Here is a 56,635-nt window from a genome sequence, read left to right on the forward strand (position 1 = left end):
AGATCGCCGGCCTGCTCGCCCGGGTCCTGCGGGACGAGGGCTTCGACGCGGAGACGACACCGCCGGAGGCCGTCGACTCCGTGCGCGCCTACGACGCCGTCATCGTCGGAGGCGGGCTCTACGCCAACCGCTGGCACCGGCAGGCCCGGCGCTTCGTGCACCGGCACCTCCACGAGCTGCGCGAGCGGCCCGTGTGGTTCTTCTCCAGCGGACCGCTCGACGACTCGGCGTCGCGGGAGCGCATCCCGCCCACGCACCAGGTCCAGGCGCTCATGGAGCAGGTGGGCGCGCGGGGCCACGCGACGTTTGGAGGAAGACTGGAGCGCGACGCCCGGGGCTTCATCGCCCGGTCCATGGCACGCGAGCACTCGGGGGACTGGCGGGACCCCGAGCGGATCGCCCGGTGGGCGCGGAGCGTGGCCGCGGAGCTGCGGGAGGCCGCGCGGCCGCTGGGCGGCTTCGAGTCCATGGGCGAGGAGTCACCGCGATGACGGCGGAGCCTCCTGACGTGCGCCGCGTCCGCTGCCTGCGCGTGGGCCTCCCTCGCTTGCGAGGTGACTAGCTTGGAGGGGCGACTGCAAGGAGAGGCCATGACCATCGCCTGCGCGACCAACTTCTCGGATGACGCCCGGCGCGCCTGTGACACGGCGGCGCTGCTCGCACGGCGGATGAAGGTCCCCCTCTGCATCGTGCACGTCCTGACCGGCAACCTGGTGCGGACCTTCGGGGACGCCATCTGCGAGACGGCCCGGTCCACGCTGCGCGACGAGTGCGACCGGCTGCGGGGCTCCGACCTCGAAGTCGACTCGGTGCTCCTCACGGGAGAGCCGGAAGAGGAGCTGCGCAAGCTGGTGGCGAAGCGCGGCTTCCAGTGGGTGGTGACCGGGACGCCGCGCGTGGACACGCCCTTCCGGGGCCTGGGGGGCACGCTCGACCGGATGGCCCAGGTGCTGGAGGTCCCCTTGCTGGTGGTCCGCGAGGGTGCGGGCCTGGAGGCCTGGGCGCGCGGCGAGCGCCCCCTGCGGGTCATGCTGGGCGTGGACCGCTCCAGGCCCTTCGAGGTCGCCCGCGAGTGGGTAAAGCAGCTCGCGAAGGTCGGGCCGCTGGAGGTCGTGGGGGGCCGCATCGTCTGGGTGGGGAGCGAGGCGGAGCGGCTGGGCCTGGTGCATCCGCACAGCTACAAGGACATGTCCCCGGAGCTGCGGGAGGCGCTGGAGCGCGAGTCGGACTCGCTGCTGGAGCCCCTGCGCGCCGCGGGCCTGCCGGTGCGCTCGCGGCTGGAGCCGGGGCTGGGCCGCATCGCGGACCACCTCATCGCCCTGGCCACGGAGGAGCAGGTGGACCTGCTGGTGGTGGGCACGCACCAGCGCAGGGCGCTCGCGAAGCTGTGGAGCGTGTCCCAGTCCGCGCGGAGGCTGGCGCCCATGTCGGTGGTCAGCGTGCCGGTGCCCGCGATGGAGCAGGCGCTGGAGCAGGAGCCGCCCCGGGTGCGCACGGTGCTCGCCACGACGGACTTCGGTGAGGCCGGCGACCGCGCCATCGCCTACGCCTTCGCCATCACGCCCCCGGGCGGCACGGTGCACCTGCTGCACGTGGAGCCCGAGGAGGCGACGCCCGAGGAGCTCCAGGCGGCGCGGCATCAACTGGCGCTGCGCGTCCCGGCCCCGGAGCACGACGGCAACCACAAGGTCGAGCTGTCGGTGCTGAAGGGTGACGACGTGGCGGCGGTCATCACCCAGGCGGCCGAGCGCCACTGCGCGGACCTGGTGTGCCTGGGCACCCACGGCCGCACGGGCGTGAGCCGGATGGTGCTGGGCTCGGTGGCGCAGCAGGTGATGGCCCGCAGTGACCGGCCCGCGGTGACGGTGCGCATGCCGCGCGCCTGAAAGACAGACGAGGTGAGACATGAAGGCAGCCGTGTTCCGAGGCCCCCAGAAGCTGGCCGTGGAGGAGGTGGAGCGGCCGAAGGCGGGGGTGGGCGAGGCCATCGTCCGGGTGACGCTCACCACCATCTGCGGCACCGACGTGCACATCCTGCGCGGCGAGTACCCGGTGAAGCCGGGCCTCACGGTGGGCCACGAGATGGTGGGCGTCATCGACGAGCTGGGCCCGGGCGTGACGGGCTACCAGGTGGGGCAGCGCGTGCTGGTGGGCGCCATCACGCCGTGCGGCCAGTGCCGGGGCTGCCTCTCCGGGCACGCGTCCCAGTGCGGCCACGGCGAGGGCCTGGAGGCCCTGGGCGGCTGGCGGCTGGGCAACACGATGAACGGCGTGCAGGCGGAGTACGCGCGCGTGCCCTTCGCGCAGGCGAACCTGGCGCCCATCCCGGACGAGCTGAAGGACGAGCAGGTGCTGCTCCTGGCGGACATCGCGTCCACGGGCTTCAGCGGCGCGGAGTCCGGCGGCGTGAAGATAGGGGACGCGGTGGTGGTGTTCGCGCAGGGGCCCATCGGCCTGTGCGCCACCGTGGGGGCGCGGCTCATGGGCGCGTCGCTGGTGATTGGCGTGGACGGGGACGACACGCGCCTGTCCATGGCGCGCAAGCTGGGCGCGGACGCGGTGATTGATATCCGCGGCCAGGACGTGGTGGCGGAGGTGAAGCGGCTGACCGGCGGCGGCGCGGACGTGGCCATCGAGGCGCTGGGCACGCAGCAGACCTTCGAGAGCGCGCTGCGCACGCTCAACCCCGGCGGCACGCTGTCCAGCCTGGGCATCTACTCCGGGAAGCTCCAGGTGCCCTACGACGCCTTCGCGGCGGGGCTGGGGGACCACCGCATCGTCACCACGCTCTGCCCGGGCGGCAAGGAGCGCATGCGGCGCCTGATGGAGGTGGTGCGCGCGAAGCGCGTGGACCTCACGCCGCTGCTCACGCACCGCTTCCAGCTCAAGGACATCCAGGACGCGTACGAGCTGTTCAGCCAGCGCAAGGACGGCGTGCTCAAGGTCGCCATCCGGCCTTGAGCACGCCGGCGGGTGCTACCGCGGCGCGAGCGTGCCGCTGAGCATCAGCCCGTTGACGCTCCCGGAGTTGGCCGCGCGGAGCTCGGCGAACCCTCCGGTGAAGTCCGTGGGCCGCAGGATGGCGTAGCCGTTCGCGTCCACGCCCGAGGCGAGCGGCGTGTTCAGCATGAGCTCGAAGCGGACACCCCGCTCCATGTTCTCCACGATGAGCGCGCTCACGTAGGTGGTGGGCGAGCCGTCGGAGCTGATGCTGAAGGTCAGCGTCCGGCCCTGGAGCGCGGAGACCACCTGCTGCTGGAAGGCCGCGCCGGTCGCGCCGCCGAACTGGACGGTGACGGGCGAGGTCTGGATGGTGGTGAGGTAGGAGCCGTAGTCCAGCGTCCGCGTCACCGTCGCCGACTCATAGCTGATGACGTAGGGGATCTGCCGCCCGCCCACATCCGCGAAGACGTCCGGAGGGCTCCCGGGCGGAGGCGGCGGACGGGAGTCGAAGTGGATGGTTCCGGAGATCCAACCCCCGGTGTCCACGCCAATGCCCACGTCGACGGTGCCATCGCCCGGCACCTTGAACAGGAAGCGCACCGGGCGCGTCTCGCCCTCGGTCAGGGTGAACGACATGGGGTTCGGAGACACCAGCGTGACCGGCACCGTGACGCCCGGCGCATCCGTGCGCTCCACGTGCCAGTCGCCATTCATCTGGAGGGTGTACGTCCCGGCCATGAGCGGCAGGAGCACCGTCTCCGCGGTCGTGTCCGTGATGGTCGCGTTCTGCGGCCCGGTGATGTCGAACGTCGCCCCCACCAGCCTGTAGGTCCGTCCGGCCGACGTCGACACCAGCGGCAGCTCCAGCAATCCCTCGCCGTCACGAACCACCGGCGTGGACGTTTCAGACACCTCACCACACGCGAGCGCCAGCAACGCGAGCGCGCCCACGAACCACTTCAGCATGTGCATGGACTTCCCCCTCGAAAAGGCGCCGACGATAGGATTTTGAACAACGCAAGGTCAAGACAGACAGACCCGCACTCACAATCACAGCCATTTCCAGCCGGCGCGTGCATCCTGTGGTTCATGAGCGACACCCCTGACCTCAAGACGGCGGACCTCTGTGACGCCCACGCGGGAACTCCACGCTTCCAGGTCGCGGAGCCGGGCTTCCTGGACTACGGCGGGCGCCGGAGCTTCTTTGGACCCATCAGCACCGTGCGCGCGCCGGAGGACAACTCCCTCGTGCGCAAGGCATTGGAGGAACCCGGCCTGGGCCGCGTGCTGGTGGTGGATGGCGGCGGCAGCCGCCGCTGCGCGCTCGTGGGTGACGTGCTCGCCGCCCTGGGGCAGAAGAACGGCTGGGCGGGCGTGGTCGTCCATGGCTGCATCCGCGACGCGGAGGAGGTGGGCCGCACCGACATCGGCGTGAAGGCGCTGGGCACCCACCCGCTCAAGAGCGGCAAGCGCAACGAGGGCCAGCGCGACGTGGAGGTGCGCTTCGCCGGCGTCACCTTCACCCCGGGCCATCACCTCTACGCGGACGCGGACGGCATCGTCACTTCGGAGAAGGCCCTGCGCTGACCTTCGCCCTCCCCGTCCCGGGCCACACGGAGCGCAGCGTCCCCGCGATGGTGCGCAGCGCTTCCGCCCGGGGATGCCCCGGGCGCCACGCCAGCGCGAGCGTCCGGCCCGGGCCCGGCGGCGCGAAGGGCCGCACCACCAGCTCCCCCCGCCGGTTCTCCATGGAAACGGCGAGCTGGGGCAGCAACGTGACGCTGCCCACCGCCATCACCATCTGCGCGAGCGTCGTCAGGCTGGTGGCGCGGTAGTCCACCTCGCGCGCCCCCACGCGCGTGCACAGGGCCAGGGTCTGGCTGCGGAAGCAGTGCCCGTCCTCCAGCAGCAACACGTCCTCTTCATCCAGGTCGCTCAGCCGCACCTGCTTCTTCTTCTCCAGCGGATGCCCCGGCGGCGCCGCCACGACGAAGGGGTCCTCCGCGATGACCGCGTGCTCCACCTGACGCCCCAGCTCCGCGTCCAGCGCCAGCAGCGCCGCGTCCAGCCGCCCCTCGTCCATGTCGCGCATCAGCAGCGCCGTCTTCTCCTCGCGCAGCCGCAACTGGAGCTTCGGGTAGCGCTTCACCAGCTCCGCGCCCCCGGGCGTGAGCATCACCCGGCGCGCGTCCCGCTCGAACACCTTCACGCCGAGCACCGACTCCAGTTGTTGAATCTGCCAACCAGCACTCGCAGACGGCCGGGCCCAACGGCCCGGTGCTGCTCCAGGACCACCACCTGCTGGAGAAGCTGGCCCGCTTCAACCGCGAGCGCATCCCGGAGCGCGTGGTGCACGCGGTGGGCTCCGGCGCCTACGGCACCTTCGAGGTGACCCGGGACCTCACCCGCTTCACCCGCATGAAGGTCTTCAGCGCGGTGGGCAAGAAGACGGAGGCGTTCCTGCGCTTCTCCACCGTGGCGGGCTCCAAGGGCGCGCCGGACACCGCCCGAGACCCGCGCGGCTTCGCGGTGCGCTTCTACACGGAGGACGGCAACTGGGACCTCGTGGGCAACAACACGCCGGTGTTCTTCCTGCGGGACGGCATCAAGTTCCCGGACTTCATCCACTCGCAGAAGTACGACCCGTACACGAACTGCCAGGAGCCGGACAACGTCTGGGATTTCTTCTCCCACTCGCCGGAGGCCACGCACCAGTTCACCTGGCTCTTCGGGGACCGGGGCATCCCCGCGACGCTGCGCCACATGGATGGCTTTGGCTCACACACCTTCCAGTGGGTGAACGCGAAGGGCGAGCGCTTCTGGGTGAAGTTCCATTTCAAGACGGACCAGGGCATCCGCACCCTCACCACGCAGGAGGCGGAGGTGATTGGCGGCAGGGACCCGCAGCACCACCAGCGCGACCTGTACCAGGCCATCGACCGGGGCGAGTTCCCCTCGTGGACGCTCAAGGTGCAGGTGATGCCGGAGGCGGAGGCCGCCCACTACCGCTTCAACCCGTTCGACCTGACCAAGGTGTGGCCCCACCAGGACTACCCGCTGATGGAGGTGGGCAGGCTCACCCTGGACCGCAACCCGGAGAACTTCTTCGCGGAGGTGGAGCAGGCGGCGTTGGATCCGTCGCACTTCGTGCCGGGCATCGGCCCGTCCCCGGACCGGATGCTCCAGGCGCGCCTCTTCGCGTACGGCGACGCGCACCGCTACCGGCTGGGCATCAACAGCACGCAACTGCCGGTGAACGCGCCCAGGGGCGTGAAGGGCGGCGCGCGCAACTACGGCCGTGACGGCGCCATGCGCTTCGACGGCAACGGCGGGCGTGGCCCCAACTACGAGCCCAACAGCTTCAACGGCCCCGCGCAGACGGACGAGGCCCTGGGCACCGGCTACGCGGTGAGCGGCATGACGGGCGCCTTCGTCCACGGCAAGCACGCCGAGGACGACGACTACGTCCAGGCTGGCGCGCTCTACCGGCTGATGGACGAGGCCGCGAAGGCGCGGCTGGTGGAGAACGTCTCCGGCAGCCTGGCCCAGGTGAGCCGCGACGACATCATCACCCGGGCCATCGCCCACTTCCGCGCCGCCGACGAGGACTACGGCTCGCGCATCGCCAGCGCCGTCCAGCAGAAGCGCCGCGCCCGCTAGGGAGGAACACCGACCATGAGCCCCACGAACGCCCCGAAGAACGCCGCTCCGCTCTCGGACGCCTACACCGCCGGCATGCGGGACATCGCGAGGGCCGCCTTCACGCTGGCCCGGGCGGGCGACGCCGGGAAGCTGCGGCAGATGCTCGACGCCGGAGTTCCCGTGGGGCTGCGCAACGAGCGGGGGGACTCCCTGCTGATGCTGGCCTGCTACCACGGCCACGTGGAGGCGAGCCGGCTGCTGTTGCAGCGCGGGGCGTCTCCGGAGCAGCCCAACGACGCCGGCCAGACACCGCTGGCCGGCGCGGCCTTCAAGGGCAACGAGGCCATCGCCACGGTGCTCCTGGACGCGGGCGCGAACGTGGACGGCGCGGGCCCGGATGGCCGCACGCCGCTGATGTTCGCGGCCATGTTCGACAAGCTGGAGCTCGTGGAGCTGCTCATCCAGCACGGCGCGGACGCGCGGCGGCGGGACGCGGACAGGCGCACCGCGGTGGACTACGCGCGGGCGCTTGGCGCGTGGCGGTCAGCCACCCGGCTGGAGCCTCAGCCCTGAGCCTCCCCTGTCACGGGGAGTAGCCGTCCGAGAGCGTGCGCATGAAGGCGACGATGGCCTGCTCCTCCTGGGGTGACAGGCCCAGGTTGCCCACCGTCCGCGTGTTGATGTTCAGCCCCACCTCCGGCAGGGGCCAGCAGTCCACGCCCGGCGTCCCGGAGGCGCTGGAGGTGCAGACCGGCAGCACGTCACGCGTGTTGTAGAAGTGGACGACGGACTCCAGACTCTTGAAGTAGCCGTTGTGGCCATAGGCCTTGGTGAAGCCAGGGTATGGGCGCTTGTCCACGTTGCGCAGGGTGGGGACCTTGACCTTGCCCAGGTTGGCGCGCGCGAAGGACGCATACTCCGGGCGCGTCTGGAGGAAGCCCCCCAGGCCGGTGTCGATCCAGAAGGGCCCGTCCGGGTTGAACTGGAGCTGCCAGTACCAGGGGTTGAGCAGGTTGCGCGGAACGCCCAGGTTCTCGAAGGTGTAGTCGGTGAAGAGCGGCGGCTCGCCATTCGGGCCGCGCTGGCTCGTGTGGCAGGTGTCGCAGTGGGCCTTGCCCTCGAACAGCTTCAGGCCCCACTGCTCCTGGGAGGACAGCCGCGCGCGGCCCGCGAGGACCGCGTCGTACTTCGAGGAGAAGGCGTTCACCTCGCGGGAGCCCTCGTACGCGGCGATGGACCTCGCGATGTTGTCATACGCGCGCGGCACGTCCGCGCAGATGCGGGCGCCCCAGACGGCCCGGAAGAGGTCGCCGTAGGGGCCACCGCAGACCTTGGCCACCACCGCGGCTTCGCTGGGGTTGTTCTGCTCCACGGGGTTCAGGAAGGGGCCCTGCGCCTGGTCCGCGGCGGGGTTGCCCAGCTCCTCGCCCGTGGCGCGGCCGTCCCAGAAGTTGCCGCCCACGAACCGGGCATGGCCTGGCGTCACGCGGTGGAGGATGGGGGCCTGCGTGGCATAGGCGGACGAGGGCGGCTTGCGATTGCCGAAGCGCCCCCGCACGGCGCCTTCATAGACAGAGCCGGTGAGGTTGATGATCAGGCTGGGGCCCGTCCAGCCCACCTCGGGGCCATGACAGACGGCGCAGGCCTGGCCCATGGGCTCGGAGAGCCGGCGGTCGAAGAAGAGCAGCTTGCCGAGCCGCTCCACCGGCTTCAGCCCACCGGGCCCCGACGAGGCCTCCTCGCGCAACGTGGCCTCGAAGATGGCCGAGGCCTGGAGGGACTCGGCCGTCTCCGGCGGCTTCGACTCGCCCGTGTCTCCGCTCGCGGGAGAGTTCAATGACAACATCCCCGGGGCCGGAGCGACTTCACACGCCAGCGACCCGCCCAGCGTCATCAGCAGGAACAACCTCCACCATGACCGTGACCCATGCATTTCCAGCACCTCGGAGCGGGAGTGGCGGCCAGGGTGCCGTCGCCACCGGACCCCGGCCATGGGCCGGAAGCGCGGGCGGCTGTCGGATTCCATGGATGGGATTGCCCTTGGGAGTTGAAAAGGCATAGGAACGCGACCATGAGCTCCACGAACGACCCGAAGAACCCTGCTCCGCCTTCGAATGCCGACGACGCCGCCGTGCTGGACTTCGTGCGGAGCGCCTTCGCGGTGGTCCGCACGGGGGACGCGCGGAAGCTGGCGGAGATGCTCGACGCAGGGCTCCCCGTGGGGGTCCGTAACGAGCGGGGTGATTCGCTCCTGATGCTGGCCAGCTACCACGGCCACGTGGAGGCGACCCGGCTGCTGCTGGAGCGCGGGGCGGACCCCGAGCAGCCCAACGACGCGGGCCAGACGCCGCTGGCCGGCGCGGCCTTCAAGGGCAACGAGGCCATCGCCACGGTGCTCCTGGAGGCGGGCGCGAACGTGGACGGCGCGGGCCCGGATGGCCGCACGCCGCTGATGTTCGCGGCCATGTTCGACAAGGTGGAGATGATGGAGCTGCTCATCCAGCACGGCGCGGACCACCGGGTCCGGGACGCGGACAGGCGCACCGCGCTGGACTACGCGCGGTCCATGGGCGCGGCGCGCGCGGCCGCCCGGCTGGACCCGAAGCCCTGACAAAGACACCCGGGGCTACGCGTTCGTGTGGCCCCAGGCGTCCTCGGACGGCCTGCCCCGGCCGTCCCCGCCCCGGGCCGCCTCCGCCTCCACCAGCGAGGTGACGGCCTCCACGATGTGCTCCGCGTCGATGCCCGCGGCGTTCAACAGCTCCGCGGGCTTGCCGGAGCCGGGCATCTTCGTCACCGCGAGCCGCACCACCGTGGGCAGCCGCTCGCGCTCGCCGGTGAAGGCCTCCAGCACCGCGTCCGCCAGCCCCCCTTCCGCCCAGTGGTCCTCCACCACCACGAGCCGCCCCTGCGTCTCGCGCGCGGCCTTGCGCAGCGTCTTCGCGTCCACCGGCTTCACCGAGTAGAGGTCGATGACGCGCACCGGGACGCCGTCCTCCTTCAGCGCCTCATACGCCTTGAGCGCCTCGTGCAGCGTGATGCCGGCGGCCACCACCGTCGCCACGTCCTGGCCGGACTGGCGCACCACCTTGCTGCCCCCAATGGGGAACTCCTCCGTCGCGGGGTAGAGCACCGGCGTCTTCTCACGCGTGCTGCGCAGGTAGGTGATGCCCTGACGCTCCAGCACCTGCGCCAGCAGCTTCGCGGTCTGGTTCGCGTCGCTCGGGTAGAGCACCGTGCTGCCGCCCACCGCGCGCATCATCGCCAGGTCCTCCAGCGCCATCTGCGACGGGCCGTCCTCGCCAATGGACACGCCCGCGTGGCTGCCGCACAGGTGCACCGTGGCGTTGGAGATGGCCGCCATGCGCACCTGATCATAGGCGCGTGACAGGAAGGCCGCGAAGGTGCTGACGAAGGCCCTCTTGCCCAGCACCGCCATGCCCACCGCGCTGGACACCATGTTCTGCTCCGCGATGAACATCTCGAAGTAGCGCTTCGGGTGCGCCTTCTGGAACTCGCTCGCGTACGTGGAGTTGGACACCTCCGCGTCCAGCGCCACCACGTCCGGCCGGGCGTTGCCCAGCGCCAGGAGCGCGTCGCCATAAGCCTTGCGCGTGGCCTCCTTCTGGCCGACCTCGTACGTGGGCAACCGCAACGGCGAGGCCTTGTCCTGGACGGTGGCCTTCAGCGCCTCCGGCGTCTTCACCTGGATGCGGACGTGGCGCTCCCCGCCCAGCTCGCGGATGGCGTCCTTCGCCTTGTCCTCCGGCAGCGGCTTGCCGTGCCAGCCGTCATGATTGGCGATGAGCGAGGAGCCGCGCCCCTTCTCCGTCCTGCAGATGAGGCAGGTGGGCTGACCCTTCTTCGCCTGGGCTTCGGCGAAGGCCCGGTCGATGGCGTCCAGGTCGTGGCCATCCAGCGTGACGGCGTTCCACCCGAAGGCGCGGACGCGGGCCGCGTAGGCCTCCAGGTTCCAGCCCAGCTCCGTCTCGCGGCTCTGCCCCAGGCGGTTCACGTCGATGATGCCGCACAGGTTGTCCAACCCGTAGTGGCCGGCCTTGTCGAACGCCTCCCACACGGAGCCCTCCGCCGTCTCGCTGTCGCCCATGAGCACGTAGGTGCGGAAGGGCAGCCCGTCCATCCTCGCGCTGAGCGCCATCCCCACGCCCACCGCCAGCCCCTGCCCGAGCGAGCCGGTGGCCACGTCCACGAGCGGCAGCACGTGCGGGTTCGGGTGGCCCTCCAGCCGGCTGCCGAACTTGCGCAGCGAGAGCAATTCCCTGTCGTCGATGGCGCCCGCCGCCTTGAAGGCGGAGTAGAGGACCGGGCAGGCGTGGCCCTTGGAGAGCACGAAGCGGTCGTTGTTGGGGGCCTTCGGCTGCTGGAAGTCGAAGCGCAGGTACTTCTGGAACAGCACGGCCATGATGTCCGCCGCGGACATGGACGAGCTGGGATGGCCCGAGCCCGCCGCCGTGGTGCAGCGGATGCTGTCGATGCGCAGTTGCGCCGCGAGGTCCGCCAAGGTGTCCGCCATCTCTTCCGCTCCCGGGTTTGGGGGGCCAGGGGTGTGCCCTGGCTAGTGTGTTGACTGCCCCCGCTTCCGAGAAGCGCTGCCCCCCGCTGGCCCTGTTCGCAGGCAGAATCCGCGAGTGCCTGCCCGCCCGGCCGGACGTGGGCGACAGGGCATGCGCATCTTGAAGAAACGCCATCCGGGCGCCTCGCGCCCCCGCCGGGAGAATCCATGAATCCGCTGCGACAGCTCGCCGAGTTCGGCCAATCCGTCTGGGTGGACAACCTCCAGCGCAGCTACATCACGAAGGGCACGCTGAAGAAGTTCATCGAAGAGGACGGGCTCAAGGGGCTCACCTCCAACCCGACCATCTTCCAGAAGGCCGTGTCGGGCAGCGACGACTACCAGGACCTCTTCGACGCGGCGAAGGGCCAGGGCCTCTCCGGCAACGACCTCTACGAGCAGCTCGCGGTGCGCGACGTGCAGGGCGCCGCGGACCTCCTCAAGCCCGTGTACGACGCGACGAAGGGCCAGGACGGCTACGCGTCGCTGGAGGTGTCTCCCCGGCTGGCGCTGGACACGCAGGGCACGCTGGAGGAGGCGCGCCGGCTGTGGAAGACGCTGGCGCGGCCCAACGTGATGATCAAGGTGCCGGGCACGCTGCCGGGCCTGCCGGCCTTCGAGCAGCTCACCGCCGAGGGCATCAACGTCAACGTGACGCTGCTCTTCAGCCAGGAGCGCTACAAGCAGATCGCCGAGGCCTACGTCTCCGGCCTGGAGAAGCTCGCCGCGTCCGGCGGGGACGTGAGCCGCGTGGCGAGCGTGGCGTCGTTCTTCGTCAGCCGCATCGACGCCATCGTGGACAAGGAGATGGAAAAGAAGCTCAAGGCGGGCGCCACGCCGGAGCAGCAGAAGGCGATGGAGGGGCTGAGCGGCAAGGTCGCCATCGCCAACGCGAAGCTCGCCTACCGCACCTTCAAGGAGGTCTTCGGGAGCGCGCGCTGGAAGGCGCTCGCGGCGAAGGGCGCGAAGGTGCAGCGCGTGCTCTGGGCGAGCACCAGCACCAAGAGCCCGAAGCTGCGCGACGTGCTCTACGTGGAGGAGCTCATCGGCCGCGACACGGTGAACACCATGCCGCCCGCCACCATCGACGCGTTCCGGGACCACGGCAAGGTGCGCCCCAGCCTGGAGGAGGACCTGCCGGCGGCCGAGGCGACGATGCGCCAGTTGGAGGCGGCCGGCATCTCCATGAAGACCGTCACCGACGAGCTGGCCACCGACGGCATCCGCCTGTTCTCCGAGTCCTTCGACCAGCTCCTCGCCGCGGTGGGCGACAAACTGAAGAAGACCTGAGGCCGGACGCCCACGTCCAAGGCGGCGGCGTCACCCGGTGGCGCTACCGACTTCCGTGTGGAGGAGGCTGCTGGAAGCGCGCGGGGACGGCGGCGGGCTCCAGGTCCGCCGGGTGCGTCTCCAGCCAGCGGGCCACCGTCGCGGCCTCGGGCTCGCGCGTGGCGCGGACGAAGCGCGCGCGGGCCGTCTCCGCCTCCTGCCTCGCGGGCTGCTTCTCTCCGGCCTCCCACAACGCCCTCGCGAGCGCGAAGCCTGACTCCGCGAGCGTCGCGTCCGGCATCGACGGGTACGCCACCGCCAGCCGCAGCGGCGCGATGGCGTCCTTCGCGCGGCCCAGGCCCAGCAGCGCCTGGCCCACGCCGTCCTGGCTGTACTGGAAGGTCTCGTCCCCCGGCGGCGCCACCTGCCGCTTCGTCGCGAGCGCCTCCTCGTAGACGCGCAGCGCCTCGTCATGGCGGCCCAGCGCCAGCAGGCACATGCCCACCTCGTCCAGCCCCTCCGCCACCGGCAACGTGCGCGCGCCCAGGAGCGCCTTGCGGATCTCCACGGCGGCGCGCGCGTGCGGCAGGGCCCGGGCCGGCTCCGCCGCCTCGCGAAGCGCCCAGGCGAGGGCGTCATGCCTCCGCGCGGTGTCCGGGTGCAACGGGCCCACGGCGGCCTCCGTCAGCGACAGCGCGCGCTCCATCAACGCCACGCCGCGCGCGGTGTCCTTCATCCGGATCGCCAGCCCTCCCTGGAGGAAGAGGATGCGCGCGCGCAGCGGGTGGCCTTCCGGCAACGCCGCCTCCGCCCGCGTCCGCGCCTCCTCGAACAGGGCCTTCGCACGGGGGAAGTCATTCCTCGCGACCGCGAGGTTGCCCTGGTTGACCCGCACCTCCGCCTCCAGCACGGCGTCGCCGCCCATGCGGCGCAGCGTCGCGTCCGCGAGCCCGCTCCAGACCTCCGCCGGCTCGAAGTGCCGCTGGCCCTCCTCCACGTAGAGCAGCCGGTTGAGGATGGTGACCTTCAGCCGGTCCGCCCTGCCGGCCTCCGCGTCGAAGGCCGCCTGCCGCAGCGCGGTCGCTGCCCCCTCGGAGTCCCCGAGCTGCTCTCGCATCCAGCCCTGCTGGAGCTGGAGCCGGGCCATCAGCGGCGCGTACCCGGTGGCGCGCACGGGCTCCACGAGCGGCTCCAGCCGCGCCCGGGCCTGGGGGAGGCGTCCGCCATCCACCAGCACCTTCACCTCCGACAGGAGTGACTCCAGGCGCTCCACCTCGGCGCGCTCCGCGGGCGACTCCGGCAGGCGCTGCTGCTCGCCCAGCTTCGCCACGTCCGCGCACTCGTCCAGCGCGGGGAGCGCGTTCACCAGCGACAGGGACTTCTCCACCAGGGCGGTGTCCGCGGAGGACAGCAGCGCCACCACCGCGCGCGCGTCCTCGCGCCGCCGCTCCAGGCACACCACGCGCTCCACGCGCAGGGCCTCCGGCTGGGTGCCCTCCACCAGCGTGGCCCTGCACGCGTCCGTGTGCTGCTGGCTCCAGCTTCGCGCGTACCCGTCCAGCACGGCCGCCACGCGCCCGGCCATGTCCGCGCCCAGCGGGCTGCCCGTGGCGGTGAAGGCACGCACCACCTGCTCCCGCTGCGCCGGCCCCCACACGCGGGCCATGAGCGCGTCCGCGCCCTCGCACACGCGCGACTGATGATGGAGCACGCCTCCGCCCAGGAGGAGTCCGCCCGCCAGCAGCGCCGCGCCGCTCCACGCGCGTCGCCGGGCCCTGCGCTTCGGCTCCTGCCCCAGCGCGTCCAGCAGCTCCGCGAGCGACGGGAAGCGCTCCGCCGGCCGCAGCGCCAGCCCGCGCATCACCGCCCGGCCCACCCACGCGGGCACCCGCGAGTCGCGCGGCGGCTCCAGGAGGCGGGGCGCGTCCGGGCCCTCCAGGTCGGCCGGCGTCCGCAGCGCCTGCATGCGCGCGACGTCGAAGGGGCGCTGGCCGTAGAGCGCGGCGTACAGCGCGGCGCAGAAGCTGAACTGGTCCGTGCTCGCGTCCGGGACCGCGCCCAGCACCTGCTCCGGGGACATGTAGTTCGGCGTGCCCATCACCGCGCCGGTGACGGTGATGGGCGCATCCAGCATGCGCCGCGACGCCGCCAGGTCGGCCACCTCCCGCGCGGCGAGGTCCGCGTCGTCGCCAGAGGGCAGCCCCACCTGGCGCGCGAGCCCGAAGTCCGTCACGCAGACGCGGCCCCGGCGGTCCCTCAGCACGTTGGCGGGCTTGAAGTCGCGGTGCACCAGCCCCACCGCGTGCGCGGCCACCAGCCCCCGGCCCGCGCCCAGGTACGCCTCCAGCACCTCGCGCCACGAGCGGGGGGCCTCCTTCAGCCACTGCCCCAGCGTGCCTCCCTCCAGCAGCTCCATCGCCAGGAAGACCTGGGCGCCCCAGATGCCCACGTCGAACACCGGGATGACGTTCGGATGCGAGATGCGCGCCATCGCCTGCGCCTCGCGCAGCAGCCGCGCCCGTCCCTGCTCTGGATCCGCGTGCCCATCCGGGCGCAGCAGCTTCAGCGCGACCTTCCGGTCCAGGTCCGGGTCATAGGCCGCGTACACCACGCCCATGCCTCCCGCGCCCAACGGCCGCAGGAGCAGGTAGCGCCCCACCTGGATGGGCGAGGACGCGCTGGCCCGGGGTTGCCGGTCCGAATCGCTCGTCGCGGACACGGGCTCCGCCGACTTCCGCGGCAGCAGGCGCGTCGCCTCGCCCTCGGGGTTGCGCGCGGGGAGCGTGTCGTCGCGCTCATGTCCGGCCGGGGTCTTCATGGTGGGGACATCCTAGAGGCGCTGGCGCGGCCATCACCATGCCCCCACAACCGGGCTATCCTCCCCTTCGATAATAGGGGGCCGTGGTCTCTTCCCCCGAGCACAAGGGCTGATCATGAACGTCACCCGTCCCCAGTACCACCCTGTCTCCCTGCCCACCGAGCAACCAGCCGCGCCGCAAGGCAACGCGCAGGTCCAGGGCCAACGCGCGCCGGAGCCGGTGCACGAGGCGCGTCAGTCCACCCACCTGCCGCAGGACCGCTTCGAGGAGTCCCCCGAGGTCGCGGGGCAATGGGCCGCGCAGGCCGCGCAGGCCGGGCAGCCCCAGGGCGCGCGGCCCCTGGAGCTGTCCCAGATGGAGCAGGTGCCCTCGCTCACGGACGCGAAGTCCCCGGACGCGAAGGGCTGGGCCCAGCCGACGCCGGTCCTCCGGCAGACGGACGACATCAATTGCGGTGCGACGGCCGCCGCGATGCTGGTGCGCGCCAGCGGCGGGGGGCAGGGGCAGACGGACGCCCAGCTCGTGCAGTCGCTGCAAGCAGGCTACTCCGACAGCAAGGGCACGACGCCCAAGCAGATGAGCGACATGCTCGCGGGCCAGGGCTTCGAGGTGACGCGCGGCGCCTCCAACTTCGACCGCGACGCGCTGAACGCCGCGCTCGACTCGGGCAAGAAGGCGCTGGCCCTGGTGGACTCCAACCTCATCCAGCCCGGCGCCTCCGGCACCACGCCCGCGGGCAGCGCGCACTGGGTGGAGATCGACGGCAAGGATGCCCAGGGCCAGTACCGCATCCACGATCCGGCCACCGGCTCCAGCCATGACGTGAGCCTCCAGCACCTCACCCAGGCGATGAACTCCGGCTGGGATTCGTTCCAGGGCGGCGGGATGCTCATCGTCAATCCCAAGGGCGGTGACACGTCCACCCTCGCCGCGTCGAACGTGAACCACGCCACCCCGCTGGGGGACTCCTCCGGCATCGGCTCCAAGAACAACTCGTTCGGCTCGCGCGAGTCCGGCTCGTAGCGCCCCGGCGTGGGGACGCGAAGAGGCCCCGCGTGCATCGCACGCGGGGCCCCGTCCTCCACGCCCGACCGTCTCCTCAGATGTTCGGGATGTCGGAGGCGAAGCGCTGGTTGCTGGTCAGCGCGGACGGGTTGGCCTGGATGGACTCCAGGAAGAGGCGCGCGTTGTTGGAGATGCTGCGCTCGAAGGCGAACGCGTCATCGGCCTTCACGTTCGGGTTGTTGCTGATGCGCTGCTCGGGGTGCTCGAAGTTGGTGCGGCCGCCGCGCACGTGGTGCAGGTAGTTGTTGGCCCCCATCGCGCGCATCGCGTCCAGCGCGTTGGTCACGTTGAGCTTGATGGCCTCCGGGGTCTCCTTGTTGAGGTCCTGGAGGTTGGCTGGCAGGTGCTTGCCGTAGTTCTTGAGCAGGTCCTCGTTCAGGTTGAAGGGGCCGTAGTTCGTCGAGTCGCCCTTCTTGGCGTAGTCCGTGCCGCCCTCCTGCATCGCCTGCGCGACGAGCACCGCGGCCTCCTCGGGCGTGGCGCCCGCCTGGGTGGCGGTGTCCCAGATCTCCTTCTTCCAGAAGCCCAGCGACTTGTTGTTGTACAGCTTGTCCTCCGAGTACGAGACCGCCGGGTAGTCCCTGGACGCGTCATGCGAGCTCTTCGAGACGAGCGTGCTCGCGCTCACCGGGTCGGAGCCCGCGCCCGCGGGCCGCGCCGAGGGCGTGGTGGACTGCACCGCCTGCGTGCCCGTCGCGGGCTGGGCCTGGAAGCTGTCCGTGTGGAAGAGCTTGTTGCGCAGGGCCGCCGCGGCGCTGTCCTGGGCCGCCTGCGACGGCTGCGAAGGCTCGGTCTGCTGGAGCCGGGACGTGAAGAGCGAGGACGGGTTGGAGCGGGAGGAGATGGAGGAGATCATGGGTTGCTCGGGGTCGTTGTGGCCGTCAGTGGCCGGTGCTCATCCCCAAAGCAGGAGCGATGCCAACGCCCCGGTCCCCCTGTCGCGCCGGGCTCCCCGAGGGAGCGCCCCCCGGAGCGGGCTCGCGGGTGGGTGACTCGAGTCACCCGGTGGCGGTCCCAGGGGGTGACTGCAGTCACCCAGCGTCGTCTTCGTCCGCCCCGGGCTTGCCGTCGCTGAGCTCCAGGCCGTGCTTGCGCATCAGCTTGCGCAGGTACACCCGGTCGATGCCGGCCTCCCGGGCCGCGCGGTTGAAGCGGCCCTCGCAGCGCTTGAGGAGGCTCTTGAGGTAGTCGCGCTCGAAACCCTCGACGAGCTGCTCCTTGGCTTCCTTGAAGGGCCGGGCCAGGTCCAGCGCGCCCGCGCGGGAGGTGGCGCGGCCGGGGACGCCCGGGTCGATGTCCGGCAGCGACTCCTCCCCCAGGTTCACCACGCGGTCCACCACGTTGCGCAGCTCGCGCACGTTGCCCGGCCAGGGATACTGGGCGAGCAGGGCGCGCGTCTGGTCCGACAGCGTGCTGGGCGGCTTGCCCAGGCGCTCCAGCACGGCGTCGATGAGCAGCGGGATGTCCTCCGGACGCTCGCGCAGCGGCGGCAGCACGACGCGCAGCACGGCCAGCCGGTGGAAGAGGTCCCGGCGGAACTTCTCCGCCTTCACCGCGGCCTCCAGGTCCACGTGGGTGGCGGCCACCACGCGCACGTCCAGCGCGCGGTAGTCGTTGCCTCCCACCCGCTTCACCTGCCGGCGCTCCAGCACGCGCAGCAGGCGCGGCTGCAACTCCAGGGGCAGCTCCCCCACCTCGTCCAGGAAGACGGTGCCCCCATGGGCGCGCTCGAAGGCACCCGCCCGGTCCGCCTGCGCCCCGGTGAAGGCGCCCTTCACGTGGCCGAACAGCTCGGACTCGATGAGCGACGGCGCGATGCCCGCGAGGTCCACCACCACGAAGGGCTTCTTCGCGCGCGGGCTCTCCTGGTGCAGCCCTTCGGCGCACAGCTCCTTGCCGGTGCCCGTCTCGCCCTGGATGAGCACGTCCGAGTCGCCCGGGGCCATGCGCTCCAGGAAGGTGAACACCTCACGCATCCGGCGGCTCTGGCCCACCAGCGCGCCGAAGCGGTCGCGCGGCGACAGCAGCAGCGAGCGCTCACGCGTGTCCTCGGGCATCACCTTGAGCTGCGTCTCCCCCAGGCGGAGGATGGCGCCGGGCTGGACCTCCAACTGGCTGAAGCGCAGGCCCTGACAGAAGGAGCCGTTGTAGGAGCCCAGGTCCGTGGCGACGACGCGGTCCTCCCGCACCTCCAGCCGCAGGTGGTGGCGGGACACGGTGCCGTCCTCGAGCACGATGTCGCAGTCCGCGCTCTTGCCCAGCCGGTACTCCCCCACCGGCAGCGGGTGGCTCCGGCCGGCCGAGGGCCCCGACAGGACCCACAGCTTCAACCGGACCTTTCCCCCGGGCTTCTCGGGAAGGGTCCGGGTCCTGTCGGAAGACGGCGTCACCCGCCCCTCCGGCCTGTCATCCCGTGTCGACACCGCGCCGACGCTAGCACGCAGGCGGAGGGCGGGACGCCCCGGGGGGCGGAGGCCGCACCGTGCCTACCGGTAGGTGTCCAGGTAGGCGCGGTGGCTGCTGGAGAACTCGTGGTTCGTGAAGGCGTCCCAGTTGATGGACCAGGTCATCAGCCCCTTGAAGCCCGGGTAGCCGCCGGCCTGGCGCAGCACGTAGGTGCCTCCGAAGGACTGGCCCTTCATCAGGTAGTCCAGCGCCTTCTGCACGTTGGCGGGCGTGGTGTAGCCGCCGCCCGCGGCCTGCGGCGAGGACGGCAGGCCGATGACGACCTGCTCCGGCCGGAGCGCGGGGAAGACGGCGCTCGCGTTGCCGCCCACGGGGAAGCCCTGGAGCAGCATCTCCGCCATGGCCACGTGGAAGTCCGGCGTGGACTGCGCGTAGGCGCGGCCGTCCAGGGCCATCACCGTGCCGGTGTTGTAGTGCTGCACGTGCAGGTACGTCAGCCGGTCGCGCAGCGCGTGGATGACGGGGAGGTAGGCGCCCCACGGGCCGCCATACGCCGCGTAGCCGCCCTGCACGTAGGCGGTCTCCGGCGCCATGGTGAGCAGGAAGCCCGCGCCGTTGTCGTTGAGCAACTGGCGCGTGCCGGCGATGAGGTTCTGGATGCGCGGCGTGGTGGGGTTGCGGAAGTCGGTGTCCCCGCCGTTGAGTGACAGCGACGCGCCCTCCAGGTCCAGGTCCAGGCCGTCAAAGCCATACGTGTTGATGAGCCCCTGCATGCTGGTGACGAAGGCCTGCCGCGCCGCCGCGTCGTCCAGGTGGATGGTGCCGTTGGCGCCGCCCAGGGAGATGAGCACCTTGCGGCCCTGCGCCTTCAGCGTGGCGATGTCCGCCTTGAACTCGGCCACGGTGGCGTTGTACGGCGTGAAGCCCATGGTGCCCGACGGCGCGCCCACCACCGGCTCCGCGAAGGCCACCTGGATGACATTGAACATGGACGACACGTCGCGCAGCCGGATGTTGGTGGAGCCGTTGTCGAAGTTGTGCCAGTAGCCGACCAGCACCTTGCTGCCCGCCGGAGCCGTGTTGCCCGTCGTCACGGCGACGCTGTTGCTCGCGACGGAGCGGTTGCCGGCCGCGTCGCGCGCCTTCGCGGTGAACGTATAGGTCGTGTTGGCGGCGAGCCCCGTCACGGTGGCGCTGGGGGTGGTGCTGGTGGCCGCCGCGCTGGTGCCGCCGTTGACGAAGATTTCGTAGCCGGTGACGCCCACGTTGTCGCTGGACGCGTTGAACGCCAGGGACACGCTGGAGGCCGTCACGCCCGTGGAGCGCAGGGAGCCGGGCGCGGTGGGGGCCTGCGTGTCCGAGGGAGGCGTGCCGGTGCGCTCCAGCCACAGGGCGAGCACGTTGGGCGGCTCCCAGCCCACCAGGGACGTGTGGGCCTGCCGGCAGTCATATCCCTTGCCGCCATAGGACGCGATGTCGCCCACGGCGTACGCGACGCCCGGGGCCCAGGCGCCCCGGTCCGCCGCCAGGGCCAGGGTGGGCAATAGCAACAGGAGCGCGGCGAGCGCCGCGCGGGACGACGAACGAGGGGGATGCATGGGGGAAAAGCCTCCCGGAAAAGGGGTCCGGGACACAGGGAGGGCGGGCCCCGGCGATTCGGGTCAACCGCGTGGACTCCATTCCTCGCGGTGAGCCTGGAGCACGCCTTGCGCTATCCTCTTCCCATAGCTGTTCCCTCTGGAGGTGGAGGGGGGATTGGAGCTGGGCCCCATGAAAGACCGTTCCATTCCGGAGTTGATTGCCCTCGCATTGCAGGGGGACGAGGAGGATGAAACAGCCTGGGAGGCCATCAGCGAGTTGCACTTCCGAGGCAGCGACGAGGTGTTCGAGGCCGCCGTGAAGCTGCTGCGCTCCACGTCTTCACGTGAGCGCGGACGTGGCGCGGACATCCTGGGTCAGTTGGGCGGACGGAACCGTAGCGATGCGCTCGTCACGAAGTGCGCGGATGAAATCCTGTCCGCGCTGGCCTCGGAGCAGGATGCCGCCGTCCTGAACTCCATGGCCGTGGCCCTGGGGCACCTCCGGGATGTCCGGGCGGTTGCCGCCCTTCAGCCCCTGAAGGCTCACCCGGACGAGGACGTCCGGATGGGCGTGGTCATGGGGATGATGCCGCACCGGGATCCGGTCGCGATCCAGACCTTGATGGTGCTCTCCCGCGACAGCGACCCGGACGTCCGCAACTGGGCGACCTTCAGCCTGGGCAGCCAGGCGGAGGAAGTGGACACGCCCGAGCTTCGGGATGCGTTGTTCGACCGGCTCATGGAGACCGACATGGAGCTTCGCGGCGAGGCCCTGGTCGGACTGGCGCTGCGCAAGGACCCGCGCGTCCTGGAGCCGCTGCGCCGCGAGCTGGAGGGAAGCGAGGTCGGCGTCCTGGCCGTCGAGGCAGCCCAGAAGCTGGAGGATGTCTCGCTCCTGACGCTGCTTCACCACATCCGGGACCGTTCCGGCAACGCGAACAGCTACTTCCGCAGCGTCCTCGCCGAGGCCATCGCTCACCTGGAATCGCTCGGCTGAGCCATGACGGTACGGGCCGCTCCCGTGGAAATCCCAGGGCTTCCTCCCGTCCAGCGGTCTCCGGGCGACAGGAAGCGTGCGGGCCCCCCACGTGTGCCTTGCAGCGCGGCGGTGGGTGCACTAGCCATCAGGGGACGAGGGCCGACGGCGCCGACCGCTCGGGTCCTCCGAGGATGACTTTATGGCCCAGCGCCGCCCGACCCGACCTTCCGCCTCCTCTGATTCGTCCAAGTCCCGCGGTGCCGCTGGCAAGGCCGCCTCGAAGCCCGGGGGCCGTCCTGCCGGGGGCAGGGCCCCAGCCCCGGCGAAGAAGGCCGCGGTCGCGAAGCCGAAGCAGCCCGCGAAGGCGGTGAAGGGTGCGGCGGCAAAGGCCCCGGCCTCCAAGGCAAAGCCTGTCGTGAAGGCGGCTCAGGCTCCGAAGACCTCCGCTTCGAAGGGAGCGAAGACTCCGAAGGCTTCCGCGGCGAAGTCGGGTGCACACGCTTCGAAGGCGCCTGCATCGAAGTCCGCGGCGCAAGCGCCGAAGGCCTCCACCGTGAAGGCAGGCGGTGCGAAGGCGCTGAAGACGCCGGCCGCGCAGACCTCAAAGACAGCCGCCGTGAAGTCCTCCCCGGCCAAGGAGAGCCCCAAGACTTCCGCATCGAAGGCATCCGGAAGTGCGGCTCTGGCAGCCGTAGCGCCGTCTGCTTCAACCAAGAAGGCCCCGAAGGCCTCCGCGTCAAAGCCTGCCTCGACCCAGGAGAACCCGAAGGGCGATGCATCGAAGACCGCTGAAGTCGTCGCGGAGCCCGCATCAACCGAGGAGGCCCCGAAGGCCTCCGCGTCGGTCCACTCCGAACAGCCGCCCCAAGCTCCCGAGCCGGCCACCGCGGCTGCGGAGACGGCCGAACTGAAGACGGATGCCAGCGCGGCTCCTTCGAAGCGCGCGGGGAAGACGCCGAAGGGGTCCTCCGCGAAGAAGACCCCCGCCGAAGGAACTCCCGCCGCCACGCCTTCGGAGAGCCCCACGGAGTCCGCCGCTCCCACGCAACAGGCGGAGACCGGCGCCACCGACGCCGCTCCCGCGAGCACCGTGGAAGGGACTCCCGCCACGGAGGCAACGGCCGCCGAGGAAGCCCCCTCGCGCAAGGGCACGGGCCGCGCCGCGAAGCGGAAGACCTCCGAAGCCGAAGCCGCTCCCACCGAAGCACCTGAGGAGCCCGCCGCCGCCCCCAGCGAGGAGCCCGCATCGAAGTCGAAGCGCGGCGCCAAGGGCGCGGCCCGCCCCTCCGAGGAGCCCACCCCGGCCCCCTCCGCCCCGGCGAAGCCCGCGCGCACCGCCGACCCACAGTACCTCATCCTGACCGGCGGCTCGCCCTTCCTGCGCGCCATCGGCTCCGTGCGCCGCCCGGACGGTGAGACCCTTCCGGGCTTCGCCAACCTGGCCGTGACCAAGATGTCCGCCGCCCCGCTGCCCACCGAACCGGGCGCGTACGAGTTCCGCTTCCAGGCCAGCAACGGCACCGGCGACTTCAAGCTCGCGCAGCGCAGCGAGACCGGCGCCCCGCGCAACGTGCGCGACTTCGAGATGGCCTCCTCGGGCGGCTTCCAGCTCTACCGCTTCACCATCTCCTGAAGCCCCGTCACGGCGGCAGGAACCGCGACAGCAGCGCGAGCCCCGGCGCCTCCAGGGGCACGCGCCCCCGCAGCGCGGCGAACAGCGACCAGCCGTGGTCCGCGAGGAGGACCACGGCCGCGTCCGCCGCGACGCTGAGCCCCATGAAGCCCACGTAGCCCCCCATCACCGACGAACGCCACACCACGTCCTTCCCTCGCACCTGGGACACGTTCCATCCCAGGCCGCGCTGGAAGGACCCCGCCTTCACCCGGCGCGCCTGCATCCGGTACAGGGCCTTCGTGAAGGATGTCTCTCCGCGCCCCAGGTTCGTCTCCAGGAAGCGCATCACGTCCCCCACCGTGGAGTGCATCGCGCCGCCGCCCGGGAGCGCCGGGAAGGTCCACGGCGGCACGGGCTTTCCTCGCGCGGTGTGGCCCTGCAACAGCCGCGGGGCCAGCTCCTCCGTCACGCGCGCCGTGGTGTCCATGAGCCCCATGGGCTTGCAGAGCAGGTCCCGCATCAGGTGCCCGTAGTTCAGCGCCATGCGCCGGGAGAGCGCGTGGCCGAGCACCCCCATGCCCAGGAAGGACTCGGAGGACGGGTGCGGCGGCGGCCGGCGGGGGTGGTAGTTGCGCAGGAACTCGCCGAACAGGCTCGCGGAGTAGTGGCCGAACGGGTCGTCCGGGTTCGAGGGCGCCGCGTCCAGGTTCGGCGGCAGGTGCGGCAGCCCGGAGGTGTGCGTCGCCAACTGCTCCAGCGTGATGCTCCGCGCGACCTCGTCGTTGAGCAGCGACGCGGGGATGAGGTTCCCCAGGGGCTCGTCGAGCCGCACGTCCCCCCGCTCCACCATCACCGACAAGAGCGCCGCAGTGAAGACCTCCGTGAGCGCCCCCAGGGAGAAGAGGGCGTCCGTGGCCGGAGGCGTCCCCTTGCGCCGGAGCCCCTCCACGTGCAGCGCGCCCCGCCACGTCATCGCCGCGCACACGGAGGCCGTCGGGTAGCCGCGCAGGTAGGGCTGCAGCTCCGCGTGGAGGAGGTCGGAAGGGTTCGACATGGAGTGGCGCTTTACGGGCCCGCCACCCGGTGAGCAAGCCCTCCGGAAGCGGCTCTGTCAGGCCCCACCGTGCGAGGCCGTCCGCCAAACGGAAGGCCCCTTTCGTCCCGACATGCCGCCCGCGTCCGCGCCCGCCAGCGCCCGCCGTGGCCGTGTCAGGCCCCGCGTGTGCTCGCGTCCACGGGGGCCCTTCCCCTGACGAAAGGCCACCGGATGCCCGCTTCCCCCGCCGTGAAGGCAATCCTCTTCGGTCGCAACCCGCACCAGCCGGATCCGTTCGACGTGGAGGCCGACGCGGCCGAAGCGCTGGGCGTGGACACGTACCAGGCGGACCTCTCCGCCCTGCTGTCGGGCGACGCGGCCAGGGCGCTCACGGGCGTGCCGGAGCGCGGCCACCTCCGGATGCTGTACCGGGGCTGGATGCTCACGGAGGAGGAGTACGCGGAGCTCGACGAGGCCGTGCGCGCGCTGGGACACCGGCTGGTGACGACGCCGGAGCAGTACGCCGCCGCGCACTACCTGCCCCACTGGTACCCGCGGCTGGCCGGCTACACCGCGCGCTCGGTCTGGACGGAGGGGCCGGACGTGGCGGAGGCGTGGAGGGCGGCGCGGAAGCTGGGGCCTCCGCCGTACATCCTCAAGGACCACGTGAAGTCCGCGAAGGAGCGCTGGGCGGAGGCGTGCTTCGTGCCGTCGGACGCCACGCGCGAGGACTTCGAGCGCACCTGCCAGAGCCTGCTCGACGAGCGCGGCGACCGCTTCGAGCGGGGCTTCGTGGTGCGCCGCTACCTGCCGCTCAAGGTGTACGGGCGGACGCCCGCGGGCCCCGCGCACCTGGAGTTCCGGCTGTTCTTCGGCGGAGGCCGGCTGCTGGCCGCGGAGCCGTACCACGAGTTCGACGTGGAGGTGCCCGACTTCACCGCCTTCGAGCCGCTGGGCCGCCGCATCCCCTCCCCGTTCTTCACCATGGACGTGGCGATGCTGGAGGACGGCGGCTGGGCGGTGGTGGAGGTGAATGACGGCGGCGTCTCCGGACTGCCGCCCGGGTTGGATCCGCGCGACCTCTTCGCCGCGCTGCTCGGATGATACCGTGCGCGGACATGAAGGACTCCGTCCGCGCGCACCGGGGGCTGCGCCACCGCATCGCCGCCCTCCTCCTCGTTGGACTCACCGCGTGCGGCGGCTGCCAGAAGACAGACGCCGAGCGCGCCGCGAAGGAACGCGCGGAAATCGACCAACGCCTCCGGGACTCCGTCGCGCTCGTGCCCTACCGCGCCCTCAAGCTCTCCGTGCGCGCGGGCGACGACCCCAGGGCTCCGGAGGAGGTGGCCCTGCTCTGGAAGGCCGTGGCCGAAACGCGCGCGTTGCCGGACAAGCCCCTCACCGACGAGGCGACGCGCGCGGCGGCCCGCACGTACCTGGACCTGGGCATCGCCCTCTACAAGGCGCGCAAGACGCTCCAGACGCGCGACGAGGACGAGTTCCCCCTGCTGTGGACCCGGTGGGCCGAGGGCGCGCCCCTGCCCCTGGCGACCTACGACGCGGGCCAGGAGCACGCCTTCCTCGCCGCGGTCCTGCTGGCGCTGGACACCGCGGAGAAGTCCGACCGCATCCCCGCCACGGAGCTCGTCTTCTACGAGCTGTCGCGCGCCACGCCCTCCCCCACCTGGCCCGCGGCCCTGCGCGCCGCGGTGCAGGCGAGCCGGGGCGTCGCCTTCTGCCAGGCGGGCTACCACTACGCCGCCGAGGAGGAGCTGACCGGCTTCATCACCGAGACGGAGCGCCTGCCACCAGAGGGCTTCCCCGCCATCCAGCAGGGCACGCCCGCGCAGTCGCGGGAGGCGGTGCTCGCGGCCGGGCACTTCCTGCGCGCCTGGAACCGCATGGGCCTCAAGCGCGAGCGCGCCGCCGAGGACGACATCGAGCAGGGGCTGCGCTCGCTCCAGACGCTGGGCGTGGAGAACGAGCTGACGTGGTGGGGCTGGGCCTTCATCCACACGCGGCGCGGACGCTACGAAGAGGCGGCGGCGGCGCTCGACAAGCTCGCGGCCAGCCCCTACCTGGAGGAGGCGGAGCGGCGCGAGGTGCACGACAGCGCGCAGGCCCTGCGCAAGCACGGGGACAGCCTGCCGCTGTTCCAGCAGACCCGCGCGACGCTGCTCCTGGGCCGGACGCTGCTCGCGCGCGCGGGAGGCCTGGAGCACGTGCTCGCCGTGCTGCTGGGGCCGGAGCGGGCCAGAGAGCTCCATGCCCCGCTCATCTGGATGGACCGGGTGCGCCAGCGCACGGCCCAGCTCTCCCCGGAGCAGGTGGCGCAGGGCGCGGGCGAGACGCTCGACCGCGCGCGTGAAGTGGGCAACCGCGGCTGGAAGGCCCTCCAGGAGCGCCTGGACCAGAGCACCGCCCAGGACACCCCGCCGTGAACCGCCGTCACGGCGCCGCCGCTTCGCCCAGCGCCTTCACGGGGTAGTGCCCCGGGGAGGCGCGGAAGCGGCGCTCCAGCCCGCCCGGCTCGAGCACGCCCCGCTCGAACAGGCCCAGCAGGAAGGACTCGTACGTCCCCGCGCGGGAAGGGCCCGCGCGCTTCAGCTCCTCGTAGAGCACGAAGGCCAGCACGTGCATGCCGTCGTCGTGGTCGCGGAAGAACTCCGCCCCCGTGAGCGGCCGGCCCTCCCGGTCGCGCAGCAGGCCCTCGCGCTCGCTGACGTAGACGTCGATGGCCTCCGCGCAGTCCTCCTCCGTCAGGCCGCGCGCCGTGGTGTAGCCGAACGCGGGGTCATGCTCGCGCACCAGCCGCTGGAAGTAGGGGTCCGCCTCCAGCGCGGACAGCTTCGCGTCCAGTTCGCCCTCGCGCGTGAACGGCGGATGCAGCAGCTCATGCACCGCCGTCTTCACGGTCACGTCCGCCGGATAGGTCGCGTCCGTGAGGAAGTTCCACCCCGTCACCCGGATGCCGTGCGGCTTCGCGAACTTCAGCACGTGCGCGCTCAGCGCCGCCACCGGCAGCTCCCTGCCCAGCACGGCTTCGTCCCAGCCCACCACGTCGTGCGGCGCCACCTTCGCGGCCAGCCCGGAGAGGGCCTGCTCCACCTGCGGCAGGTACTCCGCCCGCCAGACGCGGGGGAACTCCACGCGCTCGAGGAACGCCAGCAGGACGCCCAGGTCCCCTCGCACGTCCTCCATCTCCGCGAAGCCGTCCTCCCGCCCGTAGGACGTGGCCAGGAAGTCCGCGCGCATGCGGCTCCACGCGGCGTCGTCCGCCACCGTCGCCGCCAGGTCCTCCACCGTGGTGGGCCCCGTGACGGAGAAGACCAGCGTCAGGAACGGCCCCACCATCTTGCCGCCCTGCTTCGCCATCCGCTCGGTGAGGTGCGCGAGCGCGGCCTGCTCCCGCGGCTCCAGGAGCGCGGAGAAGCGCTGGAACTCCGCCGGGTAGAAGCGCGTGTAGAACGCGTCGCCTCGCAGCAGGTTCAACAGGCACAGCGCGTCGTACGCCTCCGACGGGCGCAGCACCCACCGCGTGCGTCCGGAGTCCACGCGGCGCAAGGCCGGCTCCGGCGCCGCCGGGACGGGCCGGGAACCCGCGCAGGCGGTCCACATCAGCGCCGCGCCCAGGAGCGCCACGGCGCGGCGGAAGGAATGCGATGGCAGGGTCATGGCCGGGAGATAGGACCGCCCGCCCACCGCCGTCTTGGACGAAACCTACCGCGTGGAACCGGATGCACGCCCCACCAGCCGCCGGTACTCCGCCGGGGTGAGGTGCAGGCGGCGGCGGAACTCGCGCGTCAGGTGGCTCTGGTCGCAATAGCCCGCGTCGAGCGCGATGTCGCCCAGGGGACGCTGCGTCTCGCGCAGCGCCCGGCCCGCGCGCTCCAGCCGGACCTGGCGCAGGTACTCCGCCGGGCTGCACCGCCAGGCCTGACGGAAGGCCCGCCCCAACCGCTGCGGGCTCACCCCCGCCTCCCGCGCCAGCGCCGCGAGCGTGGGCGGCGGTCCGCGCGCCGCGTCCAGCAGCTCCCGGACGCGCCCCAGCCACGCCGGAGGGCCCCCCGCCTCCCGCACCGGCGCTGACGCGCGCACCGCCTCCGCCAGCAGCTCCAGCGTCAGCCCTTCGATGGCCAGCGCCGCCACGTCATCCGCGCTCCGGAACTCCTGGTACACGCGCGCCGCCAGCGCCACCAGCCGCGCCGACGACAGGTCCACCCGCGGATCCAACCGCCCGGCGAGCGCGCTCCGCGACCGCCAGCACGCCTCCGAGAAGTCGATGTTGAAGGTGCGCGTGCGCACGTCCCGGATGCGCTGCGCGTGCTCCAGCCCGGGCGCCTGGAAGGCGACCGAGCGGGCCGTGCACTCTCGCGCGCGGCCCTCCACCACGTCCGTGAAGCCTCCCTCCAACGTGAGCCGGAAGCCCGCGTGCCGGTGCCCGTGGGATGGCAACCGGACACCCGGTGCGTACGTACTCTCCGTGAGCACGAGCCCCGCCACCTCCACGCGCTGGAGGGGCGTGCCCAGGTAGCGGCCGAAGTCGAGGACGGGGGCGGAGGTCACGCCTCACTTTCGCATCCGCCAGGGGTCCCATTGCATCCCCGGGCGTCGATTCCGCCCTTCCTCTTCCGAGCGCCAGTCGGCCAGGCGGCCGCGGCCCGCCCACGTTGGCCGTGCACGCCCCGAGTCCCCAGCTTTGCCCAAAGCCTCTTCCAACCCCTCCTAAGGAGCCGCACTGATGAAAGCCATCTGCTGGCATGGCCACGGCGACGTCCGTTACGAGTCCGCCCCCGACCCGAAGATTGAGGACCCTCGCGACGCCATCATCCGCGTCACCCGCACCGCCATCTGCGGCTCCGACCTGCACCTGCTGGACGGCTACATGCCGACCATGAAGAGCGGTGACGTCCTGGGCCACGAGTTCATGGGCGAGGTGATGGAGACGGGCTCCGGCGTCACCAAACTCAAGAAGGGCGACCGGGTCATCGTCCCCTTCAACATCGCGTGCGGCGAGTGCTTCTTCTGCCAGAAGACCCTCTTCTCCCTCTGTGACCGCTCCAACCGCAACGCGGAGATGGCCGCGAAGGTGATGGGCTATTCGCCCTCCGGCCTCTTCGGCTACTCGCACATGCTGGGCGGCTTCTCCGGCGGCCAGGCCGAGTACGTGCGCGTGCCGTACGCGGACGTGGGCCCCCTCAAGATTCCGGACGGCCTCACCGAGGACCAGGTCCTCTTCCTCACCGACATCTTCCCCACCGGCTACATGGCGGCGGAGAACTGCGAGATGGAGAAGGGAGACACCGTGGCCGTGTGGGGCTGCGGCCCCGTGGGCCAGTTCGCCATCCAGAGCGCGTGGATGTTCGGCGCGGGCCGGGTCATCGCCATCGACCACGTGCCGGAGCGCCTGGCGCTCGCGAAGTCCTGGGGCAAGGCGGAGACCATCGACTTCACGAAGCAGGACGTCTTCGACACCCTCAACGAGATGACCCGCGGCCGCGGGCCGGACCGCTGCATCGACGCCGTGGGCGCCGAGGCCCACGGCACCGGCAGCCTGGACGCCGTCATCGACAAGGCGAAGGCCGCGGTGAAGCTGGCCACGGACCGGCCGCACGCGCTGCGCCAGGCCATCCACTGCTGCCGCAAGGGCGGCACCCTCTCCGTGCCCGGCGTCTACGTGGGCTTCCTGGACAAGGTCCCCTTCGGCTCCTTCGTCAACAAGGGCCTGACCATGAAGACGGGCCAGACGCACACGCACCGCTACACCCGGCCCCTGCTGGAGAAGATCCAAGCCGGCGCCATCGACCCGACGCGGCTCATCACCCACCGCGCCCGCCTGTCCGACGCCCCCGCCCTCTACAAGAAGTTCCGCGACAAGGAGGACGGCTGCATCAAGGTCGTGATGACGCCGTAGCCCGCGCTCAGGCCTGCCCCGTCAGCCGGTAGTACGCGTTCGGGCGGCGCCAGCGGATGAAGGCGCGCGCCAGCGGGTTCATGCCCCAGTGGATGGGCACCGGATCCACGACGAAGCCCAGCTCGTCCTTGAACTGTTCGAGCTGGGCCGCCTCGCGCGCATGCAGCCCGCCCACCAGGGTCCGGGCCCCCAGCCGGCGGCACACCTGCGCGAACTCGTAGATGAGGCCCGTGGAGATGTTCGTCGGCAGCGCCCACGTCGCGTAGTAGGCGCTGAAGCCATACGCGACGCCGTCCACGATGTAGCCGTCCAGGTAGCCGCCCAGCTTGTCGTCCACCATCCCCGCCAGCACGCACCAGTGGTCGGAGGCGAAGTACTGCCGCAGGCCCTTGAGGTACTCGTCCAGCGTGGGGATCTTCTTGTGCTGCGTGCGCGTCAGCGCGTCCCGCACCACGGGATAGCCCTGCTCCAGCAGCAGCGACGGCCCCGTGAGCTGGACGATGCGCACCGTGCGCTGGCACTTGCGCAGCTTGCTGCGCCGGTTCGAGTTCAGCCGGCTCATGTCATAGGTGTCCAGGTCCTTCAGCCGCACCACGGGCACCTTGCCGGTGGCGGCGTTCGCCGTCTCCGGCGTCAGCGCCGCGCGGTAGCCCCAGGCCAGCGGCGTGGGCGGCGTGGCCTCATCCGGCGTCAGCCGCGCCAGCAGGTGCACCGGCTGGAAGAAGCCGGGCGCCCCCGACTGCTCCCAGTAATGCCCCCGGTGGGAGATGACGCGAACGCCCTCTTCGCGCCGGCGCTCGGCCAGCTCCCGCTCCGTGAGACATGTGAAGCGGGCCTCCGCGACATCGCGGAGCTGGGGAAGTGACAGGACCATGGGAACCCCTCCACCAACGACACGGGAACGTCAGGAACGGGGCGCGCGGTAGGCGGGGAAGAAGTCCTCGCCCGCGTGCCCCTGGGACAACTGCGCGTACGCTTCCGGGTCGCAGATGATGTCGTGCGTGTAGAACCGGGACATCGCGTTGGCGAAGCCGCGCTTGAACCGCTCGACGCCGTCGCCCGGCCGGACGCCGCCGCCCAGGTGGACGCAGGCCTCCAGCTTCTCCGCCAGCTCCACCATCACCGGGAACTCGTTCTTCGCCGGTGAATGCATCCGGTACGCGTCCGCCGTGCCGTCAATGAAGTCGTGCAGCAGCCCGTCGCTCAGCACCACCAGCGCGGAGGAGGCCACCGCCCCGTCCGGCGCGCGCGTCGTCACCAGCCACGCGAAGGGACAGGTGAAGACCTCCTCGAACCAGGCGTCGGAGAAGGAGTACCGCACCCCGTCCTGCTGCCGGGCCAGGGTCTGCCGGTGGATGGCCTTGAGCGCCTGGCGCTGCTCCTGCGTGGAGTCCTTCACCGGAACGACGGAGCTGACGTAGCCGAGCCGGGCGTTGCGCCGGATGTCCGCCCCGTGGTCGCCGCGGAACTTCAGCGGCAGCTTCGGGTCGATGAGGCACACCTCCCCGCGCAGCCGGCCGCCCGCGAAGCAGTACGGCCCGCCAATGCGGTCGCGCAGGAAGATGCTGACCAGCTCCGTGCCCCGCCAATCAATGGCATCCACCGGCACCTCGGAGAGCCCGTTCAGCTCCGCCCCGGGAAACCCATACGGAGAGACCGCGTCCCGGTAGCCCGTGCCTTCAATGGGCCGCACGATGAGCGGCACCCGGAGCGCCCGCCCCGCCCCGTCCTCCACGATGAGGCTGTGCGTCACGCCCTCCGCGCGCAGGTGCTGCTCGGAGCGGAAGTAGTCAGCCGAAACGGCGCGCTGGCCTCCGTCAGGGACGAGGACGGCTCTCCACGGTGCCATTGGATTCACGGGTGCGCCCCCCGGGCGGAAACAGCGGGCCTGACAGTGCCCGGAACAGCCAGAGGGTATGTGGATGGGACCCAGGTCCGTCACCGCCCCCCGGGGTGCAGCGCGGATGTCCTGATTCCAGCGCTTCGCGCCCCCCTCAGCCCCCCAGGGCAGGACATGTGTCACCTCACCAGCGGGGCATAACGGCTTCCAGACATTTGGAATTGTTCGGGCTTACGCTCGCAAGCTTCATCCGGAAGATTGCCCGCCCATGAAACACGTCCTGTTATTGGCCGCGGTGTCTTGCCTGAGCGCATGCGCCTGGGGCCCGGGAATGCATATGGACGAGGACGCCTTCCGGGAGCGTTACGAGGGAAAGGCAGACGCTGGCGCGGACGGCGCCTACGACATCATCCCCATCGACGCGTCCCTCATCAGCCACCAACTGGAGGAGCGCAGGCAGGCGCGGCCCGCGCCCCTGGTGGATCCGCTGGCGCAGGTGGCCACCGACTATGACTACCGGGTGACGCCGCACGACGTGCTGAGCGTCATCGTCTGGGACCACCCGGAGCTCACCATCCCCGCTGGCGAGTTCCGCCCCGCAGAGACCGTGGGCAACCCCGTGGCGGCGGACGGCACCATGTTCTACCCCCACGTGGGCCTCATCCCCGTCGCGGGCAAGACGCTGCGGGAGATCCGCGAGCTGCTCACGCAGCGGCTGGCGAGCGTCATCGAGAAGCCCCAACTGGACGTGCGCGTGGTGGGCTTCCGCGGCCAGAAGGTCCAGGTGACGGGCGAGGTGGTGGCCCCCGGCACCCTGCCCGTCACCGACGTGCCCCTGCGCGTGCAGGACGCCATCGCCCAGGCGAAGGGCTTCGGCCCGGAGGCGGACCTGCGCACCGTCACCCTCAGCCGGGGCGGCACCACCTTCACGCTCGACCTGCAGGCCCTCTACGAACAGGGGGACGTGAGCCAGAACTGGCTGCTCCAGGACGGCGACATCCTCAACGTGGCGGACCGCAGCCGCAACAAGGTCTTCGTGCTGGGAGAAGTCCGCAGGCCCTCCTCGCGCGTGATGGTGAAGGGCCGGATGACGCTGGCGGAGGCCATTGGCGACAGCGAGGGCTTCGACCCGCTCACGTCCAACCCGGGCCGCGTCTATGTCATCCGCGGCAGCTTCGAGCGGCCCTACATCTTCAAGCTGGACGCGAAGTCGCCGGACGCGCTGCTCCTGGCGACACATTTCCAATTGCAACCGCGCGACGTCATCTTCGTCTCCGCGCACGACCTGACACGTTGGAATCGCATCATCCAGCAAATCCAGCCAACAGTTCAGCTGCTCTGGCAGGCAGTGGATATCGGAGACAGAACCATCATCATCAACAACCCATGACGAGCCCCCCTGAACGCGTGACGCCGCCCCGCCCCGGCCCCGGCACGCAGGACGATGAGCTGGGATTGGGTCGATACCTGGCCATCCTGGGGGAGCGCCGCGGCACCATCGCGGCGTGCGTCGCCCTTGCCCTGGCCGTGGGCGGGCTGTACTTCCTCACCGCGGCGCCGGTGTACCGGGCCAACGCCATCCTGCGCATCGAGCAGAAGGGCAGCAGCCTGGGCCAGTTGGACGCGCTGATTCCAGACGCGCCCAGCCTGGCGGCCCCGGAGATGGAGGTCCTGGGCTCCAGGGCGCTGCTGGGGCGCGTGGCGGACGCGCTGAACCTGGGCGTGAGCGTGCGGCCCCGCTACTTCCCGCTGGTGGGCGCGGCCCGCGCCCGGGCGCACGCGGGGCCGGACCTGGCGCCGGTGCCGTGGTGGGGCGGGGCCTCCTTCGCCTGGGGCGGAGAGAAGCTCCAGGTGGAGCGGCTGAACGTGCCCACGGAGTGGGAGGACCTGCCGCTCACGCTCGTGGCGGACGCGGACGGCGCGTACACGCTGCGGGGCCCCGAGGGGGGCGTGGTGCTCCACGGCGCCGTGGGCACCGACGCCCGGACGGAGGCTGGCGCGGCCCATGAGGTGGAGCTGCTCGTCACCGCGCTGCACGCCCGGCCGGGGACGCGCTTCCAGGTGACGCGCCGCTCGAAGCTCGCGGTGGTGGAGGAGCTGCAGCGCGCGCTGCGCATGGGGGAGAAGGGCGCCGGCACGGGCGTGCTCAACCTGACCCTGGACGCGCCCGACCCGGTGCTGGCCACCACCCTGCTCCAGAACATCGCGGACACGTACGTGCGCTCCAACGTGGAGCGCCGCAGCGACGAGGCGGGCCGCACGCTGTCGTTCCTGGACAGCCAGCTCCCCGGGCTGCGCCAGAGCCTGGAGCAGGCGGAGGCCGCGCTGCGCGACTACCGCGCCGGCAAGGGCGGCGTGGACCTGGGGCTGGAGGCGCAGGCCGTGCTCAACCGGAGCGTGGACCTGGACAAGGACCTCTCCACGCTCGCGCTGGAGCGCTCGGAGCTCCGGCAGCGCTTCACCGAGCACCACCCGCTGCTCGTGGCCATGGAGCGCAAGCTGGCCCGCCTGCGCACGGAGCGCAGCGCGCTGGACACCCGGCTCAAGGGGCTGCCGGACGCGGAGCGGGTGTCCGCCCAGCTCACGCGCGACGTGAAGGTGGCCAACGAGCTGTACCTCCAACTGAACAACAAGGCCCAGGAGTACCGGGTGCTCAAGTCGAGCACCATCACCAACGCGCGCATCATCGACGCGCCCGTGGTGACGCGCCTGCCCGTGCGCCCCGCGAAGCAGGACGTGTTCGCGGTCAGCCTGGTGCTGGGGCTGGTGTCCGGCGTCGCGCTGGCCTTCGCGCGGCGGTCGCTGCAACCGGGCGTCACCGACCCCGCGGCCCTGGAGTCCGCGCTCGCGGTGCCCGTCCTCGCCAGCATCCCCACCGGCCCCCGCCGCGCGGCGTCCCCGCGCGGCCCCTCCATCGTCCTGGCGCGCAGCGTCCCCCGGGACGTCACCATCGAATGCGTGCGCGGCCTGCGGACCCGGCTCCAGCGGGCCATGAAGGAGGCGGGCAGCCACGTCGTCACCCTCACCGGCACGGGCCCCGGCGCCGGGACGTCCTTCATCACCCTCAACCTGGCGTGGCTGCTGGCGGAGACCGGCCAGCGCGTGCTGCTGGTGGACGCGAACCTGCGCGGCGGCTGGCTGCACCGGTGCTTCCGCGAGGCGCGTGTCCCCGGCCTCCACGAGGTGCTGCGGGGCACCGCGACGCTGGAGCAGGCCCTGCTCCAGGAGGCCGCGCCCGGCCTGTCGTTCCTGGGCGCGGGCGCGCTCCCGCCGGACCCGGCGGAGCTGCTGGCCGGCGCGGCGTTCGACACGTTCGTGGCGCGCGTGGCGGCCGAGTACGACGTCGTCCTCTTCGACACGCCCTGCATCCTCGCGGTGACGGACGCGGCGCTGGTGGGCCGGCACGCGGGCGTGCGGCTGGCCGTGGTGCGCGCGGCGACCCAGTCCCTGCGCGAGGTGGCCACCGCGCTGCACCAACTGGAGCAGAGCGGCGTCCCGGCCCGGGGCGTGGTCCTCAACGGCGTGCCGCGCTCCCGGACGGGCCGCGCGGTGAGCGGCGTCTACCAATACGAATACCCGTCCGCGGGCTGAAGCCCTGCCGGGAGGACGACGCCGTGAGCTGGCTGAGCTGCACAGGACTGGGCTTCATCGCGGCGCTCTACGTGCTCGCGGGCCGCTGGGGCTTCCACCGGCTGGGCCTCGCCGTCAACGAGGAGGTGGACACGAACCTCATCCTGGAGCTGCGGCTGTGGATCGTCCTGTGCGGGACGCTGCTCGCCTCCGTGGGGCTTTTGCACCGCGCCCGCCGCGACGCGCGCCCCGGCGAGGCGCGGTTCGACCCGCCGCTCATCGCCGCCCTGCTGGGCTTCCTGGGCTACATGTGCGCCAGCACCGCCTGGTCGCCCGACCCGCTCTTCTCCCTGACCAAGGTCTGCGACCTCCTGCTGGTGGGGATGATGTGCGTGGGCTTCGCGCTGGCCTGCTTGCGCCAGCCCGCGCCCCGGGTGCTGGACGCGTTCTGGGCCGCCGTCGTCGCGGCCACGGCGCTGCTCGCGCTCACCGGCGTCAAGCAACTGCTGGGGGGCGGCGCGGGCGCGCGGCTCGCGGTGATGGGCGGCGGGCCCAACATCTTCGCGCGGCTCATGGGGCTGCTCGCCATCGGGGCGCTCTACTTCTGGTACTGGAAGGGCCAGGCGTGGTTCTGGATTCCGGTGGCCGCCACCGGCGTCGTGCTGGCGCTGCTCACGGGGTCGCGCGGCGGCTCCGCCGCCATCACCGCGGGCATCATCACCTGCCTCGTGGTGGGGCGCGTGCCGCTGCGCCGGCTGCTGCTGCTGCTGCTGCTGGCGACCGCCGCCATCACCGCGGTGGCCATGTTCTCCCCGCTGGGGGAGGCGCTGAGCAACTCCGTGCAGGAGCGCTTCCTGCGCCTCACCCTCAACTACGAGGCGGGCGCGGGCGGCGCCAGCAGCAACGACGGCAAGGTGTACCTGTCCGGGCGGGAGATCCTCTACGCGAGGGCGCTCCAGTTGGGCGAGGACTACCCGGTGGCGGGGGCGGGGCTCGCGGCGTTCCCCGCGCTGCGCCTGGGCGTCTACCCGCACAACCTCTTCCTGGAGGTCTTCTGCGAGGGCGGCGTCGTGGGGCTGCTGCTGCTCGCGACCGTGCTCGCCACCTTCGCGCGCTCGGCGCTCCTGCGGCGCCAGGGCCTGGACGGCGCCACCGTGGGCGCGGCGGTGCTGGTGCTCCTGGGCAGCCAGGCCAGCGGCGACCTCTACGACAGCCGCGCCCTCTTCCTCTTGATGGTGATGGCCTCCGCGACCGCGGTCCCCGGACGCCAGCCCGCGCAGTCGGGCACGCCCCTTCCCCAACCTTCATTCACAGGAGCCGTCTGACATGCGCATCGTCTACCTGCATCAGTACTTCAACACCCCCACCATGCACGGGGGGACGCGCTCCTATGAGCTCGCGCGGCGCCTGGTCTCCATGGGCCACGAGGTCCACATGGTGACGTCCGACACCCGCACGGACGTCCGCCCGGGCAAGGGCTGGCGCGAGTCCAACGAGAGCGGCATCCAGGTGCACTGGCTGCCGGTGCCCTACAGCAACGCCATGAGCTACCCGGACCGCATCCGGGCCTTCAGCCACTTCGCGGTCAACTCCACGCGGCGCGCCGCGCAACTGCCCGCGGACGTCTTCTTCGCCACCAGCACGCCGCTCACCATCGCGGTGCCGGGCATCGCCGCGTCGCGGTGGAACAAGCGGCCCATGGTCTTCGAGGTGCGCGACCTGTGGCCCGCCATCCCCATCGCGGTGGGCGCGCTCAAGAGCCGCTCCGCCATCCTGGCCGCGCAGCTCCTGGAGAAGGCCGCGTACGCGGGCGCGGAGCACATCGTCGCGCTGTCGCCGGGCATGAAGGCGGGCGTGGAGGCGGCGGGCGTGCCGCCGGAGAAGATCACCATCATCCCCAACCTCTGCGACCCGGAGCGCTTCCAGGTGCCGGCGTCCGCGGGCCAGGCGTTCCGCCAGAAGTACGCGTGGCTGGGGGACAGGCCCCTGGTGCTGTACGCGGGCACGCTGGGGCTGGTGAACGGCGTGGAGTACCTGGTGCGGGTGGCCGCGGAGATGCGGAAGCTGGACCCGGAGGTCCGCTTCGTCATCATGGGCAAGGGCCGTGAAGAGGCCATGCTGCACTCGCTGGCGGAGCGGCTGGGGGTGAAGGACCAGAACCTCTTCTTCCTGCCCAGCGTGCCCAAGGAGCAGGTGCCCGCGGTGCTGAACGCCGCCACCATCGCCACGTCGCTGTTCACGGACGTGCCGGGCATGCAGGACAACTCCGCCAACAAGTTCTTCGACGCGCTCGCCGCGGGCCGTCCGCTGGCGCTCAACTACGGCGGCTGGCAGGCGGAGCTGCTGGACCGGGAGGCCTTCGGCCTCAGGCTGCCGCCCAGGGACATCCCCGCCGCGGCGGCCATGCTGGCCAGACGGCTGCGCGACCCGCGCTGGCTGGCGGAGGCCGGCGCGCTGGCCGGGAAGCTGGGCCGGGAGCGCTACTCCGCGGACATCGCGGCCCGGCGGCTGTCAGAGGTCCTGCAGCGCGCGGCGGCGGCACGGTCATGACCGCGCGCTCGGTGGGGAGCAACTTCATCTGGTCGCTCTCCGCCGGGCTCGTCTACGCCCTCGCGCAGTGGGGCGTCCTGGTGGCCTTCGCGCGGCTGGCCACCATGGAAGAGGTGGGCCAGTTCGCGCTCGCCCTGGCCATCACCGCCCCGGTGCTGCTGATGGCCCGCATGCAACTGCGCACGCTCCAGGCCACGGACGCCAGGAGCACCTTCGGCTTCGAGCACTACCTGGGCCTGATGGTGCTCAACGTCGTGGCGGGCGTGGCGGTGTGCTGCGCCATCGCCACGGCGATGGCGGACTCCCTCCACGCGGCCTGGGTCATCGCGCTGGTGGCGCTGGCCAAGGGCTTCGAGGCGGTAAGCGAGGTCTTCTACGGCGCGCTCCAGAAGGCGGAGCGGCTGGGGCTCATCGCCCGGTCCACCATCGCCAAGAGCGTGCTGTCCGTGGTGCTGGTGCCGCTGGCGCTGTGGCTCACGCACAGCCCCATCGCCGGCGCGGCGGCCCTGGCCTTCGCCTGGGCCATCGTCCTCTTCTTCTTCGACGCCAGGGCGCTCCAGCGCGAGTTCCCCGGCATGCGCTCCTGGAGCACCCTCTGGCGCACGCCGTGGCGCACGGAGGGAAGGCGGCTCAAGGCCCTCTTCCTGCTGTGCTGGGTGCTGGGCCTCACTGCCCTGCTGGCGGCGCTGAGGCCCAACATCCCCCGCTACCTCCTGGAGGCGCACGCGGGCCAGGCGGAGCTGGGCATGTACGCCGCGCTCGCGTACTTCGCCGCGCTGGGCGGCCGGGTGGTGCACTCGCTGGGGCAGGCCGTCAGCCCCCGGCTGGGCCGCTACCACGCGGCGAGGGACGCGCGCCGCTACGGCAGGGCGCTGGCGGGCTTCACGGCGGCGTCCGCGGTGGTGGGCCTGTGCGCCATCGCCGGCGCGGCGCTGCTCGGCCGGTGGGCGCTGACGCTCTTCTACGGGGCCGCCTACGCCAGGAACCTCACGCTGTTCGTCTGGCTGATGGGGGCCGCGGCGCTGGAGTACGTCTGCTTGAGCCTGGCGGTGGGCCTCACCGCGGCGCGCGAGCTCAAGGGACAGGTGGTGCTGCTCGTCGTCTCCGTGGCCGTGGTCGCCCTGGGCAGCGCGGTGTGGGTGCCGCGCGTGGGCCCGGTGGGGGCCGCCTGGGCCCTGGGGCTGGGGTGGGTGTCGGAGCTGACATGCAGCGTCTGGCTGACGACGCGCGTCTGGCGGCGGCTGACCGCCCCGGAGCCCGCGCAGGCGCTCCAGGCCGTCCCACCGGGCCCCGTGGATGCACGGGAGCCGACAGCGGGCTGAGTCCCAGGGGTCGTGGTGGCGGGCCGGGAGGACTTCTAGCGTCTTTGGCTTCAAGGAGCGGCGTCCCCATGCAAAGACAGGCAGGAACCGGGTTGTTCCTCAAGCGGTGCATCGACGTGGTGGCGGCGGGTCTGGGATTGCTATGCCTTTCCCCGGTGATGGCCGCCACGGGACTGTTCGTCCGCCTGACCCTGGGGGGCCCCGTCCTCTTCCGGCAGCGGCGCCCGGGGAAGCACGGCCAGCTCTTCACCGTCCTCAAGTTCCGCACGATGCTGGAGGCCACGGACGCGAACGGCCAGGCGCTGCCGGACGAGCAGCGCCTCACCTGGGCCGGGCGGCTCTTGCGCTCCACCAGCCTGGACGAGCTGCCGCAGTTGTGGAACGTGCTCCGGGGCGACATGAGCCTCGTGGGGCCCCGCCCGCTGCTCGTGGAGTACCTGCCGCGCTACTCCGCGGAGCAGGCGCGGCGCCACGACGTGCTGCCCGGCATCACCGGCTGGGCGCAGGTCAACGGCCGCAACGCGCTCTCCTGGGAGGAGCGCTTCCGCCAGGACGTCTGGTACGTGGACCACTGGAGCCTGGCGCTGGACCTGAAGGTGCTGCTGCTCACGGTGGTGCGCGTGCTGCAGCGCCAGGGCATCTCCTTCGCGAGCGAGGCCACCATGCACAAGTTCATGGGCACCCCGCAGCCGGAGGCCAGGGTCATGGCGCTCCGGCAGCAGGAGCAGGCCCCCGTCAGCCCGCCGTCCGCAGCCCCTGTCGCCGGGGAACGGCGCGGACCACCTCCACCACCCGCTCGAGCTCCCGGCGCGTGAGGTTGGAGCCGGACGGCAGGCACAGGCCGTGGCGGAACAGGTCCTCCGCCACGCTGCCCCGCCGCCGCGCGAAGCCCGCGAAGACGGGCTGCAGGTGCATGGGCTTCCACACCGGCCGCGCCTCGATGTCCTCCCGCTCCAGCGCGGTGCGCACCGCCTCCCGGTCCGCGCCGAACGCCTCCGGGTCGATGGTGAGCGTCGTCAGCCAGCGCGTGTGTCGGCCCCACGGGGCCTCCGGCATGAAGTCGATGCCCGGCAGGTCCCGGAAGGCCTCCGCGTAGAAGGCGTGGTTCGCGCGGCGCGCGGCCACCCGGTCCTCCAGCACGTGCAACTGCCCCCGCCCGATGGCGGCCAGCACGTTGCTCATCCGGTAGTTGTAGCCAATCTCCGAGTGCTGGTAGTGCGGCGCCGCGTCGCGCGCCTGCGTGGCCAGCTTGAGGGCGTGCCGCACCAGCTCCCCGTCCGCGGACACCAGCATCCCGCCGCCGGACGTGGTGAGGATCTTGTTGCCGTTGAACGAATAGATGCCCACGCGGCCCACCGTGCCGGGGGCCCGCCCCTTGTAGGTGCTGCCCAGGGCCTCCGCCGCGTCCTCCACCACCGGCACGCCGTAGCGGTCGCAGGCGGCCATCAGCGGCTCCAGGTCCGCGCTCTGGCCGTACAGGTGCACCACCACCACGGCGCGGGGCAGCCGGCCCAGGCGGGCCCGCATCGCCAGCTCCTCCTCCAGCAGCGCGGGGTCCATGTTCCAGGACGTGCGCTCGCTGTCGATGAAGACGGGGCTGGCGCCCAGGTAGCGGATGGGGTTCACCGACGCGGAGAAGGTGAGCGTGCTCACCAGCACGTCGTCGCCGGGCCCCACGCCCACCAGTTGGAGCGCCAGGTGGAGCGCGGCCGTCCCGGAGCTCAGCGCCAGCGCGTGCGGCGTGCCCACGCACCGGGCGAACTCCTCCTGGAAGGCATCGACATGGGGCCCCAGGGGGGCAATCCAGTTGCTCGCGAACGCGTCATCGACGTAGCCGCGCTCGAGCGTGCCCAGGTGGGGCGAGGACAGGTAGATGCGGGAGGACATGCGAAGACTCCAGGCAGGACCGGGCATACGCAACCCCGGCATTGCCTGGAGCGTTCGCACACTCCCTCCTCCCGCGCGCTCGGGCGGGAGGAGGGGGTGTCTGTTCCGCATCGTGGAATTCGGACTAGAGCGCCGAACCCGCGCCCAGCAGCTTCGCGTTGAGCGCGCCGTTGCCGTAGTACTGCGTGTTGTTGCCCACGGTGTGGGTCTCCAGACGCTGCTGGAGGGTGGCGTTGTAGCGGCCCAGCTTCATCAGGCCGTCATTGAACCAGCCCGTGCCGCTGCCCGTGCCGTCCACGTAGTTGGCGTACTTCTTGGCGGACGGCCAGATGACGTTGTTCAGGGTGACCACGAACTTGCGCATGTCCGCGTCCGTCCACTCCATGCCCGCGTCGTGGGCTTCCACGAGGTAGGCCATCACGCCGTTGCCGTGCGCCACGTCCTGGCCCGGACGCTTCTTGGAGCCCCACTCGGCGGCCCAGAAGTACGCGTTGGCGTTCACCGGGCTGGTCATCAACTGACCGCGCAGCGACGAGGTGTTGTTCGGCATGTCACGGTTGATGTTGTTGAAGACGGTCAGGTACTGCGCCTTCTTCGTGGCGTCCGTCGTCATCATGGACAGGTCCATGGAGATGTACGCCCAGTGCGACGCCATGTGCGTGTTGACGCGGTAGATGTAGCTGTTCGCGCCGCGCTTGAGCCACTTCTCGAACATGTTCCGCTCGGTGAACGCCAGCAGCTTGTCGTACTGCGCCTTGTACGTGGCGTTGCCGTAGAGCGCGGGCGTCTCACGGATGGTGCGCAGCATGCGCGTCACGTAGCGCCAGCAGTAGCTCTCGAACAGGGGGACCTCCTGGCCCAGCGTGTCCGAGCGGGCGGACGCCCAGCCCATGTAGCTGTCCTTGAACTGGCTGCGGGGCAGCGAAGAGGACACCTTCGCGTTGTTGACCACGTTGTTCACATACAGCAGCGCCCGGTCCATGTACTGCGTCTTGCCCGTGGCGCGATACATCGCGGTGTTGCCGTCGATGCCGTAGGCCAGGTTGTAGAACTGCCAGCTATCCAGCGACTTGCTCATGGGCAGGAAGCTGGAGGTGTGCTCCGAATTCCAGCGGTTCAGGAAGAGCGTCTCCCAACCCGCGACGGTGCGCAGGCTGACGGCGGCCTGGGCGTTCGAGCCGAGCCCCTCCTCTCCAGTGGAGGGCGCGGGCACTTCCGCGGAGGCAGGGGCGTCCGCCTCCGGGGTGGAGGGAGCAGCCTCGCTCCCCGGCTCGGAGGGGGCCGCCGCGATCTCCTCGGGGGAAGAGGGAGCGAGCGTCTCCTCCTCGCCAGGGGCGGGGATGTCGGTGCTGTCCGGGGTGTTGTCTCCGTTGGGACTGGCCGTGCTGGCCGCGTCCTGCTCGGGGTTGGGGCCGCAGGCACCACCCACCAGCAGGGCAAGCGACAACAGGGACGACAGGGCACGACCAGAGTTGCGACGAGGTTCCAACATCAGGGGGGTCCTGTGGGGTAGCTCCAGCCGGCAGGCCGTTGGGCTACCCTGTTGTGGGAACGCCGGAGTGCGTTCACAGGACGCCAAAAGCATTTGGCGGCACACGTAATTCCTTTGTGATTAGACAAAAAGAAAATGATGACTGTCCGTGAGTCTTCAGACCGGCGCCCCGTGGGCCTGTCCGCCTGAGCCGGCATGTGTGTCATCAGGGGTGGGGGATGTATGACGAGGGCAGGGCAGGCGAGCGCCATGCTGGTTCCCGACGCGGGAGCCTCGGCGCTCTCCGGGCAGTACTTCCGCTCCGGGCATCACCTACGCGCCGAGCAGGTCACCCATACGCTGGTCGTCAAAAACGATACAGGCGGGATGTTACACGTGCCACTCATCGTGCGAGCGATTGAGGGGACTCCGTATCGCGACGCCATCTCTCCCTATGGCTTTCCGGGCGGTGAGCTGAACGGGTTGAGCGAGGTGCCTGCACCTGCCGTGGATTGGCGGAGCACGGAGCTGGTCAGCATCTTCGTGAGGGAGCGGGTTCAGGGACCGCACTGTTTCACGGGAGGCACGGCGCGCAACGAGGTCTTCTTCGTGGACCCTTGCCGCCTGCTCACACCCCGGGAGATGCACCGCCGGCACATGCGGCGAAACGTCCGGCTGGGGTTCGTGAGCACGGTGTGCGCGGCCCGGGACGCGCCCCCCGAGGAGCGCGCGGGGTTTCGCGACGTGTACCGGCAGACCATGGTGCGGGACCAGGCGTGCCACCGGTACTTCTTCTCCGACACGTACTTCGAGGAGCTGTTCGCGTCCCCGGAGGCCTGGCTCGCGACGGCGCGCGCGCCGGACGGGACGGTCGCGTCCGCGGCCCTGGTGGTCCGCAGTGACGGGCTCCTGCACTACTACCTGGGCGGCACGGCGGACGCGCACCTGGGGCGCTCCCCGGCGAAGAACGTCTTCGGGGAGATGATCTCCCTGAGCCAGCGGCTGGGGCTCCCGCTCCACCTGGGGGGCGGGCTCACGCCGGGGGACGGCCTGGAGGACTTCAAGCGCGGCTTCTCCAACGCCAGCGGGCGCATCCACACGCACGAAATCGTCTGCGACGCGGCGGTGTACGCCACGCTGTCGGAGGGCCGCGCCGCCAGCGGCTTCTTTCCGGCCTACCGCTCGCCTCTCCGCCCCTGACGAAGGGCCCCGGCCTCCCGCCCGGAAGGGGGCACGGGAGACCGGGGCTTCGCGTGGACGGCCGGGGCCGCGTGGGGTTCAGGCGCTGACGTTCTGCTCCGCCGCGGACGGCTTCACGGGGGCGAAGACGGGCAGCACCTTCGCCACCGTCGCCGGCATCTTCGACGGGGTGTACGCGGGGATGAGCTCCTGGAGGGCGCGCTTCACGTCGTGGGAGTCACCGGCGCGGGCCGCGCGGTCCAGGCGCTTGAGCTGGATCTGGAAGTCCGCGGGCGGCGCGGGGCTCTTCGCCACCTTGATGCGGTTGCGCACCTGCTGGGTGAGCTCCTCCTCCTCGGACATGAGCACCTCCTCCAGCTTCTCCCCGGGGCGCAGCCCCGTGTAGACGATGGCGATGTCCTTGTCCGGCACCAGGCCCGTCATGGTGATCATGTTCGCGGCCAGCTCCGCGATGCGGACCGGCGCGCCCATGTCCAGGATGCACAGCTCGCCGTAGCCGCCCAGGCCGGCCAGCACCACCAGGCCCACCGCCTCCGGGATGATCATGAAGTAGCGGGTGCAGTCCGGGTGGGTGACCGTGACGGGGCCGCCCGCTTGGATCTGCTGCTTGAAGAGCGGCACCACGCTGCCCGCGGACCCCAGCACGTTGCCGAAGCGGACGGCGCAGAAGGTGGTGCGCGACGTCACGGCGATGTCCCGGATGACCATCTCCGCCAGCCGCTTGGAGGCCCCCATCACCGACGAGGGCTTCACCGCCTTGTCGGTGGAGATGAGGATGAAGCGCTCCGCGCCGCACGCGTCCGCCATGCGCGCCACGTTCTGCGTGCCAAAGACGTTGTTCTTGATGGCCTCCTCCGGCGCGTCCTCCATCAGGGGCACGTGCTTGTGCGCGGCCGCGTGGAAGACGTACTGCGGCGCGAACTCCTGGCCAATGCGCAACATCCGGTCCAGGTCGCGGATGTCCGCCACCACGGAGTGCACCGGCACGTGCGGGTAGCGCGCCTGGAGCTGGCGCACCAGCAGGTAGAGTTCGTTCTCGTTGATGTCCACCACCACCAGCGACGCGGGCGAGTGCCCCGCGACCTGTCGGACGATTTCACTGCCGATGGAGCCCGCGCCGCCGGTGACGAGGATGCGGCGGCCCGTCACCAGCCGGTGCACCTCCTGATGGTCGAACGAGATGGCGTCCCGGGGCAGCAGGTGCTCCGGGGCCAGGTCGTGCAGCATGGCGGCGGTGATCTTCTGGTCCAGGTAGGCGAACGAGGCCGGGATGATCTTGAAGCTGACGCTCTGGTGCCGGCACAGGCTCAAGAGGTGCCGGGTGCGCTCCGGGGACAGCCGGGGGATGGCGATGAGCACCTGCGTCACCCGGTGCTTGCGCATCAACTCCGGCAGCGCGTCCAGCACGCCGAGCACCGGCTTGCCGTTGAGGAAGGTGCCCTGCTTGCCCGGGTCGTCATCCACCAGCCCGATGACGTGCCACGGGCTCTTGCGGTCCCTCAGCAGGTCGCGCAGGAGCAGGTCCCCGGCGCTGCCCGCGCCCACGATGAGCGTGCGCTGGGAGCCCTGCGCCTTCGCGCGCTGCCGGTCCAGGTACCACTGCCGGGCCATGCGCGGCGCGAAGCGGTGAAAGCCCAGGAGCGTGGTGGTGATGAAGAACTCCAGCGCGACCACCTGCCCCGGCAGCGACTCCATGAAGAAGATGGCGCGCAGCAGCTCGAACACGATGGTGCCCGCGAGGCTGGCCAGCTCCAGCCGGACCGCCTCGTGGATGCCGGAGCGGTGGAAGGACCAGCGGTGCAGCCCCAACCAGACGAGCGTCACCAGGCGCACCGCGACCAGGAGCGCCACGGCCCGGGGCAGGACAGCCCTGCAGGCCGGCGACAGCCCGTCCGCGAAGTGCAGCATCGTGGCGGCGACCAGCGAGCCGGCGATGAGGACCGCGTCCACGCCCAGCATCCGCAGCCAGCCGAAGCGGTGGGTCCTCCGCGGCGCATGCTCCGGGGTTTCCCGAACCCCCAACTCCAGGCTCATCGCTTCCAGACCCTGACCGTGTTTCATCTCACTCACCCCCTGAAGCCCGGCGTGCACGGGAGATCCGCCGTCCCCCCGCATACGCAGTGCGAAGGGCACGCCCAGACTCGAAGCCCTGAACAAAGTGGACGCGCGTCCAGTGAGGCTGAAGCTGTCCGAGAGTGCTGTAGAACCAGGATTCTGGGGAAGCGTGGGCCACCGGGCGAACACCCCGTCCCCCGGGGCCGACGTCCAGACAGGTCCCCGCCGCCCCCCGCCACGGAGTGCGCGCGGCCCCTCACGCCGGACGGGGTATTGTTTCAACGCCGTGACACCCCTCCCGCGCATGAGGGGCATAGCCGGCCCCTTCAGGCAGGGGGCCGCGGCGCCGGGCTGACACTTCGCGCGCCTTGCTCCGCCCAGGTCCGCCCGCCACGCTGGGGCCATGACGACCGAATTCATCCTGCTCCGGCACGGGGAGACGGAGTGGAACGCCCTGGGGCGGTTGCAGGGGCACCTGAACAGCATGCTCAGCCGTGAGGGGCTGCGGCAGGCGGAGGCGCTCGCGGCGCGGCTGGCCGCCCATCCCTTCCAGGCCCTCTACAGCAGCGACCTGGACCGCGCGGTGCAGACGGCCTCCCGCATCGCGGCCCGGACGGGCCACGACGTCCAGCGGGACGCGCGCCTGCGGGAGCGCGCGCTGGGCGTGCTCGAAGGGCTGACGCGCGCGGAGGCCGGCCAGCGCCACCCGGACGTCTTCGCCGCGTACTCGGAGGGCCACGCCGACTACGTGGTACCCGAAGGGGAGAGCGCCTCCCAGCGCCTGCGGCTGGCGCTGCACTGCCTGGAGGAGCTGGGCGCGCGCCACCCGGGGGCCCGCGTCGTGGTGGTCACCCATGGCGGCCTGCTCAGCGCCCTGTTGCGCCACTGCCTGGGCATCCCGCCCTCGGCGCCGCGCGCCTTCTCCGTCCTCAACGCGGGCTGGAACCAGTTCGACCTCCACGAGGGGGCCCTGCGCATGGTGACCTGGGGAGACGTCAGCCACCTGCGCGCGCTCAGCCTGGACGACACCTGAGGCACCCGTGACGGACGGGGCCTGGATGGTCGTACACTGCTGCGCGCCATGCGCACGCCATCCGCTCCGGGACTGGGACCGCCGGCGGTCTTCGTGGGCCGAGCCCACGAGGTACGCCGGCTGGGGGACATGCTGAAGCGCGTGCGCACGGGCGTCGTCTACGGGCTGCCCGGCGCGGGCAAGTCCGCGCTGGTGGCGGCGGTGGCCGCGAAGCACCGGGGCCCCGTCGTGCACCGGCGCGTGCGCCCCGGGGACACGCTGGACACGGTGGTGGACGACGTGCGCCGCCTGCTGAGCGAAGCGCCCGTGGCCCAGGCCCTGTCGGACGCGTCCCGGCTGGAGGCGCTGGCGGCGGAGCTGGAGGCGCGCCGCGCCCTGTGCGTGCTGGACGACCTGCACGTGCTCGGGCCGCCGGAGCGCGCCGCGCTGGTGGAGGACCTGGGCGGGCGGCTGCGGCAGGGCACGCTGCTGGCCACCTCGCGCGAGTCGGTGCCCCGGCACGCGGCCAGCCCGGACCGGGTGGAGCTGCGGCTGGAGGGCCTGTCGGAGGAGGCCGCGAAGGAGCTGTGGCGGGAGCTGGACGCGCTCTACGGCGAGCGCGACGGCTTCGACGCGGCGTGGGGCCGCTCGCGGGGCCTGCCCTTCCTCCTGCGCCGCGCCCACGCGGGCGACACGGGCGGGGACGAACCCGTGCGAGCGGCGCTCGCGGCGCTGCCCGCGGACGAGCGGCGGCTGTGCGCGATGCTGGCCTTGAGCCAACTGCCGCTCACCGCGAGCGCGCTGGGGCCGGTGCTGTCCGGCGACGCGGCGGACCCGGCGCCGCGCCGGTTGGGCGCGAAGCTGCTGGTGGAGACGGACTCGCGGGGCCGGCACGGCGTGCACGACCTGGTGCGCGAGGCGATGGTGTCCCTGCTGTCGCCGGACGAGGCGCGCGCCGGCCACGAGGCGCTGCTGGAGGTCCTGGAGCGGGAGCCCCTGCCCGCCGTGGTCCGGGTGCGCGCGGTGTGCCGCCACCTCCAGGCGCTCGGCCGGCACGAAGCGCGCGCGGCCTTCATCGTCGCCCAGGCGGAAGCCCTGGTGCGCCACGGCGCCGCGGACGAGCTGCTGGGCCTGCTGGACTCGCTGCCCGCCGGGCTGCGCACGCCCCAGGTGAAGCTGGCCCATGCGCGCGCGCGGGTGCGGCTGCTGGATTTGCGCCGGGCCTACCCGGAGCTGCTCGCCCTGCGCGCCTCGCTGGAGGCCGCCGCCGGCGCGCCGGAGCCGGAGTCGAACGAGGCCCTGCGCGAGGGCGTGGGCGCCGTGCTGGTGCGGGTGGCCCTCTTCGCGCTGGAGCCGGAGGCCTGCGAGCGCACGCTGGAGGCCATGCCGGTGCCGAGCAGCGCGGAGGTCTTCCTCCAGCAACTGCTGGCCTGGACCGCGCTGCGCTTCTTCCAGGGGCGGCTGGATGAGTCCCTGGCCATGCTGGACAACGCCGCCGCCGCGACCGGGGACCGGCGCGTGCTGGGCTGGTGCGCCTACGCCCGCGCGCTGATGCTCTGGATTGAAGGCCGCGACAGCGAGCTGGCGGAGCCCCTGGCCCAGTGCGTGTCATTGCTGGAGGACGCGCCGCTCGACTCGCGAGGCCCCCTGGTGGCCGCCATGTCCGCGGGCATCCTCAGCCGGCTGGGCCGCTTCACGGAGGCGGACGCCGCGCTCGCCAGCGCCCGGGAGCGCCTGGGCCAGTTGGGCGCCCCCCGCCTCGCGCTGGAGCTGGACTGCATCGCGGCGTGGGTGCGCGCGGAGTCAGGGCAGCGCGGCGCGGCGCTCGCGGCGCTGCGGGAGACGGAGGGCCGCGCGGAGAGGGCGGGCTACCTCTTCGTCCGGCTGCTGTGCCGCGTGGGCGCGGGCCGCATGCTGCTGGAGCTGGGCCGGCGCGCGGAAGGAAGGGCCCAACTGGACGCGGTGGAGGAGGAGGTCCGCTCGCGCGGCGTGGTGGGGCTGATGCGGGCCGCCCGGGTGGCGCGCACGCTGGACGTGCCGGGGCCGGACGCACCGCCCATCACCGTGGAGCCCCGGGAGGTGCGCCCTGGCATCGCCGCCCGCCAGCGCGCCCTCGCCGCCCTCGCCGCCGCCCGGAGCGGGGACGCCCCGCGCGCCACGGCGCTGCTCACCGCGCTGGAGCCCCTGGCCCGAGGTGACGACTTCGCGCTGGAGCACACGCTGGGGCACCTGGCCCGCGCCACGCTCCACCGGCACGCGGGCCGCGCCCGCGAGGCCGCGCAGGCCCTGGAGGACGCCACCCACGCGGCGACCGCGGGCGGGCTGGACCCCGAGCTGATGGCGGAGCTGACCCGGCCGCTCGCATCCGCCGCGAAGGCAGACTCCCTCCCGGAAGCGCCGGAGGCGGTGGTGCTGGACGCCCGCCGTCATGAGCTGCGAGCCCCGGGGAAGACCGTCTCCCTGGAGCGGCGCGCCCTGCCGCGGAGGCTGCTCTACGCGCTGGCACGCCAGCCAGGGAGCATCCTGTCGAAGGAGGACTGCGTGCGCGCCATGTGGAACGCGGCCTACGACCCGCGCCTGCACGACAACGCCTTGCGCGTCCACGTCAGCCACGTGCGGGACATGCTGGAGGGCACCGGCACCCGGGTGGTCTTCGAGGACCCCGGCTACCGCCTGGAGGTGTCCTCGGGCTTCACCTTCGTCGCCGGATAGCCGCGTCACGCCAACTCCATCACAGTAGTCATCCAGTTACAACAAATCGCAGGCGGGGTATTTACAAAGAGTCCTGGACTCCTCAAGAATCCCGTCGCTTCATATTTACCAATCAAAACGGGTTTCACATGATTTCGGCTCAGATGGTGCGTCGCTGGACCGCCGCCAGCGCGGTGTCGCTGCTGGTCGTCGGTTGCGGTCCCCAGACCACGGAGGAGAAGCAGGCCCAGCCGGAGACGCCGGCTCCCGCCGCCACCACCCAGGAGATCGTCGGCGGCACGGCGACCACCATCGAGGCGAACCCCTGGCAGGTGTCGCTGCAGAGCAGCGGCGGCAGCCACTTCTGCGGCGGCTCCGTCATCAACGAGAACTGGATCCTCACCGCGCAGCACTGCGTGAACTCGGGCGGCTCCATCTCCAAGCCGGGCCGCATCGTGGCGGGCGTCACCAACCGCACCACCACCACCGGCGGGCAGGTCCGCACCGTGTCCCAGGTGGTCGTGTACCCGGGCTACGTGGACGCCAACTACGGCAAGGACGCGGCGCTCCTCAAGCTGTCCTCGCCGCTGGACCTGAGCGGCGCGAACGTGAAGGCCATCCCCATCGTCACCGCGGCGGACGAGGCGGCGGGCGTGGGCGGCGTCGGCGCCGTGGCGCGCGTCACGGGCTGGGGCACGCTGTCCAGCGGCTCCTCCTCGCTGCCCACCACGCTCCAGACGGTGGACGTGAACGTCATCAGCAACGCCGACGCGCAGGCGGACTACCAGGGCCAGGAGACCATCACCGCGGACCAGTTGGGCGCCACGGCCCCGGGCAAGGACTCCTGCCAGGGTGACAGCGGCGGTCCCCTCACCGTCCTCAAGGGCAGCACCCGCGTGCTCGCGGGCATCGTGAGCTGGGGCTACGGCTGCGCCGACCCGGCGTACGCGGGCATGTACGGCCGCGTGTCGTCCTTCGCCAGTTGGATCGACAGCACCATCAACGCCCCGCAGCAGCCGACGCAGACGCTGCTGAGCCAGACCAACCTCTCCGGCTCCTCCGGCACCTGGAAGCACTACGCCATCACCGTCCCCGCGGGCTCCACGACCCTGACGGTGGAGCAGTCCGGCGGCACGGGTGACGCGGACCTCTACGTGCGCCAGGGCTCGCAGCCCACCACCACCGCGTACAACTGCCGCCCGTACCTCAGCGGCAACGCGGAGACCTGCACCATCACCGCCCCGGCGTCCGGCACCTGGTACGTCTCCGTGCGCGGCTACTCCGCGTACTCGGGCGTCTCCGTGAAGGCCACGGTGCCGTAGCCGTCGCCTGACACCGGCGTGAGCGCGCAAGCCCTCTTCCTCCCCTCGCGGGAAGGAAGGGGGCTTTCGTGTTTCAACCCCTCGCGCGCGCGGGGTGCTACACCCGGAGTCATGGCCCGGCCCGTCCCCAGAGCTTCGCGCTGTCCCCACTGCAACGCGCCCTTCACGCCCCAGGCCGCGAAGACGCACTACGTCTGCGGCTACTGCGGCCACGCCTTCGACCTGGACGGCCCACACCCGGCGCGGCCTGGCCCGCCGCCCCCCGCCCAGGCGAACCGGCAGGCCCTGATGGTGGTGGCGGGCGTCGCGGCGATGGTCGTCATGGGCGGCGTGGGCGCGGCGGTCGCCCTCCTCAAGGGGGGCCCGGATGAACCCAGGCCCCGTCCCACCCCACCTCCCGCCGCCGTCCCCCGCTCCGTCGCGCCACCGGTCGTCCCCGGGCCTCCACCCGAGCCCCCCAAGCCCGGACCCGAGCGCCTCCAGTGGGCGGAGCGGGGCGCGCCCGCGTTCGTGGACGTCAACGGCGACGGGACGGAGGACATCGTCGGCCACGTGAGCCGGCACGAGGGCGCCTCCGGCGTCCAGCACTTCATCGCCGCGTTCGACGGCCGGACGTTCCAGAAGCTCTGGGAGTCGTCGCCCTCGGAGGGGCCGGACGCCTCCCGCCACACGAAGGTCATCGCCCAGAACGGCCACCTGGTGATGAGCGAGCAGCGCACGGTGAACCTGCTGGAGCTGGAGACCGGCAAGCGGCTGGGGCGCGTGCCGCTGACGGACTCGCCGCGCCGGCTGTGCATCCCGCCCGGGGACACGACGTCCGTCTGGGTGGAGGTGGTGGACCACCAGCACCTGCTCTTCGACACGCGCACCGCCACGGCGAAGCCCGCGCCCCGGGCGCCGAAGGGCTGCGCCACGCCGCCCCTGAGCCCGCAGACGTGCAACATGAGCCGGCCGGCGGAGCACCCCACCTCCTGCGAGCGCTCCAGCTACCCGCCCTCCGACATCCGGGGCTTCTCCACCAAGTACCTCTTCCGCACGGGCGGCTACACGCTGGCGCTGGGCACGCGCTGGCCGGGGACGCAGGTGCCCCTGGTGGCGCTGTACGCGCCGGGCAACCGCAAGCCGCTGTGGCACGACACCGTGTCGGAGAAGGACCCGCTCCTCCTGCGGGACACCGCGCCGGAGGTGGGGGAGATCACCCAGGACGCCGTGTACGTCGTCTATGAGCTGGAGAAGGGCGGCGCGTACCTCATCCGGCGCGACCTGCGCACCGGCGCCGTGGTCTGGGACGTGCCCATGCCCGAGACCCGCTCCCTCACCATGATGACGGCCCTCTGGGTCCGGGGCGGCAGGGTGTACGTGCCGATGTGGGGCGCCCTGCACGTCCTGGACGCCGCGACGGGTGAGCGCATCGGCGGCATCGGGACGGAGTGAGTCAGTAGATGGAGATGAGGTGGACCCGCACGCGGGGGTTGCCGAGGTACTCCTCCAACCGCCAGCGGGTCCGCATCCCGTCCTCGCGGATGCCCACGCCGCCGTCCGTGGGAGGCTCCGCGCTGGCGAGCGCATCCCGGAGCTGGGACACCGCCCAGCGGTCGAACTTCGGGTCCCCGGAACCCTCCAGCACCTGGAGGTCGATGAGGCTGCCGTCGCGCGCCTGCCGCACCTCCACGATGGCGACGAGCGCCAGGATGGGGGTGGTGACGTCCATCATGTAGACGTTCGCCGCGCGCCCGGCCTCCACCGCCGCGCGCATCCGGTCGGACGTCTCCCGGCGGACGTCGCGCTCCTGGGGCGCGAAGGGAGTGCCCGTCTTGCCGAACCGCTCGATGGCCTCCAGTTGCTCGCGCTTCAGCCGGCGGGCGAGCACCTCGGTGTCGGGAGGCGGCGGGTTCACGAGCTGCTCGGAGAAGCCCTGGCGCAGCTTCGCGAAGTACGGAGGCGTCGCGCCCGTGGCCCGCGCGGACGCGGTCGCGTCGTGGGCCCAGCCATCCACCCGCTGGCGCGCCTCCTCCGCCTCTCGGGCCGCCAGGGCCTTGGGGTCCGGCTCCGAGCCGGGGACGTTGCGAAGCGTCCGCCCCGTCGACGGAGGGCCCTTCAGGAGCCCACCGCCCAGGAGCCCGGGGGGCTCCAACTGGAGCGGGACGTCCCGGAGCGGAGGTGACGGGCGCTCGGCGGGAGCTTCCGCGAGCGGCTCGGGAGCGGCCTTCCCGGGGGTGGCGGGAGCTGGCGCTTCGTCCTTCTTCCGCTCGCGCTCCGCCAGCGGCGTCGGCGCTCCACCCTTCCGCTCGCGAGTGGGGGGTTCGCGCTCCGCCGGACGCGCGGGCGGGCGCGGAGGGCTCGGCGCCGCTTCGGGGGTGGGGCGTGCGTCCCGGGTGACGATCTCCAGCTCGATTGCCCGCGGCGGCTCGTGACGCCGGACGTTCGCGGCCGGGCTCCGCCACAGCGCGAAGAGGAGCGCCGCGTGCAGGAGCCCGGACACGACGAGCAGGAGGAGGAGCTGTGAGCGCCGGGACACGAAGCACAGCTTGCTCCGTCCCGCCGCGCGGGAGAAGTGGCGTGGAGCGTGGGTGTCGGACCTCCACGCTCCCCTGCCCTCCTACGGCGTGGGTCGGGCCGTCACTCCGCCCAGTGGACCTTGCCCAGCCCCGCCGGGATGAGGTCGCAGACGTAGACGATGTCGTCGTACGGGTAGTTGTCGTAGACGCCCCGCGCGGGGATGCAGCGCGCCTGGCTGGGGTTCGGCGCGTTGTAGTCCGCGGCGAGCTGCTGGCAGTAGGCGTTGTCGGACGGGCCACCGCACTCCTCGGTGCACTGGTCCGCGCGGATCCAATACGGGTTGTAGAGCGGGTACGAGTCCGCCTCCGTCCAGCACAGGCCCGTCGCGCAGTCGGTGTCCGCCGAACAGCCCTCGCCCACGGCGTTGAGGCCCTGCTCCTGCTGCGTCGGGGTGGAGGGCTGCGGCTCGCCGGCGGGGCTGCCGCCACAGGCGAGCAGCGCCAACGAGAAGAGCGTCACGGGAACGGCGAAGCGCTTGCGCATCATTGGAAGAAACCTTTCCAGGAGAAGGGGGAGTCCTGAGAAAACCATCTTGGCTCCCATGGGCCAAGTCACATTCTCGCGGCAATGGATTGGGGTACGCTGGCGGCACTTCACGCGGAGGGCCCCGTCCATGTGCCGGAGCATCAAGACGCTGTTCAACTTCGAGCCTCCCGCGTCGGACGCGGAGGTCCGGGCGGCGGCCCTGCAGTTCGTGCGGAAGCTGAGCGGCACCAGCGCCCCGTCCAAGGCGAACGAGGAGGCCTTCCACCGCGCCGTCGAGGACGTCACCGAGGCCGCGCGCCGGCTGGTGGACTCCCTGGTGACCACTGCCCCGCCGCGCAACCGCGACATGGAGGCCATGAAGGCGAAGCTGCGGTCCGCGAAGCGCTTCGCGCCGCGCTGACGGACGCCGCGCGCTGGAGACAGCGTCCGTCCGGAGGCAGGCCGCGGCTCAGGGGATGTTGATGCGCGAGTGCAGGGCCCGCCCGTCGTACGCGGCGGCGCCGCAGCGCGCATGGGCCCAGTCTCCGTTCACCGCGGAGCAGACGCGGAAGGCCTGGATGTTGGAGTACGGCACGTTGATGCCCGGCGTGTCGCAGCGCCCCTGGTAGGTCCAGGACAGGCTCTTGTTCACGGCGCCCACGCCGATGCACGGGCCAATCCACGCGCCCGTGTCCCGCCGCTGCACGTCGATGGAGTACTGCGCCAGCGTCTCCTCCTCGCTCCACTCCAGATCCACGAAGGGCGTGACGCCGCCGGGCAGTTCCAGGGACACGTCGTCGGAGATGCCGTCGTAGGCCTTCTCCACGAAGGGCCCCCAGACGTTGTTGTTGGAATAGAAGAGGCGGAACGCGGCGATCTCCCCCTTCGTCACCACGCGGTCCCCGGCGCTGCGGCACACGCCGTCGAACACCGTCTTGTGGGCCTGCCCCAGCAGCACCACGGACGTGCACGGCCCCACCACCGAGCCATTCTTCAACACGACGTCCAGCGAGTAGCTGTACCCCGCAAGCCGGTTCCAGCGCACGCTCACCTGGTTGAGCGACGTCATCGCCCCGTCCGGCTTGAACGCGACGCGCTGCTTGTACGTGCTGCGCGAGGTGAGGTTGCCCGCGCTGTCGAAGGCGCCCTGGTGGAAGACGTTGAAGTACTCGCCCCGCCGCTCGACGATGACGTTGTGGCCGTGGGACTGCACCAGCCGGCCCGCGGAGTTCTTCGACGGCAGGGACAGCCGCCGCACCGCCCGCGCCCGCGTGAGCTCCGGGATGGAGTCCGCCATCACGTAATACATGGCGTATTGGCTGTTGTACCAACCGCCGCTGAAGACCAGATAGTAGCGCCCGTCGCGCTTGAAGAGCTCCGGCGCCTCGTTGATGCCCTCCTCGTAGGCCGGCGTCGCGAACACCGCCGGGCCCGCGTGGTTGTAGACGGTGCCGGGCGCGGCCAGCTTGAACGAGGAGATGTTGTTGCCGTTCTGGAACCAGACATAGAAGAGCCAGCGGTCCACGCCGTCATCGAACGTCGCCGAGTCGATGCGGATGTTCCGGTTGCACCCCTGCGGCAGGCACGCCGTGCCGGTGGTGGTGCGCGGCCACGGGGTGTTGGCGTTGATGGGCTGGGGCGCGCCGAAGACCAGGTTCAAGTCCGGCGCCGTGGCGACGAAGGTCGTCATCTCCTGCCCCGCCGGAGGACACGCCGCGCCGTTGGGCACCCGGTGGCCGGAGAAGTGGAGCTGGTAGACGCTGCCCACCCTGCTCAGGTCCGGCGCCCACAGGAAACAGTAGTCGTAGGTCGGATCCGCCGCGGACGGGTTGTAGTCACGCTTGAAGCGGAACGCCGTCAGGTCGTTCGACTCATACAGCGGAATCACCACCCCGTTGCCCGTGCCGGTGAGGAAGAACAGGTCGTCGTTCTCCTTGTAGACGTCTGGATCCGCCAGCCACTGCATGAGCAGCGTGCGTGAGGGGTCCTGCGCGAGGGCGCTCCCGGCGAAGGTCGTGGTGAGGAGGGAGCACAGCAGGGCGGCTCGGACGGGCTTCATGAGACCTCTCCATGAAAGTCTTGAAATTCAAGCTTACAATGAAGAGTACGGGCGCGGGGCGGACGCGGCCCCGTCACCGCGCGCGCTTCTTCCGGGACCTGGCCGGAGGCTTCGCGAGCGCCTCCGCCTGCTTCCCGATGGTCTCCGCCAGGAAGTCCACCACCGCGCGCACCCGCGCGTTGTGGGCCAGGTCCTCGTGGAACACCAGCCACACGGTCCGCTCCAGCTCCGGCAGGGCGTCACGCAGGGGCACCAGCTCCGGATGCAGGTGGCCGAAGAACGCCGGCAGGAGCGCCACGCCCAGGCCCTCGCGCGCGGCCTGGAGCAGCCCCAGGATGGACGTCAGCCGCAGCGCCACGGTGGCCTTCGCCGCGTGCACGTCCAGCCACTTCGACTCCGGCCAGCGCCGCGAGTCCTGCGCGTACCCCACCACCGAGTGCCCCTGGAGCCCCGTGTCGAAGCGCACCGGCCCCCGGCGGGAGAGATAGGCCTTCGACGCGAAGGGCACGACCCCAATGGCAGCCACCTTCCGGGCCCGCAGCGACGCCTCCCGTGGCCGGACCAGCCGGATGGCCACGTCCGCCTCGCGCCGCACCAGGGAGAGCGCCTCGTAACCGGAGAGCAGTTGCAACTCGATCTCCGGATGGCGCTCCTGGAACGCGGCCAGCCAGGGCATCACGTTGTGGACCAGGAAGGAGTCCGTCGCGGTGACCGTCACCGGCCCGGAGGGGCGCAGGTCCTCACCGCTGGCGAGCCGCTCCACCCGCAGCGCCTCCGCCTCCACCGCCTCC

General features: G+C 71.7%; 47 protein-coding genes (2 of these 47 cut by a window edge). 26 read left to right on the forward strand and 21 right to left on the reverse strand.

The window, feature by feature from the left end:
• From K8612_RS18680 to K8612_RS18690, 3 genes are all read left to right on the forward strand, one after another.
• On the forward strand, positions 1–491 hold the 3' portion of the coding sequence (locus K8612_RS18680; protein ID WP_223763258.1) for a flavodoxin domain-containing protein. It extends 46 nt beyond the left edge of the window; 491 of the gene's 537 nt are visible here — the last part of the coding sequence; the start codon falls outside the window, past its left edge; its stop codon occupies positions 489–491.
• Positions 492–590: 99 nt separating this feature from the next.
• Positions 591–1,886: a universal stress protein gene (locus tag K8612_RS18685; RefSeq protein ID WP_223763259.1), complete on the forward strand. Its 1,296-nt coding sequence runs from the start codon at positions 591–593 to the stop codon at positions 1,884–1,886.
• Positions 1,887–1,905: 19 nt separating this feature from the next.
• Complete coding sequence (locus K8612_RS18690; protein WP_223763260.1) at positions 1,906–2,961, forward strand: zinc-binding dehydrogenase; 1,056 nt, start codon at positions 1,906–1,908, stop codon at positions 2,959–2,961.
• A gap of 15 nt (positions 2,962–2,976) precedes the next feature.
• On the opposite strand, the gene K8612_RS18695 is transcribed toward K8612_RS18690, so the two are convergent.
• Positions 2,977–3,915 (reverse strand): hypothetical protein, encoded by a 939-nt coding sequence (locus K8612_RS18695; protein WP_223763261.1) that lies wholly within the window; start codon positions 3,913–3,915, stop codon positions 2,977–2,979.
• Positions 3,916–4,032: 117 nt separating this feature from the next.
• Here K8612_RS18695 and rraA point away from each other — a divergent pair, with 117 nt between their 5' ends.
• The gene (gene rraA / locus K8612_RS18700; protein ID WP_223738997.1) at positions 4,033–4,530 is read left to right on the forward strand and encodes a ribonuclease E activity regulator RraA; all 498 of its coding nucleotides are present in this window, start codon (positions 4,033–4,035) and stop codon (positions 4,528–4,530) included.
• On the opposite strand, the gene K8612_RS18705 is transcribed toward rraA, so the two are convergent.
• Entirely contained in the window at positions 4,505–5,152 is a 648-nt protein-coding gene (locus tag K8612_RS18705; protein ID WP_223763262.1) for a LysR substrate-binding domain-containing protein, read from the reverse strand. The two genes, rraA and K8612_RS18705, sit on opposite strands and share 26 nt — an antisense overlap.
• Positions 5,153–5,220: 68 nt before the next feature.
• Between K8612_RS18705 and K8612_RS18710 the strand changes: the two genes are divergently transcribed.
• Together K8612_RS18710 and K8612_RS18715 are read left to right on the forward strand one after the other, a co-directional pair.
• Positions 5,221–6,603: a catalase gene (locus tag K8612_RS18710; protein ID WP_373692117.1), complete on the forward strand. Its 1,383-nt coding sequence runs from the start codon at positions 5,221–5,223 to the stop codon at positions 6,601–6,603.
• Positions 6,604–6,618: 15 nt separating this feature from the next.
• The gene (locus tag K8612_RS18715; RefSeq protein ID WP_223763263.1) at positions 6,619–7,158 is read left to right on the forward strand and encodes an ankyrin repeat domain-containing protein; all 540 of its coding nucleotides are present in this window, start codon (positions 6,619–6,621) and stop codon (positions 7,156–7,158) included.
• Positions 7,159–7,168: 10 nt separating this feature from the next.
• On the opposite strand, the gene K8612_RS18720 is transcribed toward K8612_RS18715, so the two are convergent.
• Entirely contained in the window at positions 7,169–8,479 is a 1,311-nt protein-coding gene (locus tag K8612_RS18720) for a cytochrome-c peroxidase (RefSeq protein ID WP_223763264.1), read from the reverse strand.
• A 177-nt stretch (positions 8,480–8,656) separates the two neighbouring features.
• Here K8612_RS18720 and K8612_RS18725 point away from each other — a divergent pair, with 177 nt between their 5' ends.
• A complete protein-coding gene (locus K8612_RS18725) occupies positions 8,657–9,196 on the forward strand; it encodes an ankyrin repeat domain-containing protein (RefSeq protein WP_223763265.1) in 540 nt (179 codons plus the stop codon).
• Between the two features lie 15 nt (positions 9,197–9,211).
• Here the strand turns inward: K8612_RS18725 and K8612_RS18730 are convergent, their stop codons facing one another.
• Positions 9,212–11,119, reverse strand: a complete 1,908-nt coding sequence (locus K8612_RS18730; RefSeq protein ID WP_223763266.1) for a transketolase — start codon at positions 11,117–11,119, stop codon at positions 9,212–9,214.
• A 207-nt stretch (positions 11,120–11,326) separates the two neighbouring features.
• Here K8612_RS18730 and tal point away from each other — a divergent pair, with 207 nt between their 5' ends.
• Positions 11,327–12,448 carry a transaldolase gene (tal, locus tag K8612_RS18735; protein WP_223763267.1) on the forward strand — a complete coding sequence of 374 codons (1,122 nt, stop codon included), beginning with the start codon at positions 11,327–11,329 and terminating at the stop codon, positions 12,446–12,448.
• Between the two features lie 43 nt (positions 12,449–12,491).
• Here the strand turns inward: tal and K8612_RS39260 are convergent, their stop codons facing one another.
• Positions 12,492–15,245: a tetratricopeptide repeat protein gene (locus K8612_RS39260; RefSeq protein ID WP_306799671.1), complete on the reverse strand. Its 2,754-nt coding sequence runs from the start codon at positions 15,243–15,245 to the stop codon at positions 12,492–12,494.
• 115 nt (positions 15,246–15,360) lie between these two features.
• Between K8612_RS39260 and K8612_RS18750 the strand changes: the two genes are divergently transcribed.
• Positions 15,361–16,269 carry a papain-like cysteine protease family protein gene (locus tag K8612_RS18750; RefSeq protein WP_223763268.1) on the forward strand — a complete coding sequence of 303 codons (909 nt, stop codon included), beginning with the start codon at positions 15,361–15,363 and terminating at the stop codon, positions 16,267–16,269.
• A gap of 76 nt (positions 16,270–16,345) precedes the next feature.
• Here K8612_RS18750 and K8612_RS18755 read toward each other — a convergent pair whose 3' ends face one another.
• From K8612_RS18755 to K8612_RS18765, 3 genes are all read right to left on the reverse strand, one after another.
• A complete protein-coding gene (locus K8612_RS18755; protein WP_223738990.1) occupies positions 16,346–17,167 on the reverse strand; it encodes a hypothetical protein in 822 nt (273 codons plus the stop codon).
• A gap of 175 nt (positions 17,168–17,342) precedes the next feature.
• A complete protein-coding gene (locus tag K8612_RS18760) occupies positions 17,343–18,641 on the reverse strand; it encodes a sigma 54-interacting transcriptional regulator (protein WP_255671855.1) in 1,299 nt (432 codons plus the stop codon).
• Between the two features lie 156 nt (positions 18,642–18,797).
• Entirely contained in the window at positions 18,798–20,315 is a 1,518-nt protein-coding gene (locus K8612_RS18765; RefSeq protein WP_223763270.1) for a chitinase, read from the reverse strand.
• 157 nt (positions 20,316–20,472) lie between these two features.
• Here K8612_RS18765 and K8612_RS18770 point away from each other — a divergent pair, with 157 nt between their 5' ends.
• The gene (locus K8612_RS18770; protein WP_223763271.1) at positions 20,473–21,294 is read left to right on the forward strand and encodes a HEAT repeat domain-containing protein; all 822 of its coding nucleotides are present in this window, start codon (positions 20,473–20,475) and stop codon (positions 21,292–21,294) included.
• 408 nt (positions 21,295–21,702) lie between these two features.
• Here the strand turns inward: K8612_RS18770 and K8612_RS18775 are convergent, their stop codons facing one another.
• Positions 21,703–22,302, reverse strand: a complete 600-nt coding sequence (locus K8612_RS18775) for a hypothetical protein (protein ID WP_223763272.1) — start codon at positions 22,300–22,302, stop codon at positions 21,703–21,705.
• Positions 22,303–22,366: 64 nt separating this feature from the next.
• Between K8612_RS18775 and K8612_RS18780 the strand changes: the two genes are divergently transcribed.
• A complete protein-coding gene (locus K8612_RS18780) occupies positions 22,367–22,909 on the forward strand; it encodes a hypothetical protein (protein WP_223763273.1) in 543 nt (180 codons plus the stop codon).
• A 7-nt stretch (positions 22,910–22,916) separates the two neighbouring features.
• On the opposite strand, the gene K8612_RS18785 is transcribed toward K8612_RS18780, so the two are convergent.
• A complete protein-coding gene (locus tag K8612_RS18785; protein ID WP_223763274.1) occupies positions 22,917–23,945 on the reverse strand; it encodes a serine hydrolase in 1,029 nt (342 codons plus the stop codon).
• A 213-nt stretch (positions 23,946–24,158) separates the two neighbouring features.
• Here K8612_RS18785 and K8612_RS18790 point away from each other — a divergent pair, with 213 nt between their 5' ends.
• Together K8612_RS18790 and K8612_RS18795 are read left to right on the forward strand one after the other, a co-directional pair.
• Positions 24,159–25,031 (forward strand): ATP-grasp domain-containing protein, encoded by an 873-nt coding sequence (locus K8612_RS18790; protein ID WP_223763275.1) that lies wholly within the window; start codon positions 24,159–24,161, stop codon positions 25,029–25,031.
• A 14-nt stretch (positions 25,032–25,045) separates the two neighbouring features.
• Positions 25,046–26,368 carry a hypothetical protein gene (locus K8612_RS18795; protein ID WP_223763276.1) on the forward strand — a complete coding sequence of 441 codons (1,323 nt, stop codon included), beginning with the start codon at positions 25,046–25,048 and terminating at the stop codon, positions 26,366–26,368.
• Positions 26,369–26,375: 7 nt separating this feature from the next.
• Here the strand turns inward: K8612_RS18795 and K8612_RS18800 are convergent, their stop codons facing one another.
• A complete protein-coding gene (locus tag K8612_RS18800) occupies positions 26,376–27,602 on the reverse strand; it encodes a hypothetical protein (RefSeq protein ID WP_223763277.1) in 1,227 nt (408 codons plus the stop codon).
• A gap of 45 nt (positions 27,603–27,647) precedes the next feature.
• Positions 27,648–28,493, reverse strand: a complete 846-nt coding sequence (locus K8612_RS18805) for an AraC family transcriptional regulator (RefSeq protein ID WP_223763278.1) — start codon at positions 28,491–28,493, stop codon at positions 27,648–27,650.
• A gap of 175 nt (positions 28,494–28,668) precedes the next feature.
• Between K8612_RS18805 and K8612_RS18810 the strand changes: the two genes are divergently transcribed.
• Complete coding sequence (locus K8612_RS18810; protein WP_223763279.1) at positions 28,669–29,841, forward strand: zinc-dependent alcohol dehydrogenase; 1,173 nt, start codon at positions 28,669–28,671, stop codon at positions 29,839–29,841.
• 7 nt (positions 29,842–29,848) lie between these two features.
• On the opposite strand, the gene K8612_RS18815 is transcribed toward K8612_RS18810, so the two are convergent.
• Together K8612_RS18815 and K8612_RS18820 are read right to left on the reverse strand one after the other, a co-directional pair.
• Entirely contained in the window at positions 29,849–30,715 is an 867-nt protein-coding gene (locus K8612_RS18815; RefSeq protein ID WP_223738979.1) for a hypothetical protein, read from the reverse strand.
• 30 nt (positions 30,716–30,745) lie between these two features.
• Entirely contained in the window at positions 30,746–31,690 is a 945-nt protein-coding gene (locus K8612_RS18820; protein ID WP_223763280.1) for a GNAT family N-acetyltransferase, read from the reverse strand.
• A 259-nt stretch (positions 31,691–31,949) separates the two neighbouring features.
• On the opposite strand from K8612_RS18820, the gene K8612_RS18825 reads away from it, so the two are divergent.
• The 6 genes from K8612_RS18825 (at position 31,950) to K8612_RS18850 (ending at position 39,938) form a co-directional block, all read left to right on the forward strand.
• Complete coding sequence (locus tag K8612_RS18825; RefSeq protein WP_223763281.1) at positions 31,950–33,071, forward strand: polysaccharide export protein; 1,122 nt, start codon at positions 31,950–31,952, stop codon at positions 33,069–33,071.
• A complete protein-coding gene (locus tag K8612_RS18830) occupies positions 33,068–35,272 on the forward strand; it encodes a polysaccharide biosynthesis tyrosine autokinase (RefSeq protein WP_223763282.1) in 2,205 nt (734 codons plus the stop codon). Before K8612_RS18825 ends, K8612_RS18830 begins: the two co-directional genes overlap by 4 nt.
• A gap of 23 nt (positions 35,273–35,295) precedes the next feature.
• Positions 35,296–36,576, forward strand: coding sequence for an O-antigen ligase family protein (locus tag K8612_RS18835; protein ID WP_223763283.1), 1,281 nt, complete (start codon positions 35,296–35,298; stop codon positions 36,574–36,576).
• Position 36,577: 1 nt separating this feature from the next.
• The gene (locus tag K8612_RS18840) at positions 36,578–37,801 is read left to right on the forward strand and encodes a glycosyltransferase family 4 protein (protein WP_223738974.1); all 1,224 of its coding nucleotides are present in this window, start codon (positions 36,578–36,580) and stop codon (positions 37,799–37,801) included.
• Entirely contained in the window at positions 37,798–39,123 is a 1,326-nt protein-coding gene (locus tag K8612_RS18845; RefSeq protein WP_223763284.1) for a lipopolysaccharide biosynthesis protein, read from the forward strand. Before K8612_RS18840 ends, K8612_RS18845 begins: the two co-directional genes overlap by 4 nt.
• A 68-nt stretch (positions 39,124–39,191) precedes the next feature.
• Positions 39,192–39,938 (forward strand): sugar transferase, encoded by a 747-nt coding sequence (locus K8612_RS18850; protein WP_304503937.1) that lies wholly within the window; start codon positions 39,192–39,194, stop codon positions 39,936–39,938.
• On the opposite strand, the gene K8612_RS18855 is transcribed toward K8612_RS18850, so the two are convergent.
• Together K8612_RS18855 and K8612_RS18860 are read right to left on the reverse strand one after the other, a co-directional pair.
• On the reverse strand, positions 39,859–41,010 hold the full coding sequence (locus K8612_RS18855; protein ID WP_223763285.1) for an aminotransferase class I/II-fold pyridoxal phosphate-dependent enzyme: 1,152 nt from the start codon (positions 41,008–41,010) through the stop codon (positions 39,859–39,861). The genes K8612_RS18850 and K8612_RS18855 overlap by 80 nt on opposite strands.
• Before the next feature lie 124 nt (positions 41,011–41,134).
• Positions 41,135–42,502 carry a hypothetical protein gene (locus K8612_RS18860; protein WP_223763286.1) on the reverse strand — a complete coding sequence of 456 codons (1,368 nt, stop codon included), beginning with the start codon at positions 42,500–42,502 and terminating at the stop codon, positions 41,135–41,137.
• A 621-nt stretch (positions 42,503–43,123) separates the two neighbouring features.
• Here K8612_RS18860 and K8612_RS18865 point away from each other — a divergent pair.
• Positions 43,124–43,681 carry a GNAT family N-acetyltransferase gene (locus tag K8612_RS18865; RefSeq protein WP_223763333.1) on the forward strand — a complete coding sequence of 186 codons (558 nt, stop codon included), beginning with the start codon at positions 43,124–43,126 and terminating at the stop codon, positions 43,679–43,681.
• Positions 43,682–43,759: 78 nt separating this feature from the next.
• On the opposite strand, the gene K8612_RS18870 is transcribed toward K8612_RS18865, so the two are convergent.
• Entirely contained in the window at positions 43,760–45,742 is a 1,983-nt protein-coding gene (locus K8612_RS18870; protein WP_223738969.1) for a nucleoside-diphosphate sugar epimerase/dehydratase, read from the reverse strand.
• A 397-nt stretch (positions 45,743–46,139) separates the two neighbouring features.
• Here K8612_RS18870 and K8612_RS18875 point away from each other — a divergent pair, with 397 nt between their 5' ends.
• The 4 genes from K8612_RS18875 (at position 46,140) to K8612_RS18890 (ending at position 52,195) form a co-directional block, all read left to right on the forward strand.
• Complete coding sequence (locus K8612_RS18875; RefSeq protein ID WP_223738968.1) at positions 46,140–46,769, forward strand: histidine phosphatase family protein; 630 nt, start codon at positions 46,140–46,142, stop codon at positions 46,767–46,769.
• Between the two features lie 48 nt (positions 46,770–46,817).
• Positions 46,818–49,460, forward strand: a complete 2,643-nt coding sequence (locus K8612_RS18880; RefSeq protein ID WP_223763287.1) for an AAA family ATPase — start codon at positions 46,818–46,820, stop codon at positions 49,458–49,460.
• Positions 49,461–49,603: 143 nt separating this feature from the next.
• The gene (locus K8612_RS18885; RefSeq protein ID WP_304503936.1) at positions 49,604–50,761 is read left to right on the forward strand and encodes a trypsin-like serine protease; all 1,158 of its coding nucleotides are present in this window, start codon (positions 49,604–49,606) and stop codon (positions 50,759–50,761) included.
• Positions 50,762–50,872: 111 nt separating this feature from the next.
• On the forward strand, positions 50,873–52,195 hold the full coding sequence (locus K8612_RS18890; protein ID WP_223763288.1) for a hypothetical protein: 1,323 nt from the start codon (positions 50,873–50,875) through the stop codon (positions 52,193–52,195).
• A 1-nt stretch (position 52,196) separates the two neighbouring features.
• Here the strand turns inward: K8612_RS18890 and K8612_RS18895 are convergent, their stop codons facing one another.
• A complete protein-coding gene (locus tag K8612_RS18895) occupies positions 52,197–53,279 on the reverse strand; it encodes a TonB C-terminal domain-containing protein (protein ID WP_223763289.1) in 1,083 nt (360 codons plus the stop codon).
• Positions 53,280–53,380: 101 nt separating this feature from the next.
• Positions 53,381–53,806, reverse strand: a complete 426-nt coding sequence (locus K8612_RS18900; protein WP_223763290.1) for a hypothetical protein — start codon at positions 53,804–53,806, stop codon at positions 53,381–53,383.
• 127 nt (positions 53,807–53,933) lie between these two features.
• Between K8612_RS18900 and K8612_RS18905 the strand changes: the two genes are divergently transcribed.
• Entirely contained in the window at positions 53,934–54,206 is a 273-nt protein-coding gene (locus tag K8612_RS18905) for a DUF2277 domain-containing protein (protein ID WP_223738962.1), read from the forward strand.
• Between the two features lie 48 nt (positions 54,207–54,254).
• On the opposite strand, the gene K8612_RS18910 is transcribed toward K8612_RS18905, so the two are convergent.
• A complete protein-coding gene (locus tag K8612_RS18910; protein WP_223763291.1) occupies positions 54,255–55,844 on the reverse strand; it encodes a glycoside hydrolase family 43 protein in 1,590 nt (529 codons plus the stop codon).
• Between the two features lie 73 nt (positions 55,845–55,917).
• On the reverse strand, positions 55,918–56,635 hold the 3' portion of the coding sequence (locus K8612_RS18915) for a LysR family transcriptional regulator (protein WP_223763292.1). It continues 206 nt past the right edge of the window; 718 of the gene's 924 nt are visible here — the last part of the coding sequence; its start codon lies off the right edge, out of view — the gene reads right to left on this strand; the stop codon is at positions 55,918–55,920.

The organism is Corallococcus sp. AS-1-6, assembly GCF_020037015.1.
Lineage (GTDB): Bacteria > Myxococcota > Myxococcia > Myxococcales > Myxococcaceae > Corallococcus.

Excerpts from the sequence above, each read along its gene's own strand:
- K8612_RS18800 (WP_223763277.1), bottom strand. The coding sequence starts at position 27,602 with ATGACCCTGCCATCGCATTCCTTCCGCCGCGCCGTGGCGCTCCTGGGC.
- K8612_RS18840 (WP_223738974.1), top strand. The coding sequence starts at position 36,578 with ATGCGCATCGTCTACCTGCATCAGTACTTCAACACCCCCACCATGCAC.
- K8612_RS18725 (WP_223763265.1), top strand. The coding sequence starts at position 8,657 with ATGAGCTCCACGAACGACCCGAAGAACCCTGCTCCGCCTTCGAATGCC.
- K8612_RS39260 (WP_306799671.1), bottom strand. The coding sequence starts at position 15,245 with ATGAAGACCCCGGCCGGACATGAGCGCGACGACACGCTCCCCGCGCGC.
- K8612_RS18810 (WP_223763279.1), top strand. The coding sequence starts at position 28,669 with ATGAAAGCCATCTGCTGGCATGGCCACGGCGACGTCCGTTACGAGTCC.
- K8612_RS18730 (WP_223763266.1), bottom strand. The coding sequence starts at position 11,119 with ATGGCGGACACCTTGGCGGACCTCGCGGCGCAACTGCGCATCGACAGC.
- K8612_RS18715 (WP_223763263.1), top strand. The coding sequence starts at position 6,619 with ATGAGCCCCACGAACGCCCCGAAGAACGCCGCTCCGCTCTCGGACGCC.
- K8612_RS18855 (WP_223763285.1), bottom strand. The coding sequence starts at position 41,010 with ATGTCCTCCCGCATCTACCTGTCCTCGCCCCACCTGGGCACGCTCGAG.
- K8612_RS18860 (WP_223763286.1), bottom strand. The coding sequence starts at position 42,502 with ATGTTGGAACCTCGTCGCAACTCTGGTCGTGCCCTGTCGTCCCTGTTG.
- K8612_RS18765 (WP_223763270.1), bottom strand. The coding sequence starts at position 20,315 with ATGCATCCCCCTCGTTCGTCGTCCCGCGCGGCGCTCGCCGCGCTCCTG.
- K8612_RS18820 (WP_223763280.1), bottom strand. The coding sequence starts at position 31,690 with ATGGCACCGTGGAGAGCCGTCCTCGTCCCTGACGGAGGCCAGCGCGCC.
- K8612_RS18695 (WP_223763261.1), bottom strand. The coding sequence starts at position 3,915 with ATGCACATGCTGAAGTGGTTCGTGGGCGCGCTCGCGTTGCTGGCGCTC.
- K8612_RS18685 (WP_223763259.1), top strand. The coding sequence starts at position 591 with ATGACCATCGCCTGCGCGACCAACTTCTCGGATGACGCCCGGCGCGCC.
- K8612_RS18795 (WP_223763276.1), top strand. The coding sequence starts at position 25,046 with ATGAAGGACTCCGTCCGCGCGCACCGGGGGCTGCGCCACCGCATCGCC.
- K8612_RS18875 (WP_223738968.1), top strand. The coding sequence starts at position 46,140 with ATGACGACCGAATTCATCCTGCTCCGGCACGGGGAGACGGAGTGGAAC.
- rraA (WP_223738997.1), top strand. The coding sequence starts at position 4,033 with ATGAGCGACACCCCTGACCTCAAGACGGCGGACCTCTGTGACGCCCAC.
- K8612_RS18910 (WP_223763291.1), bottom strand. The coding sequence starts at position 55,844 with ATGAAGCCCGTCCGAGCCGCCCTGCTGTGCTCCCTCCTCACCACGACC.
- K8612_RS18890 (WP_223763288.1), top strand. The coding sequence starts at position 50,873 with ATGGCCCGGCCCGTCCCCAGAGCTTCGCGCTGTCCCCACTGCAACGCG.
- K8612_RS18755 (WP_223738990.1), bottom strand. The coding sequence starts at position 17,167 with ATGATCTCCTCCATCTCCTCCCGCTCCAACCCGTCCTCGCTCTTCACG.
- K8612_RS18905 (WP_223738962.1), top strand. The coding sequence starts at position 53,934 with ATGTGCCGGAGCATCAAGACGCTGTTCAACTTCGAGCCTCCCGCGTCG.
- K8612_RS18900 (WP_223763290.1), bottom strand. The coding sequence starts at position 53,806 with ATGATGCGCAAGCGCTTCGCCGTTCCCGTGACGCTCTTCTCGTTGGCG.
- K8612_RS18825 (WP_223763281.1), top strand. The coding sequence starts at position 31,950 with ATGAAACACGTCCTGTTATTGGCCGCGGTGTCTTGCCTGAGCGCATGC.
- K8612_RS18790 (WP_223763275.1), top strand. The coding sequence starts at position 24,159 with ATGCCCGCTTCCCCCGCCGTGAAGGCAATCCTCTTCGGTCGCAACCCG.
- K8612_RS18850 (WP_304503937.1), top strand. The coding sequence starts at position 39,192 with ATGCAAAGACAGGCAGGAACCGGGTTGTTCCTCAAGCGGTGCATCGAC.
- K8612_RS18880 (WP_223763287.1), top strand. The coding sequence starts at position 46,818 with ATGCGCACGCCATCCGCTCCGGGACTGGGACCGCCGGCGGTCTTCGTG.
- K8612_RS18720 (WP_223763264.1), bottom strand. The coding sequence starts at position 8,479 with ATGACGCTGGGCGGGTCGCTGGCGTGTGAAGTCGCTCCGGCCCCGGGG.
- tal (WP_223763267.1), top strand. The coding sequence starts at position 11,327 with ATGAATCCGCTGCGACAGCTCGCCGAGTTCGGCCAATCCGTCTGGGTG.
- K8612_RS18845 (WP_223763284.1), top strand. The coding sequence starts at position 37,798 with ATGACCGCGCGCTCGGTGGGGAGCAACTTCATCTGGTCGCTCTCCGCC.
- K8612_RS18785 (WP_223763274.1), bottom strand. The coding sequence starts at position 23,945 with ATGTCGAACCCTTCCGACCTCCTCCACGCGGAGCTGCAGCCCTACCTG.
- K8612_RS18815 (WP_223738979.1), bottom strand. The coding sequence starts at position 30,715 with ATGGTCCTGTCACTTCCCCAGCTCCGCGATGTCGCGGAGGCCCGCTTC.
- K8612_RS18690 (WP_223763260.1), top strand. The coding sequence starts at position 1,906 with ATGAAGGCAGCCGTGTTCCGAGGCCCCCAGAAGCTGGCCGTGGAGGAG.
- K8612_RS18885 (WP_304503936.1), top strand. The coding sequence starts at position 49,604 with ATGGTGCGTCGCTGGACCGCCGCCAGCGCGGTGTCGCTGCTGGTCGTC.
- K8612_RS18750 (WP_223763268.1), top strand. The coding sequence starts at position 15,361 with ATGAACGTCACCCGTCCCCAGTACCACCCTGTCTCCCTGCCCACCGAG.
- K8612_RS18830 (WP_223763282.1), top strand. The coding sequence starts at position 33,068 with ATGACGAGCCCCCCTGAACGCGTGACGCCGCCCCGCCCCGGCCCCGGC.
- K8612_RS18870 (WP_223738969.1), bottom strand. The coding sequence starts at position 45,742 with ATGAAACACGGTCAGGGTCTGGAAGCGATGAGCCTGGAGTTGGGGGTT.
- K8612_RS18865 (WP_223763333.1), top strand. The coding sequence starts at position 43,124 with ATGCACCGCCGGCACATGCGGCGAAACGTCCGGCTGGGGTTCGTGAGC.